This is a genomic window from Dyadobacter sandarakinus, assembly GCF_016894445.1.
In the GTDB taxonomy this organism is placed as follows: domain Bacteria; phylum Bacteroidota; class Bacteroidia; order Cytophagales; family Spirosomataceae; genus Dyadobacter; species Dyadobacter sandarakinus.
Genome location: NZ_CP056775.1, coordinates 2714576 through 2772246, shown reverse-complemented (window position 1 = coordinate 2772246; position 57671 = coordinate 2714576). Strand labels below are relative to the sequence as shown.

The 57671-nt window shown below is 49.4% G+C and carries 45 protein-coding genes (1 of these 45 cut by a window edge); 17 read left to right on the top strand and 28 right to left on the bottom strand.

Translation table 11 applies throughout. The features are described 5' to 3' along the window. Positions 1-85: 85 nt before the first annotated feature. Positions 86-838: an SDR family NAD(P)-dependent oxidoreductase gene (locus HWI92_RS11045; protein WP_204663679.1), complete on the top strand. Its 753-nt coding sequence runs from the start codon at positions 86-88 to the stop codon at positions 836-838. A gap of 109 nt (positions 839-947) precedes the next feature. Here HWI92_RS11045 and HWI92_RS11040 read toward each other — a convergent pair whose 3' ends face one another. Beyond that, positions 948-1430 carry a DUF4385 domain-containing protein gene (locus HWI92_RS11040; protein ID WP_204663677.1) on the bottom strand — a complete coding sequence of 161 codons (483 nt, stop codon included), beginning with the start codon at positions 1428-1430 and terminating at the stop codon, positions 948-950. Between the two features lie 216 nt (positions 1431-1646). On the opposite strand from HWI92_RS11040, the gene HWI92_RS11035 reads away from it, so the two are divergent. From HWI92_RS11035 to HWI92_RS11025, 3 genes are all read left to right on the top strand, one after another. After that, positions 1647-3545, top strand: coding sequence for a T9SS type A sorting domain-containing protein (locus tag HWI92_RS11035; RefSeq protein ID WP_204663674.1), 1899 nt, complete (start codon positions 1647-1649; stop codon positions 3543-3545). A 121-nt stretch (positions 3546-3666) separates the two neighbouring features. After that, positions 3667-5835 carry a CBM96 family carbohydrate-binding protein gene (locus tag HWI92_RS11030; RefSeq protein ID WP_204663672.1) on the top strand — a complete coding sequence of 723 codons (2169 nt, stop codon included), beginning with the start codon at positions 3667-3669 and terminating at the stop codon, positions 5833-5835. A 189-nt stretch (positions 5836-6024) separates the two neighbouring features. Then, positions 6025-7908: a T9SS type A sorting domain-containing protein gene (locus tag HWI92_RS11025; RefSeq protein WP_204663670.1), complete on the top strand. Its 1884-nt coding sequence runs from the start codon at positions 6025-6027 to the stop codon at positions 7906-7908. 66 nt (positions 7909-7974) lie between these two features. Here HWI92_RS11025 and HWI92_RS11020 read toward each other — a convergent pair whose 3' ends face one another. After that, positions 7975-9165, bottom strand: coding sequence for an ABC transporter permease (locus HWI92_RS11020; protein WP_204663668.1), 1191 nt, complete (start codon positions 9163-9165; stop codon positions 7975-7977). Positions 9166-9600: 435 nt separating this feature from the next. Here HWI92_RS11020 and HWI92_RS11015 point away from each other — a divergent pair, with 435 nt between their 5' ends. Continuing rightward, positions 9601-12537, top strand: coding sequence for a CBM96 family carbohydrate-binding protein (locus tag HWI92_RS11015; RefSeq protein WP_204663666.1), 2937 nt, complete (start codon positions 9601-9603; stop codon positions 12535-12537). A gap of 156 nt (positions 12538-12693) precedes the next feature. Here the strand turns inward: HWI92_RS11015 and HWI92_RS11010 are convergent, their stop codons facing one another. The 4 genes from HWI92_RS11010 to HWI92_RS10995 all read right to left on the bottom strand — a co-directional run bounded on the left by HWI92_RS11010 (position 12694) and on the right by HWI92_RS10995 (position 18744). Further along, complete coding sequence (locus tag HWI92_RS11010; protein WP_204663664.1) at positions 12694-16632, bottom strand: malectin domain-containing carbohydrate-binding protein; 3939 nt, start codon at positions 16630-16632, stop codon at positions 12694-12696. A gap of 188 nt (positions 16633-16820) precedes the next feature. Then, a complete protein-coding gene (locus HWI92_RS11005) occupies positions 16821-17237 on the bottom strand; it encodes a hypothetical protein (RefSeq protein ID WP_204663662.1) in 417 nt (138 codons plus the stop codon). Between the two features lie 70 nt (positions 17238-17307). Continuing rightward, positions 17308-17607 (bottom strand): aldo-keto reductase family protein, encoded by a 300-nt coding sequence (locus HWI92_RS11000; protein WP_204663660.1) that lies wholly within the window; start codon positions 17605-17607, stop codon positions 17308-17310. A 150-nt stretch (positions 17608-17757) separates the two neighbouring features. Next, positions 17758-18744 carry an aldo/keto reductase gene (locus HWI92_RS10995; protein ID WP_204663658.1) on the bottom strand — a complete coding sequence of 329 codons (987 nt, stop codon included), beginning with the start codon at positions 18742-18744 and terminating at the stop codon, positions 17758-17760. A gap of 162 nt (positions 18745-18906) precedes the next feature. On the opposite strand from HWI92_RS10995, the gene HWI92_RS10990 reads away from it, so the two are divergent. The 3 genes from HWI92_RS10990 to HWI92_RS10980 all read left to right on the top strand — a co-directional run bounded on the left by HWI92_RS10990 (position 18907) and on the right by HWI92_RS10980 (position 23791). Further along, a complete protein-coding gene (locus tag HWI92_RS10990; protein ID WP_204663656.1) occupies positions 18907-19818 on the top strand; it encodes a helix-turn-helix domain-containing protein in 912 nt (303 codons plus the stop codon). A 182-nt stretch (positions 19819-20000) separates the two neighbouring features. Beyond that, positions 20001-22409 (top strand): TonB-dependent receptor, encoded by a 2409-nt coding sequence (locus HWI92_RS10985; protein WP_204663654.1) that lies wholly within the window; start codon positions 20001-20003, stop codon positions 22407-22409. A 221-nt stretch (positions 22410-22630) separates the two neighbouring features. After that, positions 22631-23791: a helix-turn-helix domain-containing protein gene (locus tag HWI92_RS10980; RefSeq protein ID WP_204663652.1), complete on the top strand. Its 1161-nt coding sequence runs from the start codon at positions 22631-22633 to the stop codon at positions 23789-23791. 29 nt (positions 23792-23820) lie between these two features. Here the strand turns inward: HWI92_RS10980 and HWI92_RS10975 are convergent, their stop codons facing one another. Further along, positions 23821-24240, bottom strand: coding sequence for a VOC family protein (locus HWI92_RS10975; RefSeq protein ID WP_204663650.1), 420 nt, complete (start codon positions 24238-24240; stop codon positions 23821-23823). A 298-nt stretch (positions 24241-24538) separates the two neighbouring features. Between HWI92_RS10975 and HWI92_RS10970 the strand changes: the two genes are divergently transcribed. Continuing rightward, positions 24539-24958, top strand: coding sequence for a hypothetical protein (locus tag HWI92_RS10970; protein ID WP_204663648.1), 420 nt, complete (start codon positions 24539-24541; stop codon positions 24956-24958). A 31-nt stretch (positions 24959-24989) separates the two neighbouring features. Here HWI92_RS10970 and HWI92_RS10965 read toward each other — a convergent pair whose 3' ends face one another. From HWI92_RS10965 to HWI92_RS10935, 7 genes are all read right to left on the bottom strand, one after another. Beyond that, positions 24990-25832 carry an AraC family transcriptional regulator gene (locus HWI92_RS10965; RefSeq protein ID WP_204663646.1) on the bottom strand — a complete coding sequence of 281 codons (843 nt, stop codon included), beginning with the start codon at positions 25830-25832 and terminating at the stop codon, positions 24990-24992. Between the two features lie 5 nt (positions 25833-25837). After that, entirely contained in the window at positions 25838-26653 is an 816-nt protein-coding gene (locus HWI92_RS10960) for an oxidoreductase (protein ID WP_204663644.1), read from the bottom strand. 243 nt (positions 26654-26896) lie between these two features. Next, the gene (locus HWI92_RS10955; RefSeq protein ID WP_229249311.1) at positions 26897-27307 is read right to left on the bottom strand and encodes an ester cyclase; all 411 of its coding nucleotides are present in this window, start codon (positions 27305-27307) and stop codon (positions 26897-26899) included. An 80-nt stretch (positions 27308-27387) separates the two neighbouring features. Further along, on the bottom strand, positions 27388-28260 hold the full coding sequence (locus HWI92_RS10950) for a helix-turn-helix domain-containing protein (RefSeq protein ID WP_204663640.1): 873 nt from the start codon (positions 28258-28260) through the stop codon (positions 27388-27390). Positions 28261-28338: 78 nt separating this feature from the next. Then, a complete protein-coding gene (locus HWI92_RS10945; RefSeq protein WP_204663638.1) occupies positions 28339-29115 on the bottom strand; it encodes a LytR/AlgR family response regulator transcription factor in 777 nt (258 codons plus the stop codon). Between the two features lie 39 nt (positions 29116-29154). Next, positions 29155-30180: a sensor histidine kinase gene (locus HWI92_RS10940; protein ID WP_204663636.1), complete on the bottom strand. Its 1026-nt coding sequence runs from the start codon at positions 30178-30180 to the stop codon at positions 29155-29157. A gap of 61 nt (positions 30181-30241) precedes the next feature. Then, a complete protein-coding gene (locus HWI92_RS10935; RefSeq protein WP_204663634.1) occupies positions 30242-30823 on the bottom strand; it encodes a cupin domain-containing protein in 582 nt (193 codons plus the stop codon). Between the two features lie 306 nt (positions 30824-31129). Between HWI92_RS10935 and HWI92_RS10930 the strand changes: the two genes are divergently transcribed. Next, on the top strand, positions 31130-32401 hold the full coding sequence (locus tag HWI92_RS10930; RefSeq protein ID WP_204663632.1) for a hypothetical protein: 1272 nt from the start codon (positions 31130-31132) through the stop codon (positions 32399-32401). A 151-nt stretch (positions 32402-32552) separates the two neighbouring features. On the opposite strand, the gene HWI92_RS10925 is transcribed toward HWI92_RS10930, so the two are convergent. The 4 genes from HWI92_RS10925 to HWI92_RS10910 are packed head-to-tail and all read right to left on the bottom strand — an operon-like array spanning position 32553 to position 36524. Continuing rightward, on the bottom strand, positions 32553-33206 hold the full coding sequence (locus HWI92_RS10925) for a collagen-like triple helix repeat-containing protein (RefSeq protein WP_204663630.1): 654 nt from the start codon (positions 33204-33206) through the stop codon (positions 32553-32555). 7 nt (positions 33207-33213) lie between these two features. Beyond that, a complete protein-coding gene (locus HWI92_RS10920) occupies positions 33214-34554 on the bottom strand; it encodes an OmpA family protein (RefSeq protein WP_204663628.1) in 1341 nt (446 codons plus the stop codon). Positions 34555-34561: 7 nt separating this feature from the next. Next, on the bottom strand, positions 34562-35176 hold the full coding sequence (locus HWI92_RS10915) for a hypothetical protein (RefSeq protein WP_204663626.1): 615 nt from the start codon (positions 35174-35176) through the stop codon (positions 34562-34564). Positions 35177-35216: 40 nt separating this feature from the next. Further along, complete coding sequence (locus HWI92_RS10910) at positions 35217-36524, bottom strand: hypothetical protein (RefSeq protein ID WP_204663624.1); 1308 nt, start codon at positions 36522-36524, stop codon at positions 35217-35219. 151 nt (positions 36525-36675) lie between these two features. On the opposite strand from HWI92_RS10910, the gene HWI92_RS10905 reads away from it, so the two are divergent. Next, entirely contained in the window at positions 36676-37305 is a 630-nt protein-coding gene (locus tag HWI92_RS10905; RefSeq protein WP_204663622.1) for a response regulator, read from the top strand. A 121-nt stretch (positions 37306-37426) separates the two neighbouring features. On the opposite strand, the gene HWI92_RS10900 is transcribed toward HWI92_RS10905, so the two are convergent. Continuing rightward, complete coding sequence (locus HWI92_RS10900; protein ID WP_204663620.1) at positions 37427-38293, bottom strand: sugar phosphate isomerase/epimerase family protein; 867 nt, start codon at positions 38291-38293, stop codon at positions 37427-37429. A 230-nt stretch (positions 38294-38523) separates the two neighbouring features. On the opposite strand from HWI92_RS10900, the gene HWI92_RS10895 reads away from it, so the two are divergent. Continuing rightward, positions 38524-39210 carry a DUF1345 domain-containing protein gene (locus HWI92_RS10895; protein WP_204663618.1) on the top strand — a complete coding sequence of 229 codons (687 nt, stop codon included), beginning with the start codon at positions 38524-38526 and terminating at the stop codon, positions 39208-39210. 117 nt (positions 39211-39327) lie between these two features. Here the strand turns inward: HWI92_RS10895 and HWI92_RS10890 are convergent, their stop codons facing one another. The 8 genes from HWI92_RS10890 to HWI92_RS10855 all read right to left on the bottom strand — a co-directional run bounded on the left by HWI92_RS10890 (position 39328) and on the right by HWI92_RS10855 (position 47883). Further along, complete coding sequence (locus HWI92_RS10890; RefSeq protein ID WP_204663616.1) at positions 39328-40485, bottom strand: sialidase family protein; 1158 nt, start codon at positions 40483-40485, stop codon at positions 39328-39330. A 633-nt stretch (positions 40486-41118) separates the two neighbouring features. Further along, entirely contained in the window at positions 41119-41517 is a 399-nt protein-coding gene (locus HWI92_RS10885) for a response regulator (RefSeq protein WP_204663614.1), read from the bottom strand. After that, on the bottom strand, positions 41514-44315 hold the full coding sequence (locus tag HWI92_RS10880; protein ID WP_204663612.1) for a PAS domain S-box protein: 2802 nt from the start codon (positions 44313-44315) through the stop codon (positions 41514-41516). The genes HWI92_RS10885 and HWI92_RS10880 overlap by 4 nt, the downstream gene beginning before the upstream one ends. 462 nt (positions 44316-44777) lie before the next feature. Next, complete coding sequence (locus tag HWI92_RS10875; RefSeq protein WP_204663610.1) at positions 44778-45467, bottom strand: hypothetical protein; 690 nt, start codon at positions 45465-45467, stop codon at positions 44778-44780. Positions 45468-45702: 235 nt separating this feature from the next. Next, positions 45703-46236, bottom strand: coding sequence for a hypothetical protein (locus HWI92_RS10870; protein WP_204663608.1), 534 nt, complete (start codon positions 46234-46236; stop codon positions 45703-45705). A 214-nt stretch (positions 46237-46450) separates the two neighbouring features. Further along, the gene (locus HWI92_RS10865; RefSeq protein ID WP_204663606.1) at positions 46451-46840 is read right to left on the bottom strand and encodes a RidA family protein; all 390 of its coding nucleotides are present in this window, start codon (positions 46838-46840) and stop codon (positions 46451-46453) included. A 95-nt stretch (positions 46841-46935) separates the two neighbouring features. Then, on the bottom strand, positions 46936-47499 hold the full coding sequence (locus HWI92_RS10860) for a Crp/Fnr family transcriptional regulator (RefSeq protein WP_204663604.1): 564 nt from the start codon (positions 47497-47499) through the stop codon (positions 46936-46938). A 30-nt stretch (positions 47500-47529) separates the two neighbouring features. Beyond that, complete coding sequence (locus HWI92_RS10855) at positions 47530-47883, bottom strand: winged helix-turn-helix transcriptional regulator (RefSeq protein WP_204663602.1); 354 nt, start codon at positions 47881-47883, stop codon at positions 47530-47532. Positions 47884-47987: 104 nt separating this feature from the next. Here HWI92_RS10855 and HWI92_RS10850 point away from each other — a divergent pair, with 104 nt between their 5' ends. The 3 genes from HWI92_RS10850 to HWI92_RS10840 all read left to right on the top strand — a co-directional run bounded on the left by HWI92_RS10850 (position 47988) and on the right by HWI92_RS10840 (position 50675). After that, positions 47988-48743, top strand: a complete 756-nt coding sequence (locus HWI92_RS10850; protein WP_204663600.1) for an SDR family NAD(P)-dependent oxidoreductase — start codon at positions 47988-47990, stop codon at positions 48741-48743. 37 nt (positions 48744-48780) lie between these two features. Continuing rightward, positions 48781-49551 carry an SDR family oxidoreductase gene (locus tag HWI92_RS10845; protein WP_204663598.1) on the top strand — a complete coding sequence of 257 codons (771 nt, stop codon included), beginning with the start codon at positions 48781-48783 and terminating at the stop codon, positions 49549-49551. Positions 49552-49853: 302 nt separating this feature from the next. Further along, a complete protein-coding gene (locus HWI92_RS10840; RefSeq protein WP_204663596.1) occupies positions 49854-50675 on the top strand; it encodes an alpha/beta fold hydrolase in 822 nt (273 codons plus the stop codon). A gap of 150 nt (positions 50676-50825) precedes the next feature. On the opposite strand, the gene HWI92_RS10835 is transcribed toward HWI92_RS10840, so the two are convergent. Next, positions 50826-52733 (bottom strand): tetratricopeptide repeat protein, encoded by a 1908-nt coding sequence (locus HWI92_RS10835; protein WP_204663593.1) that lies wholly within the window; start codon positions 52731-52733, stop codon positions 50826-50828. Positions 52734-52948: 215 nt separating this feature from the next. Between HWI92_RS10835 and HWI92_RS10830 the strand changes: the two genes are divergently transcribed. Together HWI92_RS10830 and HWI92_RS10825 are read left to right on the top strand one after the other, a co-directional pair. Then, positions 52949-56347, top strand: coding sequence for a malectin domain-containing carbohydrate-binding protein (locus HWI92_RS10830; RefSeq protein ID WP_204663591.1), 3399 nt, complete (start codon positions 52949-52951; stop codon positions 56345-56347). A gap of 221 nt (positions 56348-56568) precedes the next feature. Then, positions 56569-57671: the 5' end (the start) of a CBM96 family carbohydrate-binding protein gene (locus HWI92_RS10825; protein WP_204663589.1), read on the top strand. 1840 nt of this gene lie beyond the right edge of the window; 1103 of the gene's 2943 nt are visible here — the first part of the coding sequence; its start codon is at positions 56569-56571; its stop codon lies beyond the right edge, outside the window.

The following is a 57671-nucleotide window of genomic DNA, read 5'->3' as shown; positions in this document are numbered from 1 at the left end:
ATAGTATGTAAGATACAAAAAAGTACATACTTGACGCAGGAGAATGTACCGTCTAGCTTTGCAGCTCATTAAAATCAGAAATAAAATGAGCTTGAAATTGAAAGATAAAGTTGCCATAGTGACCGGTGCATCCAAAGGAATTGGTGCCGGGATTGCAAAAGCATTTGCCAGGGAAGGCGCAAAAGTGATTGTCAATTATGCATCTGGTAAGTCGAATGCTGAAAAGGTGGTCAGTGATATCACACAAAATGGCGGCATTGCCAGCGCCGTACAGGCAGATATTTCCAGCTTGGCCAATATCAAAAAGCTGCTGGATGAAACAGTAAAGCTTTATGGTCAGCTGGATATTCTGGTCAACAATGCAGGTGTTTTCAAGATAGAATTGCTGGACGGGATATCGGAGGAGAGCTTTCATTTGCAGGTCAACACTCATCTGATGGGGCCGATACTGACCATCCAGCAGGCCGTCAATTTATTTGGCGAGAAAGGCGGGAGCATTATTAATATCAGCTCAACGGTCAGCCAAAATCCCATCCCCGGTGTCATGGTGTATTCCGCTGCAAAAGCCGGAATTGATAATGTCACCAAAACATTGGCCAAAGAACTGGGCCCGAAAAAAATCCGCATCAACACCATCGCCCCGGGCGTGACCGATACCGAAGGAAACCATGAAATGGGTATCATCGGCGGAGATATTGAAAAACAAATGCTTCCCCTCACACCATTGGGGCGGATTGGTCAGCCGGAAGACATTGCAAAAGTTGCCGTATTCCTCGCGTCGGATGAGGCCGGCTGGGTGACGGGAGAGCGGCTTACGGTTTCGGGCGGGCTGTTATAGCCTTCATCAACCCTCCACAAAATCCCCCCGGAATCATCATAGATGTTGCCGCTGCCCTGATTTTGAAAAGCTTGCAGGTTTTTGAAAGCCAGGGCAGCGGCAATTTCAATCAGCCAAGCCTGCTTTTCCAATCCTTTTTCATTTGCGCATACAGCGCATTGCTTTCTGCCTGCTTCCACCTCGAATAGAACACAGCGGCCGCTTTCGCCTTTTCCTGCTGCCCGGTCCCTTTTTCCAGCAGTGCGTAATCCTTGTCTTTATCGTATTTCTTTCCTCCCTTATAATTGGCGTAACGCCGCGCGCGGGTGAAGCCCATTTGTAAATACTTCCGCGCCATATCGGCGCCTACAAAATCATGATGTTCCACATAAGCCAGGAACAATTCATAGATTTTGCTGCTGCTTTCTTCGGCAATGCTTTCCGTTTTGAAACGCCAGAACTGTCCGATCTCGGATTTGTAAGGTTCACAGATGAGCACGCCCTGTTCACCTTTGCCAACCCGGTAAAGTTCCGGATGCTGCTTGTAATCAATGTCCGGCTTCCACTCGTAAGCCTGACTGTTGAAATCCAGATAAGAAGGTTTGTCTGACATCGGTTATTTTAATAAAAAGGGAACCTGATCCCAATCCTGGCACTGCTGCTGTTCTCATTGCTTTACTTCTTCATTATAACAATAGCGGACCAATGAAGTGAATGAAATGGTAAATCAGGACGTTTGAAAATATTTTCCCGCCAGGCAGTATCAGCCGCCAGCTGGTGTCTAATAGGGAATGTACGCTCATTTTACATACTCAACATCTAACGACCTATGAGAAAATTTCTGCTTCAGTTAAGCTTATCGGCCTTCGGGATCGCTTCATCAGCCAGTCTTTTGGCCCAGCCCGCAATCCAATGGGATGTTTCATTCGGCGGCGACGATAACAGCAACCTGAGATCATTGCAGCAAACCAATGACGGCGGCTTTATTGCAGGCGGCTTTTCCAATTCGTCAGCCATCGGTGATAAGACCGAAAATCACAGAGGGAATACGAATTACCCCGACTATTGGATCATAAAAACTTTACCCGACGGCACCAAGGTCTGGGACAGGACCATCGGAACCAACGGTGTTGAGGAGTTTAGTATCGTAAAACAAACCGCTGACGGAGGATACATCCTGGGCGGGTACGGTACCTCCGAGTTAAACCTTGGTGCAGCCAATGGAAACCGGAGTGAAGACCTGAAAGGAACTTCGAGTTTCTGGGTGGTTAAAGTTACTTCCAACGGTTCAATTGCATGGGACAGGACCCTGGGCGGCAATAATGAATCACAACTGACAACATTGACACAGACCCTCGACGGGGGTTACCTCCTTGGCGGCCGCTCAACTTCGAATACTGCTTCTGATAAATCAGAAAATTCAAAAGGGTTGAATGATTATTGGATTGTAAAGCTGGATGCAGCAGGAAATCTGGAATGGGACAGGACAATCGGTTCAGAAGGGGAGGATTTGCTGGCTTCATTGATCCAGACAACAGACGGCAGCTATGTGCTTGCGGGCAGTTCCAGCTCAGCTGCAGGTGGCAATAAGTCTGAAAATACCAGGGGGCAGCTGGATTACTGGGTTGTTAAATTAAATGCAGCCGGGCAGGTGATCTGGGATAAAACCCTGGGATCGGGAGCTAACGATGAAGCACGCTCAATCGTAGCTACCTCTGACGGCGGGTACCTGGTTGGCGGAACGTCAAATTCAGGGATTGGAAGCGAAAAAACCGAAAGTAACAGGGGTTTGCGCGATTTCTGGATCGTCAAACTAAGTGAAAGCGGAAGCGTTCAATGGGACAAAACCTTGGGCGGTGCGGGCAATGATGACCTGTACTCCCTGTACGCCAATGCTGACGGAAATTACGTAGCAGGAGGCAGTTCTAATTCGGTTTCGGGCGGGGACAAAACGGAAAATTCGAGAGGCGGTTACGATTTCTGGGTTGTCAAAGTTAATCCGGATGGATCCAAGGTTTGGGATAAAACCATAGGTGGCAACGAGGCCGATGCAATTTTTTCTTTACAGGAAACGAGCGACCAGGGGTATGTGCTGGGTGGTACTTCCTACTCCGGTGCCGGGGGGGACAAATCTTCAGGGTACAAAGGATTTTCAAGCTATTGGATTGTAAAGCTTGCGCCGGAAAATCCTCTGCCTGTAACCTTAAAAAGCTTCTCAGCACTTAAAGAGGGAGAAACTGCACTGCTGGCTTGGGAAACTACCTTAGAAACCAACAGTGACCACTTCGAAATACAGCACAGCCTGGATGGTAAAGACTGGACAGTGCTGACAAGCATTCATGCACAGGGGGAGAGTTCGGGGCTTAACAGTTACCACTATGCACACACAGCCCCTGTGTCAGGATCAGATAATTTGTACCGGCTCAAAATGGTCGATGCGGACGGATCGTTTGCTTACAGCAAGATCCAGCATGTGGAGTTTGAGGAGGGATTTACAGTATCCGTTTATCCCAACCCGGCAGCCGAGACCATCCATTTGAAAGTTGCCGACTGGTCGAAAGTAAAAGGCCTGCAAATTTTCAATAGTCAGGGTAAAACTTTTTATAGTTCTGAGAACAAGCCATCTCAGGATATCAGTACCCGGTCGCTTAAACCGGGCTTGTATTTTATCAAAATAACCTTCACTGACAGCACGGAGTCGACGCGAAAAGTTGTGATAGGGCAGTAGCTTGAATTACGACAGTAGCGCTTTGAAAATTAATTTGCTTTTAGGCAGTATCTCGCCTGGGGTAATGTCTGATGGTTGATAAACAGACTATCATAACCAATCACCTCACCTGAATAATGGTATGAAAAGGATTTTACAACTCGTTTTACTGCTGGCCGGTTCAACCATCCCGGCCTGGTCGCAGACATGCAGCGTTCCCGTATTGAAAACGCAGGCAGATGTTGACAATTTCAGCACTTCTTATCCAGGTTGCACGGTCATCACCAGCGATCTGGAGATTAGTTCATCCAGCATCACTAACCTGGACGGACTGCGTGGTATAACCCGGATCAACAGGTCACTTAAGATCAACTATAATCCAAGGCTTAAGAGCATTGAAGGCTTGTCTTCGCTGACGCAAATAGATGCGTCCATCAACATTGAAGACAATGACAGCCTGCTCAATCTGGAAGGTCTTCAGCATTTGGTGAGCTTGCAAGGAAGCATCAGGGTTGTGGAACATCAAAGGCTCACGAGTTTGGAGGGCCTGAGAGGCATGACCCGGATTCTTGGCAGTATGTCGATTGGCTCAAATCCTGCACTGACCAGTTTGAACGGCCTGAACAATGTTACCCGGGTACGGGGTGTTTCAATAGGATTAAACGATAAGCTCGTGGATCTAAACGGCCTGAGAAGACTCAAAGAGGTAAATTCGCCGTTCTACATAGGCAAAAACAAGAGTCTCAAAAGTTTAAAAGGGCTTGAACGGCTTGAAATTGCAGATGACAGGATTGAGATTACCGAGAATACGGCACTGACCAGCATTTCGGAGCTTGCTCAGCTTAAAACCGTATCACATATCACTATTACCAATAATCCCCTTCTTTCAGACTGTGCCATCGGGATCGTTTGTGCAAGGGCTGCGTTTGATCAGATTACCATCTCCGGGAACGCTGCTGGCTGTACCTCTAACCAGGAAGTCAGGATGTCTACCGCTTGTATGCCGCAGACGCTGGTGCGCATCAATGCAGGCGGTCCGGATTTTACGACCGCTACCCAAAAACTGTTTGTCGCAGATCAATATTACGCCGGCATCGACCGCACCAGCTCCATTGCATCAGGCGATATTTTGAATACGACCAATGATGTGCTTTACCGCTCGGGCCGCTGCTCGCCTTCTTTCAGCTACAACATTCCGGTGGTCAATGATCAGGTGAACGTGACTTTGCACTTTGCCGAAACCTACTTTGGTGCTCCGGGTAAGAAAGGTGGCGCCGGCAGCAGGCAGTTTAATGTCAACATAGAAGGTAGCCGCAAACTGACCAATTACGACATCTTTACCGAGGCGGGCGGCGCATTGCGTGCGGTTCAGCTCACCTTTCCGGTCACCGTCACGAACGGCGTACTTAACATAGACTTTCTTACCGGAGCAGCAGATCTTCCAAGAGTTGCGGCCATCGAAGTTACGGCAAGCCCAACGTTGATCCCGCTTGCGGACGGCCTTGTAAGCGGAGGGGTTTATAGCAATAGTAACTATGTCTCGACCGCCCGTCTGAGCGTCAAGCAAGTACCCAGCGGAGGCAATCAAAATGCCAACAGGTTATCTTACCTTAAATTTCAACTGCCAACTGGGAAAGCCGTGATTACCTCAGCCAAGCTGCGCATCTATGGGCATAACAATGAAAACAATACAAGCATTGCCATTCACGCGTATGGCGTCAACAATGATAGCTGGACGGAACAGGCCATCACCGGAGACAATGCGCCTGCCGCATCCACTTCGTCGCTGGGGTCTGCAGCAGTGAATGATGTTTATAAATATCACGAAATTGATGTGACCAGCTATGTAAATGCACAGCGCCAATCCGGTGATGTATCGGTAAGCTTTCTTTTAAATGATCCTAACAAAAGTAGCACGGAGGTAGTTTTTAACAGCAAGGAAGCAGGCACCAATCCGCCGCAGCTCATTTATCAGACTACAAATGTCGTCCAGACTCCAAACAGTAGTGCCAGACTTGGTCAGGAGGAAGTTGTGGCAGAGATACAGGAAGAACAGCATTCAACGGTTTTCCCGAATCCGGTAAAAGACCACTTTACGGTTTCACTTTCGCCGGAACATGCCGGGCCAATTACATTTGAAATGTTTGATGCAGCCGGGAATAGCCACGCGATTCCGGCACCGCAAAATAGCCGTCCCGGCGAAGATGCAGGAGTCAATCTGGCTGGTCGGTCACTGAATGCAGGTGTTTATTTATTGAAAATAAAATCGGACGCATTTGCAGAGGTCGTCAAGATGATCATCGCGAAGTGAGCGGTTCGACCAGATTAGTAAAGTAATCTTTAAACCCATAGAAGCCGTCTGTCAGCAGGGTAGGCGGCTTCTTTCCTCACAAGCCTGCATTAGATCCGGCAATTTTTCAAAAATGCTGCCCTTCCTGACAGTATCTGCACCAACGTTCGGTTCAATTGAATTAAGATCAAACATTCTGAACTAACAGCCATGAAATACATTTTACTCAACGTTATCTTTTTCTTTCTGGCAGCTGTTGCTGTTGCACAAACTCCTGCTGTGGAATGGGACAAGACTTTCGGGATTGGGTCATTCATCAAAGCAGTCCCATCCAAAGATGGTGGCTACCTGCTCGCCGCTCAATCCGGCGCGAATGCCGGATTTGATAAAACTGAAGACGGACGCGGCGGTGTCGATTATTGGGTCATCAAGATTGACAAAAATGGCAATAAGCAGTGGGACAAAACCTTTGGCGGCTCAGCAGATGATTTCCTTACAGTGGCTGCGCCCACATCAGATGGTGGCTACATACTAGGAGGAGGCTCGCAATCCGGCATGGGTGGTGACAAATCGGAACCGGTAAAAACGGGGGCATTTAGCCCTGCACAGGATAATTGGATTGTAAAAATCGATTCGTTGGGCAACAAGGAATGGGACCGGACAATCGGAAACGATGACTACGATCGAATTGCAGGAATACACGAGGCAGTTGGCGGAGGTTATTTGTTGGTGTGTGCCACAAGTGGCACTCCAAATGGTGATAAAACGGATGATCCAATTAATGAAAATGTCCAGGAGGGATGGATTGTAAAGCTGTCCTCCAAGGGAGTAAAGCTCTGGGATAAAGTTGTAGGTACTGGCGGATTGTTTTCTCCAATTACATCTCAAATCCTTTCTGACGGCGGATTACTGATTAGCAGCGATCATAATTATGAAAGTAATGGGGATCGCTTTAATATGATGAGGGTAGACTCAGCTGGAAACAAGATGTGGTACCGACACTTGAGAGGCGAAGATCAATCACGACTGCTCGACATTAAGCAGTCCAGGGATGGCGGTTTTCTGCTCGCAGGATATACCTCGGGGAGAGCATCTGGCGATCAGTCTGAAGATGCATCTATTTTTGATTATTGGATTATCAAGACCGACTCGGCCGCGAATAAAATCTGGGATCGTGTATTGGGGAGTCTTGTATATGAGGAAGAAGACTTAACCTATGGCGACGATTTTTTGTACAGCTTGACAGAAACAGCAGACGGGGGAGTGGTAGCGGTGGGAATATCCGATTCAGTGGATCCGGGCAAGGACAAAACAGAACCGGGGTTTGGCGGGGATGGGGATATGTGGATCGTGAAGCTCGATTCCAATGGTGCTACCCAATGGGATAAAACGATCGGCGGTGCTGGCTATGACGTTGCATTATCCATATTGCCGGCCTCGGATGGCGGCTACATTGTGACAGGAAATTCGAGCTCGCCCAAAAATAACTTTAAGTCCGAAGATCCAAAAGGAGTACGTGACATTTGGGTATTCAAGCTGGTCGACGAGCTGCCCCCGCTGCCCGTAACCCTTCAATCCTTTTCGGCCGGCAAAGAGGCAGAAACCACACTGCTGACCTGGCAGACCACTTCCGAAACCAATAGTGACCATTTTGAACTACAGCATAGTTTTAATGGAAAAGCATGGACAAACCTAGCTATAATTCATGCACAAGGGGAGAGTAAAAGTTTGAACGTTTACCACTATACACACACAACCCCTGTGTTGGGATCCGATAACCTGTACCGTCTTAAAATGGTTGATGCGGACGGAACTTCTGCTTACAGCAAGATCCGGCATGTGAAGTTTGAGGAGGAGTTTAAAGTCACCGTTTATCCTAATCCGGCAGCAGAGACCATCCATCTGAAAGCAGCAGACTGGTCGAAAGTAAAAGGTTTGCAAATTCTCAACAGCCAGGGCAAGGCACTTTACAGCTCAGGAATCAAACCTGCTCAGGATATCAATACCAAAATGCTTAAACCAGGCTTGTACTTTATCAAAGTAACCCTTACGGACGGTACGGAATCGACTCGGAAGTTTGTGGTGGCGCAGTAACTTGGCGGGGCTATTTAAAAGGTCAGTCACAGGGAAGTGGCTGACCTTTTTGGTGCATTACAAACATTAACCCTTCTCCTGCTGCTTCTTGAGTAACAAATAGGTAGTGACCGGTTCGCTGGGCACTTTGCGAGTGATCCACATGCATAACAAAAGGCTGGTTAGGATGGAAATTAGCATCAGTCCGGCACGGAAGTAAACGGGCTGGTAAGAATCTCCATAAACAGTGATGTCAAAAGCATATTTCAACGCATAGTTTATGCCTACCCAGGCCACACAGGAGGAAATAGAAATCACTATCGTTAGTAAGAAAACTTTCCGGATTACCTTCCTGTTTTGCTCTTCTTTCGGCATGTTCATGTACGCTGCCGAGAGACTGATTTGCAATAAAATTATCTTGATCAACCTTGTTAGCGAAGATAAAAGCATTAAGGTGAGTATAAGTGATGCGGCACAAAGTGAAAATACCTGAATTCCGGTAAGAGCAGGATTGATTAAGGCAGCTCGCAGCGGTTTTAGAATGAAATTCTTTTTTGTTAATAATAGCTCTTGGGTTTTGTCCGCCCGTAGTGAATAAAGTTTATTTACTTCTTTTTGGGCTAGCTGAAATGGTACATTTTTCTTCAATAAAAGATAAGTAAGTACACTGATTTGGTCCCAACTTTCATGGGAAGCTGAGCCATGCAATTTGGCAAGCGTAGCCATGGAAATAAATGCATCAGTTCGGATTTGTGAATTCTTAGGAAGGTTCTTTGCTACTCCCGTCACCGTTGCTGCACAATTAAAATCTTCAAGAAAAACCGATTTCCCCATTGGATTTTTGTCCCCGAATAATTGAAGCGCAGCATCCTGGGTTAATATGATGCATTGCGGATGGAGCAGCGCGGTCTTTTTTTCACCATGAATGAGTGGCAATTCGAAAACTTCAAATGTAGAAGCATCTGCAAATAAGCCGGTGCCTGCAAAATCCGATTGTCCTCTCAGCCGGATCTGGCTGTATGCCAGGCGGGCAGTCTGCTCCACAAATTCATTGTTTGAGCTGATTCTGGAAGCAGTAGTCCAGGAAGAAATGCTGGTGGCAGCCGCTTCATCAAGCGTGTTAAACTGAGTAGACAAGATGTAAATGCGCTCTGCATTCGGATGAAAGCAGTCGTAATCAAGCTGGAATTTGAGATATGAAAGCGATATCGTACATAGCACTGATATGGTAAATAGATAGCTTATGCGAATGCAGATTTCTTTATTAATATCGATCATTTATCAACCCGATTATTTTTTGTTACAGCCGGAGGAATGTGCAGGTATGAAAAAACATCCACGTTAATTAAACATTACCAGCGCATGCATTAGAATATACTCTGATATCCTTGCAGAGGTTGGGTTAAATGGGAGGATTGTACTTACAGGTTTTGACAGGGTACTTAATTTGTTGAAGCTGGCAAGGGTAATTTCAATGGGTCGGGGCGTGAGATAGTTGCCTGTCCTGTGCAATCCTAATGTCATCCGAATCTGCACGTGTGCCACACCTATCAGCCCAACCAGCATTTGCTTCCGATATGTCAATGTTTATAACTATATAAATAAATAATGGTAACTTAACGCATATTAAGGCTGGTAAGTAGCCGCATCTTTTCCGCTTCCGCATTATTCTTACTCATCAAACATCTTTTTCAACATTACTTAAGAATTCTTATGGAATTAACTGTACTTCATCACAAACGGCATGTCGCCCGAATTTATCAGCTCGTTATTTTGCTTGCGCTGGTTTTCCTTGGCTTCTCCAAAACTGGCTTTGCACAGCCGGCTGTCCTGTGGGATAAAACGCTCGGCGGCGCCGAAAACGACGAATTAAGTAAGGTAATCACGACGTCGGACGGAGGCATGCTCGTCGGCGCAAGTTCGGAATCGGGTGTCAGTGTAGACAAGTCCCAGGCGAGCAGAGGCAAATTCGATTTTTGGATTGTTAAATTATCCTCCGATGGTACCCGGCAATGGGACAAAAGGTTCGGAGGAACTGAAAATGACAGGCTGGTCGGCGTACAGCAGACTTCCGACGGCGGGTACATTCTCGCCGGCACCTCAGACTCGGAGGCGGGTGGCGACAAATCCGAAAATGACCGCGGTGCCATTGAACAGAAAGGGGATTTTTGGGTAATTAAAATTTCCTCCAATGGTACCAAGTTGTGGGACAAAACCATTGGCAGCACCAGCAATGATATCATGACTTCCATGGTGCTGGCACCCGACAATAGTATTTTACTGGGTGGCTATACCACCGGAACAAAAGGTGCAGATAAGTCGGAAGCAAGATTGGGGAGGGATGTTGATGACGATATATGGATCGTAAAACTGTCGGCAAATGGCACCAAACAATGGGATAAGACCCTGGGCACGGTGTATATCGATCGTCTCCGCAACGTGAGCCTGACTGCGGGCGGTGAATTTCTGATTGCCGGGGATAATGCCTTGTACCGATTTTCCCAAAACGGAAATCAGCAGTGGGAAAAAGCGGTTCCCCAAAACTATCCGGGCTCTTACTTGGTGGAAGCTTTTCAGACCAAAGACGGTGGTTATATTTTAGGGCTCCGGACGTCAGAGGGACGCCTGGGCATGCATGCGTTGAAACTTGATGCAGGCGGCAATATTGTCTGGAGCCGGTTTGTAAAAGGAAGGACCAGCACAGCCCCCTACAATTCAGACGAGCTTGCCTGTATCCGGCAAACACCGGATGGGGGATATATTCTGGCAGGTGCGTCGGTCAGCAAGTCAAATGCGGATAAGAGTGAGGACGTTCGCGGAGTTTTCGAAGATTTCTGGATGGTCAAGTTATCGCCCAATGGTGTCAGGGAATGGGACAAAACAATGGGCGGCGGCGGTACAGACCGGCCGACCAGCATTGAACTCACCAAAGACGGCGGTTACCTCATTGGTGGCGTGACAGATTCACACATGGAGTATGACAAAACCACAACTCATCGGGGAAGCAATGATTGCTGGCTGCTGCGATTTGCCCCGGACAGGGCAGATAATAAACTTTCATTTTCAGCTAATGCGTTGAATTTTGTTGCCCGGGTCGGTTCACCATCGCCACCTGCCCAGACGCTGGTGCTAAACACTTCGGGCGGCTCGCCGGCTGTGACATTTACCAAACTTTCAAAGGCCGATTGGCTGATTTTGCCACCAGCTGCATTGGGAACCGTCTCTTTCCGGGTGAATCCGGGAAACCTTGCCTACGGAACTTACCAGGTGCGCATCAAGGCAAGTGCGCCGGGCTTCGTCGGGGTAGACCTTGACATTACCATGGTCTTGCAACCAGCCATTTCGGGCCGGGCAGTCCGGATCAATGCCGGAGGAAAGGCTTTTACCGCCGCTGACGGCCGCGTTTTCAGTGCGGACCGGTATTACAGCGGCGTGGATCGGGTAAGTAGTGTAACGGGTGATATTCTTGGAACAACCGATGATGAGCTGTACCGGAATGCGAGGACTTCTGCCGCTATCAGCTACGATATTCCGGCACCCAATGGTCAGTACATGCTTGTGCTGCATTTTGCAGAAATCTATTTTGGAGCGCCAGGCGGGAAGCCGCTGGGCGAGCGTCAGCGGCTTTTTAATGTGAATATTGAGGGTCAGCGCAGGTATACCAATTTTGACATCATTGCATTTACCGTCGCGCCCATGCGTGTATTCCGCTTCGAGCTGCCGATTACCATCACCGATGGCAGGATGAACATTGATCTCACAACAGGCGCAGCCGACCTCCCGACTATTTCGGCCATTGAAATGGTGCCACTGGAAGAATATACCAGGATTATTGAAGTGACTGCGGCAGAGGATGCGACCGTCAGGGCTGATGAATTTGCCAGCCAGAATTTCGGCAGCTCAACCTTGCTTGATGTAAAATCAGGCACTGGAAGCAGCATTGACCGGTATACTTACCTGAAATTTCCGTTTGTATCCATCAACGAGATCATTTCTGCCAAGCTGCGCATCTATGGAAATAATGTAGAAACCGGATCTGCAATAAATCTTTCTGCCTACGGGATTGAGGACGACAGCTGGACGGAATCCGGAATCACCTGGAAAAATGCGCCCATACAAACCAATGCGGCGCTGAGTACCGTGGATGTTTCGACGACGCTCAATTATTATGAACTGGATGTTACTGCATTTGTAAGAGCCAGGTCCAAGTCCGCGCAGAAAGGGGGAGGATTAACCAGCATCATCCTTAAAAATCCGAGTGCCAGAAACCGCAAGCTGACGTTCCACAGCCGGGAGAATCCGTCGGGACTTGCACCGCAGCTGATTATCCAGACGAGCGGATTGTATTTGAATAATATCCGTACCGGTGCAGTGGAAGAAGAAGTCGTCACCATTCAGGAAAAAGAAAGCTCGGTCATTTATCCGAATCCTGTATCCGGACATTTTATGCTCAAATTATCGGACAAACATCAGGGGAAAGTTTCCTTAAATATCAGTAACGAGCTGGGACAAAGCATTGAACTTCCCGCATCGGACCAGCCGGTGCAGGAAGTGAATATCTCGAACCTTTCGCTACAAAATGGCATCTATCTGCTGAAAGTGCAGTCGGTAACCGAGATGGAAGTTCTAAGAATTCTTTTAGTCAAATAGTTCACATTCAATACTGTACCCAATCAGGTTCTGGATGATTTTAGAAATTCTAAAACCGGATTGTTTAGGTTAGTGGAATTTTCAGCTTAACAAAGACAAGCCGCTCATCTTTCTGGGATGAGCGGCTTGTTTGCATTTCGGGTTAGGTTAAGCGTACTATTCTGTTATCAGCATTTTGACATTTTCGGTTAATGCATCCGATTTTATTTTCAGCAGATACATGCCTGCACTCAGCGACCTGCCGGCCAGATCCACCCGGGCGTCTTCGCCGGGATTTGCATTCCGGGGTGCCGGGATAGGGTGGCTTTTTCCTGACGCATTGACCAGCTCAAACGAAACTGCGCCCCCATGATCGGACGATATTGAAACTGTAAAGTGATCTTTGGCAGGATTCGGGTAAACCGTCGAATGCTGCTTTTCCGGCACTGCTGACGCAAGCTCATCCTGGCCCATCCGTGCACCGGTATTGACAGACTGAATGAAAAGCTGCGGCGGATGGGAACCTGCTTGCCGGCTGTTGAAGATCAGCCTGGTATTGCGGTTGCCGGGATCACTCAGCAGCATGCTCACCTGCGGATTTCCTGATTGCAGCTGCGCCTTTACATAGCTGGTCACATCGATCTCGTAGTATTGGTATATGGCATTTACGGCCGTAAATCCGAGAGAGGGTGTGGATGCCGCGGGTGCATTGTTTTTGTTGATACCTTCTTCTGTCCAGCTGTCATCGTCAATGCCATAGGCATGTAACGGAATGCTCTTGGCATCTTCATGATTGTGCCCGTAAACACGAAGCCTGGCGGAGACAACGGTGGTAGCTACCGGCACATTGAATTTCAGGTAAGAAGAGCGGAATACCGAGGGATCACTGGAAAAGGTTTTCACTTCCAGAGCCGAATTGTTACCATAGTTGGCCTCACGGTAACGCCCGTCCCGCACGTACGCGTCGGCAACGGTGTTGAGCGTGAGGGTTGGAGCAATCACTTCAATGGCGCAAACCCTGGGGAGATCCGCCGCTCCGGCGAGAAAATCAATGTTGAGCAAACCGTCCGTCACCGTAACCGGGATGGTCAGCTGCACGGCACGCATAGCGCCGCCGGCTGCCGCAAAAATGTCATAATTGGTCAGCTTCCGGCTGCCTTCCACATCGACGTGAAATTGTCTGCTGCCCGCGCCGCCTTCTTTACCGGGCGTGCCAAAATAGGTTTCAGCAAAATGCAGGGTCACATATACGGTGCCGCTGGCAACCGGGATGTTGTAGCTGAAAGCAGGGGAGGAGCGGGCAGACTGGTAAAGCACGTCATTGGTCGTGTTCAGAATGTCGCCGCCTGCAATGGAGTTGGTACGGTCAATACCTGCATAATACTGATCGGGACTGAAGAGTTTCTTGGTAGCAGTCATAAAAGCAATTCCGCCGGCATTGATACGGACGGTCGTTGACGGCGAGGAGCATGCATAGCCTGCCTCTGCAATCGTATTACAGCCAGGCGCATTTGAATAAATGCTCAATGCATCGGTTCCTATTCTGCTGCATACCGCTTGTACCAGACAATCCGAAAGCCTTGGATTATTGTCGACTTTGATGGTTTGTACAAAGGACAACTTTGTTAATCCGGAAAGGCTCAGCAAGTTGCTGTTGCCCGTTATTTCCAGTCTCTGCCCTGCACTTTCCAGGTTCTGAAGTCCGGTAAGGTCATTGAGTAAATTGTTTTTGACAAGAAGGAAAGAGTTGCCTATGCTGGTAAGCTTACTCAATGGTTTCAGATCCGGCACAAGGTCGAGCGCTGCAATGGAAATACTTCCCTGGACCGTAGTGAGGTTATCCAGTCCTTTCAGGCTGGTCAAAGCAGGATTGGTCCCGACTGACAAAGACCCAGGGATGGTGACCAGGCCGCTGAGAGCACTGATGCTGTTCAGGATCTGATTGCTAACCACGCGTACGTCGCCCTTCACGCTTGTAAGGTTTTCGAGGCCTTGCAGGGTAGCAAGTTTGCTGTTGTCTTCAATAATGATTTCACCACCCACTTGCTGCAAACCAGATAAGCCTGCAAGGCTGGTAAGGTCCGGGTTATGGCTGATCCGGACAGATCCTGTGATGGTGTTTAAATTACTCAGGGGGTCCAGGTTTAAAATATTGGTGGTGTTGATAGTCAGATCCCCTTTTAGCACCTTACAGTCGTTATATGTAGACCGGAAAGCATTAACATCCTGCTGCGTCTTCAAATTGCCTACCGTACAGTAAGGGGTTATCTGGATTACTTCAATGGCAGAAACTCTGGGCATATCAGCCACACCGCTCAGAAAATCAATGCTGAGCATTCCGTCTGCTACAGCGACGTTAAATCCGATTGAAGTAGCACGCATAGCTCCGCCGGCTGCAGAAAATATATCGTAGTTGGTCAGATACCGGTAGCCTTCTATGTTAACATGAAACCGCCTGCTGCCTACACCTCCCTTTTTACCCGGAGCACCGAAGTAGGTTTCAGCAAAGTGCAATATGACATCCATTGTGCCGTTCACAACCGGAATATTGTAGCTGAACGCAGGCGAACAGCGGGCTGAACGGTAAAGCACGTTGTTGGTTGTATTCAGAATGTCTCCGGAATCAATGGAGCTGACGCGGTCGTCACCGGAGTAGTACTGATCGGCAATAAACAGTTTTTGGGTAGCAGTAGTGAAAGCCGCACCGCCGGCATTGATACGCAGCGGGGTATCGGGGATGGGCGGTTGTTCGCGGGCTAGTTTTACAATCCAGAAATCGTTTCCTCCACGGCTGTCCTGAGATTTTTCGGGGCCTGCAGGTGAATTGGAAACGCCGCCTATAATCATGCCTTCGTCAGCAGTTACCATGAGTGCGCTGAGGTTATCACTCCCTGTTCCACCGATGGTTTTGTCCCAGATTTTTGTGCCTTCTCTGTTTATTTTAATCAGCCAAAAATCATCCGATCCTCTTGAAGGTTGTGACTTGTGGCGCCCTGTACCTGCTGTTGAGGCTCCTCCCAGTAGGAAATCTCCGTTACTTGCCTGGGCCATGGCATGCAGGTAACTCCGGTTGTCGCCCGATCCGCCATAGGTCTTGTCCCACAATTTATTTCCGAACTCGTCGGTCTTAATGACCCAGTAGTCAGGCTGTCCGTAACTGCTGGGCTGGGTTTTGTCCCCTCCGATACCCGAGTAAGACCATCCTCCCAGCAGATATCCCCCACCATTAATCGGCAGTACAGATTCGAGTTGATCATAGTGGGGACCACCATAGGTCTTTTGCCACTGCACTACTCCATTCCGGTTTAGCTTGGCAAGGTAGTAGTCTCCCAGATAATTTTCCTCGGGCCCCTGATACCCGCCTACAACGTAGCCGCCATCAAAATCCAGCTCGACCTTTGTACCATAGCTGTCAAGATTATACTCAGCCTTTTGTCTTCTGAGTACAAGGTCCCATTGCACTTTCCCGACGGATGACAGCTTTACAATCCAATGGTCATAGGCATACACCTGGCCATAATACAATACATAAGGTGCTTTGGTCTTGTTGCCGCCGATGGGCGATCTGGATCTGCCTCCCAGTATATAGCCTCCATCCCCGGAAGCTTTCAACGATTCAAGGAAATCCCGCCCGGGTCCGCCAATGGTTTTCTCCCACTCGATAGCACCGCTTGCGCTTAGTTTGATGATCCAGTAATCGTACATTTCCTGTGGGTCTGTACCGTAGGCAGGCTGGCTTTTTACAGGACCTATGCCGGAGGTGGATGTTGTGCCCACAATGTATCCGCCATCCTGGGTAAGCTCCACAAATGCGCCTATTTCAGCGCCCGAGCCGCCAAGGGTCAGATCCCATTGCCTGGTTCCGTCGGCTGATGTTTTGACAACCCACAGATCATCGCTTCCGTAGCTATCCTGCGTCTTGTCGCTGCTTTTGCCCGACTGTGATTGACCAACCGCAATAAACCCTTTATCAGGCGTTTGTTTGATGGCGGTAAGCTTGTCAGACTGTGCGCCTCCCAGGGTTTTTTCCCATTGTATGGCCGGCTGGGCTAAAAGGCTGCCCGAGATACCCAGGCAAATCAAAACGAATTGAACATGCAGTAGAAGATTCTTCATATGTAGTAGTTCAGGTAAAATATGGTTTCGAATGTCATTAGACATTATACCCGGCTACATACTGCTTTATCTTCAGGAAAATACGATTGCGATTCAATAAATATTCCCGGACAAAGGATAACACAGGATTTTCCGAACCGCAGGGTGGGGGAAGGCAGAAAGGAAAACGGGCGCTTTCGGCTTCAGAATTACTCCCGGATATACTTTGTCCTCGTACCGGTAGGGTCACAAAGTGTGACGATGAGCTCATCGCCGGTTTGATCAATATCCCATGTTGCGCAGCCAATACAATCAACAATCGGGCATTGGGAGCTTACTGGTTCCTTTTGTTTAGCTTCAAAGAGTACTCCGTTCACATAGTACGATTTTGGAGCGCAATTCGGGCAGCCATTCAAATCGAGTATGAGGCCATCGTTCCTGATCACCAGGTAGTAGGGAGCCCCATTTACCGGAACCCAGCTGTTGGTTCCATTTACCTTTTGTTCATGAGCCGTAACCTTCCATTTTCCAACAATATCCTTAATCTCCGGCTCAGGTGTCGGGCTGTCCTTTTTACACGCAAACAGAACCAGAAGCAGGCTAAATGATAATAATAATTGTTTCATAGTTTGATGTTTCTGAAAGGATGCGTATCGAGGCGGTTTGGTTGGAAGGGATATCCGTACTTCAACCTGCTTACCTGACTTGCAGGCCCGACATGCTGGCGGGATAGCATTTTTCAATAAAATCAATTTCCAGATGTCGGAGCGAATTTTCTGCTACCTGCCGGATGCGCTCCGGGCGACTATCCAGACCCTCTGTATTCCTGCCGTTTTTGAAGCCGAACTGGGTGGCGATGATTACCTGATCACGTGCATAGTGCAATGCTTTTCCTACCAGCTGTTTATTGACAGCTTGTTCATATGCTTCTACGGGGTCAAAAACTAATGCCCGATTCGTAAGTTTTGCGAATAAGTGCGATGGCGTCGTTTCCATTGGTGGCCGGGCCGTAGCTTAGTCCCATGCAGCAGAAACCCAGCTCGGACACTTTTAGCCCTAAGTTTCCTTATTGTCTAGTTTTCATTTTTGATGATGAAAATTAAAGAACAGATGAGATGATAAAGACCGGCATTATGACGTAATCGCCTATGCTTTCCGGTCTATCGCCTTGTCCAGACTTTCGGGATACCGGCCGCCTTGTGCTTCAATGCGGTCGGCGCCTTCGGTGATCATGCTTAGCTCCGCGGGAGAAAGCTCCAAATCCGCCGCACCGATATTTTCTTTTAGGCGTTCCGGCCTGGTAGTGCCCGGGATCGGCACAATCCACGGCTTTTGTGCCAGGATCCAGGCAAGTGCCACTTGCGCGGTAGAAGCGTCTTTTTCGGTTGCAACCCGGGTGAGCACTTCCACAAAGGCCAGGTTTGCTTCCATGTTTTCTTTTTGAAAACGGGGGAAATAACTCCGGCCGTCTTCTTTCTCAAAGGTGGTGTCCGGCTTTATCTTGCCCGTCAGAAAACCTCTCCCGAGCGGACTGAATGGTACAAAACCGATCCCGAGTTCTTCCAGTACGGGAAAAACCTTTTCCTCAGGTTCGCGCCACCAAAGGGAGTACTCGCTCTGCAGCGCCGTAACAGGCTGCTCGGCATGGGCTTTGCGGATGTTCGCAACCCCGGCTTCCGATAGCCCGAAGTGCTTCACCTTACCCGAGGCAATGAGGTCCTTCACGGTACCGGCCACATCTTCCATAGGCACGGAAGGATCCACCCGGTGCTGGTACAGGAGATCGATCGTGTCCAGGCGCAAACGTCTGAGCGACGCCTCCACCACCTTGCGGATGGTCTCCGGGCGACTGTCGAGTCCGGCATTCGATCCGTCTTTGAATCCGAATTTCGTCGCGATCACCACCTTGTCCCTGAATGGTTCCAGCGCCTCTCCCACAATGTCCTCGTTGGTATACGGGCCATAAACCTCTGCCGTATCAAAGAAAGTAATGCCCTGTTCCACGGCGTCGCGCAGTACGCGGATGGCTTCATGCCGGCTGGGCTGGTTGGCGTAACCGTGACTGAGGCCCATGCAGCCCAAACCCAGTTCGGACACGTATAATCCAGAGGTTCCTAATTGTCGTGTTTTCATGATGCGTTGCTGTTTTTATGTTTCTGCTGCAAAATTGAGGAGGAAGGCGGGCCTGTTTTGTATACAGATTACAGGTTTTCCTACCAATATCACTGATTGGAAAGACGGGTATGGTAATGCCTTGGGAGAACCTGTAATTTTGTTTTGGTAAAAGGATAAGACATGGAAGAGATCGTAAAACTGGACAGCGTCGCGCAGTACAATGCCATGCGGGGCTTAGTTACCAAACATCCCCTGGTTGCGGTGATCGACCTGGCGAAAGCAAAGCCTATACCCGCCGGGTCGTTTAACTTTGGTTTATATGCGGTGAGCCTGAAGGAGCTGCACAGCAGCCAGCTGCGCTATGGAAGAAAGCATTATGACTACCAGGAAGGAAGTCTGGTATTTGTTGCGCCCGGCCAGGTATTAGGTGTGGAACCCGCCGCAGAAGCCTTTATCCCGCAAGGCTGGACATTGCTTTTTCATCCCGACCTGATCAACGGTACACCATTGGGCAGGCACATCCAGGATTATTCTTTTTTTTCGTATAATGTAAATGAATCACTTCACCTGTCGGATAAAGAGAAAAACATCGTGGTTGACTGCCTTTCTAAAATCGAGTATGAACTGGATCAGAATATAGACAAGCACAGCAAATTACTGATTGCATCCAACATCGAGTTACTGCTTAATTACTGCATCCGTTTTTACGACCGCCAGTTTATCACACGCGACAATGCCAACCAGGGAATCCTGGAACGTTTCGAGTACATATTGAACGGTTATTTTTTATCCGACAAACCGCAGAACGAAGGCTTGCCTTCCGTGACCTATTGCGCCGAAGCCCTGCATTTGTCGCCCAACTATTTTGGCGACCTGGTGAAGAAAGAAACCGGCAGATCGGCTCAGGAATACATTCAGTCCAAAGTGATAGACCTGGCCAAAGAGCGGGTGTTTGACCGGAATAAATCGGTCAGCGAAATCGCCTATGAACTCGGTTTTAAGTACCCTCAGCATTTTACCCGTTTATTCAAACAAAAAGCAGGCGTCACGCCGAATGACTACCGGCTGATGCATGGAACAAGCTTACTTTAAATTGCCCCACACGTTTTCTTGATCCTCAATGCCAGAGTGACCACATCTGCTTATTTGCAGTACTTTCTGCCTGCAAAGTGTCTCAAATGATGATTTGAGCCGTCTCAAATCTTTACCGAGGCGAATCAGCGGGGCCGGACTGCCACTTTTGAGCTATTATCCAACGATAACCAGGCTCAGATATGGCACGTTTAAAGAGTACACTCATTTTGCTTTTTGCAACACTTACCTTACATGCGCAAATGATCACCGGGCGTATTCTGGACGACAGCAGCCAGGCAGCGTCTTTTGCTGTTGTAAAACTGATCAGCGCAGCGGACTCTTCGCTCGTAAAAGCCACAATCGCCAGTGAATCGGGCTGGTATGCATTCACGGAGCTAAAACCCGGGACTTATTACCTTCAGGCTTCAACAGTCGGGATGAAGAGTACATCAGGGCCGCTGATTACGATTAGCCATGGGCAGAACTGGGAGTCGGAGCCGCTGATGCTGTTACCCTTGCAGCAGACTTTTGAAGCGGTAATCGTGAAAGCCAGAAAGCCGGCGGTTGAGCAGTTTGTTGACAAGGCCGTACTAAACATCTCCTCCGATCAGACTGCCCAGAGCAAAACAGCCTACGAGCTTTTGCAGCAGGCACCCGGTGTGATGATCGATCCCAATGATCAGATCCGGATGGGGGGCAAACAAGGTGTGAACGTGTTCATTGACGGCAAGCCGACCCATCTTTCACCAGCTGACCTGGCCAATTTTTTGCGCGGTACCCCCGCCGCCAACATTGACAATATTGAGCTGATCTCAAATCCATCTTCCCGTTTTGACGCGCAGGGCGGCGCAGGCATTATCAACATCCGTCTTCGCAGAAATAAAAATGCGGGCCTGAACGGCAACATCTCAGGCAGCTACGGACAAAGCGCGCACCACAGGGCCAATCTGGCACTTGACCTCACTTACCGTTCTAAATCGCTCAACGTTTATGGCAATGTGTCGGCCAGTGATAATGATCAGATCACAAAAGTACTGCTGGACCGCAATGCAAATAGCCTGCAATTTCTGCAGAGAGGCTATGATACAGATGCTACGCGGGCACTTGTTTATAAAACCGGGATTGACTATACATTGAATCCCAAGCAAACGATCAGCCTGAATGTTTCGGGGAATACGGCTTACAACCGGTTTGGGACACATACGAATACCCGGCTGGTCAACAAGGAAGGAAATCAGGATTCAAGCATTGTAAACCACGTTTTCAATCCAAATCATCATAACCGCATCTATGTTGTGATGAACTACCGGTATGCCGATACACTTGGCCTGGAACTGAATGTCGGTGCCGATCTGACCCGTTTCAGCAATGTTTCTCCAAGTCTTATCGCCAGTGAATATTTCAATGCGGACCGGATGCCTTTGTTCACGCGCCAGGTCAGATTTGACGCAAATACCGGAATCAGGATCGGGACCATTCAGGCTGATCTTGTTAAAGAATGGAAATCCAGGCACCTGAAACTGGAAACCGGCTTCAAACACACCGATGTTGCCACCGACAATGCTTTGCTGGCATTTAACGGAGCGGAGATGCAGCCTGATGTAAACCGAACCAACCGCTTCACCTACCGCGAAATTGTCAGTGCAGCCTACGCTTCCCTGAACCATATGGCAGGGAAATGGGCGATGCAGGCCGGGCTTCGGGCTGAGCGGACCATTTCCAGGGGGCGGTCAATGGATCTTCTCGGAAGCATGATCAGCCGGCCTGATACCGCCTATCTGAACTTGTTCCCGACCGGGTTCGTGCAGTATCAGGCTTCTGAAAACGTGCAGCTGGGCATGACCTACGGCCGCCGCATCGGACGGCCCAACTACCAGGATCTGAACCCTTTTATTTACCAGGTTGATCCCTACACCAGCCAGCGCGGTAATCCTTTTTTACAACCTGCCTATACCGATAACGCAGCGCTCAGCTACACCTACAAATGGGCAACTAATGTAAAGCTGTCGTATGGTCATACAGAAGGCTTTTCTACCGATGTTTTCCGGCAGCAGGAGCTGACGGCTTATCGGACCGTGGCGAATGCAGGGACGGTCAATGCCCTCAGTTTGTCGGCCAGTTCGCCTTTTCAGGTGGCTAAATGGTGGAACATTTACGTGTATGCCGGGGCAACATGGAACCGTTTCCGGGGGAGGTTTTCCGAAGCCGAAACTTTCAACCAAAAAGCATTTGCGCTGGAAGGATATATGCAGCATTCCTTTACAATCTCCAAAAGCTGGTCTGCGCAGGTTTCCGGATTTGGTAATGCTCCCACTACCCAGACGGTCTACCGCATTGGTAAGCTGGCTGCCTTAAACCTGAGCCTGGAAAAGAAAGTTTTGAAAAACAAGGGTAAGCTTTCATTCCATATCGATGACCTGTTCAATACCATGCGGTGGCGCCAATCTGCAGATTTTGGATATCAGCAGTTTTCAATCAATCGTAAATGGGAGAGTCGCCGGGCAACCCTGCGCTTTGCCTACCGATTTGGACGCAGCGACTCCGAAGCTGCCCGGGGCCGGCGTGCGGATGCAGAGGGTAGTCGTATTAAGACGAAAGATAATTTGTGATGAAATGCCTAGACGTCCAACCTATTTGATAGGTCGTCATCCGTACCGCAACCTGCATTAGCCTAAGCAAAACAAGCAGGTTACTCACCGGGTGGTAGCTGACCCAACAGGAAATCCTGCCCGTTTTCATCTTTTCTGTTCGGGCTCACTTGCTGCGCGGCTTTACTGATGGGCAGGTAGCAGCCGATCGGACTGTATGCTTAAACTAATATTGTGATCAGATGACATTTTACTTCAATGCGTATTCGTCTATTCTTCTGTTCGGCTTTTTACAGGGGTGGATTTATGCCCTGCTGTTCTGGTTTCGCGGCATCAGAGAGGGGCGACTTTCGGACAGGCTGCTGGCAGGTGTGCTGGTTGCATTGTGCTTCAATATTTGGGTGTATATGCTGGGGTTTGGGGGTATTGAGATATTATGGCAGCAGCTGGATTTTTTCCCGCGAACACTGGCGTTCCTGCTTCCGCCGCTTTACTACTTTTATTTACGCAGCCAGTTCGACGTTACTTTCAGGTTTGAATGGAAAGATCTGTCGCACATTGTATTGTTTGTAGTGGATGCTGCCTACCGTCTGATTGTTTTTGCACAAGGCCCTTCTTTCGTACGCTATTGGGAAAATACCTACCATAACCCGCTGCATCTTGATGACCTGTTTTTTGTAGTCGGTACCGGTCAGCACCTATTGTACCTTTATTGGTCATTTCAGCTCTATGTGCATTATCAGTCGTGGATCAAGGATCAATTTTCGAATACCGAGCCGGTAAGTTTTGTCTGGTTCCGTAATTTCCTGATTGCCCTTGCACTGCTGGTATCGGCAGACTTTATGGTAACGATGCTGGACTTATGGCTGAACCTGAGTTTTTGGGAGGACTGGTGGAACAACCTAGTGGGCGTCGTTTTGATTTACTATGTAAGTATAACAGGTTATGCCCAGCGCCAGCCCGGTCGGCAGCTGGCTTTTTCAGACGATCCGGTTGTTTTGCCTGAGCAGCCCGCTGCCGATGCTGCAAAATCAGCCATTGTTCTGACACCGGAGCAGAAGAGGCTGCACGAGCAGTTACTGAACGTGATGGACGCCGAAAAGCCCTATCTGAACCCGGATTTATCCCTGGCCGATTTAGCCAGAAGGATGAAATTAAATACCACCTCGATTTCACAATTGATCAATGCCGGAAGCGGAAAGAATTTCAATGACTTCATCAACGCCTACCGGATCATGGAGTTTAAAAAACAAGTGCTGATGCCGGCCCATGCACATTTAAGCTTACTCGGAATTGCCCTGGATTGTGGCTTCAATTCAAAAGCTACATTCAATAGAGCTTTCAAAAAACAGGATAACCTGTCACCCGGTGAATTTTTGGCTCAGCATCAGCAAACGCAATAATGTGTATTGCGCATGATTACATTTCCAGTTTACTCTGCTGGTTGCCCGCCCGGAAATTGTGAAATGTCCATATAAAACAGCTCCCAGGTATGGCCGTCAAAATCCTCGATGGTCCGTTGCTGCATAAACCCATAATCCCTTATTCCTACCGGCTCTATACCACCGGCACTGATGGCAGCTTCGCTGATTGCATTTACTTCATCCAGACTGCTTAATGACAACGAGAAAAGGCCGGCAAGGCGTGATTTTGTATCTGCAATGGGTTTGGTCGCGAAGGATGCAAACTTTTCATGGGTCATAATCATCAGGAAAATCTCCTCACTCCAGATCATACACTTTCCCGAATCGTCTGAAAACTGCGGGTTGTTACTGAATCCCATTTGGGTGTAAAAATCCACCGAGCGGCTGAGGTCACTTACAGCCAGATTAATAAATATCTGTTTTGCCATCTTCTTATTGGATTGGTTGATTATTGGTTTTAAAAATAGTGTTACTAAGCCCGGAATGCCAGTACGCTGTACCTGCTAAAACGATCAGCATCCTGTTGCCTGAACGTACAAGCTGGTCAAATGAAAACAAATATTTAAAAAGTCAGCAGCGCGCAGGAATGTTATAGGATGTACAAAAAGAACCTGCTTCGTCCGTATGTTTCAAAGCAGCAATTGTAGTTTATCTCATTCAAATCAGCAGTGATTTAATATTCTGTTAATGTATGATGTATTTCATTTGCAGCTAAACTGTTTTTGTATGAAAAAGACTGCTTTGTTTCTCGTCATACTCGCTGCTTTTTTCGCATGCCGTAAAGATGCTGACGAGGTAATGCTGCCGGAGATTGCCGGGGTTTATCAGATTACAACCCTTCACAATATGCAGGGCGAAACGCTCAGTTTTCCTGTGCTTACGCCTGACGGGAAAGTGGATATTACATCAGCATTGGACATTACAAAAATGGATGAGTATCAGATCAGTATTCTCAGAAAGGGAACAGCAGGAGGGACGCCGTACACAGATCCCCTCGGCTTATTTGATATTCGGAAAGGCGAAGGTGAATACATTGTTTACCAGGATGGGTTGTACATCGGCAGCATCAATGGAAGTAAGCTGTATCTGAACTTCGCGGGAAAAAGCAGGAATACAATGATTTCATCAATCCGGGCCAGCAGATAATTTACCAGCACTTTCAAAGTTCCGCGCGCCGTCAGCCCCGCATTGCCCTGTTTTGTTCCGTCAGCTCACTGGGTGTCAGACCGAATGTTTTTTTGAAAGCAAATGAAAAGTGCGAGAGGTTTTCAAAACCCACTTCCAGGTAAACCTCCGACGGGCGCATTTCCCTTTTTGCAATAAGATAATGCGCCTCTTCCAGACGCTTCTGCTGCAGCCACTTTTCCGGGGTTGTTTCAAATATCTTTGTAAAGTCGCGCTTGAATGTGGACAGGCTGCGTCCGGCAAGTTTGGCAAAAGACGACAGTGGAATGTTATACTTGAAATTGTGGTTCATGTACATTTCCAGATCAATCTTATACGGTTCCTGAAAATCAAACAAGAGCCTCCGGAATGCATCCCCGTTTTGTAGCAACAGCTCGATGGCTTCGCGGGTTTTGATTTCCGCGATTTTTGCGCTCAGTTTTTCGGGCTGATCCACATAGGGCAGGAGCGAGTCAAAAAATCCTTTCAGAAACATGTCCCCCGTCAAATCTGTCATGGCCTTTCCCCTGTATGCATTTTGTCTGGGAATGTCATTCTCTGCTGCGTACCGGTGTAAAGTTTTCTGGTCCAGAAACAGGCTGATCAGGGAAGGCGGCTCACCATTCGGACCCGCTTTTTTCAGCTTTTTGAACAACTCATTCCGGCGCATCAGGCAGATCGTGCCTTCTTTCATGATAAATGTACCCTCATTCGAGTAGTAATACGATTCGCCTGAAAGCATGATTCCCAGGGCGTGGTCGGGAAAGTAATGTTCGCTGCTTTGCGTTTTCTGATGCCCCTGTGCATACAGGAAGTTGTGCTGAACAACAACTTTTTCCATTATGCTCGATTCCATTTCGGCTATTTTATCTGGCTCATGATCAGTTTATCCATCTGCTTGTCGGACAGGATCCGCCTCAAAAATAGCAAAAGCGAGGAGGCTATTTGTGAGGTGGTATACCGCGTTTTCGGACTTTTTGCTTCGATCCCGTTTCTGACCAGCTTGGCAATCACTTCCGGTTCCGCAATATCCTGATTGATCCGGTTAAATGCATCATGCGTTTTGGCGGCCAGGTCTTTATAGGCTGTATGGCCCGATACCTTCATGAGAATATCGGTCGCAACATTGCCCCATTCCGACCGCGTGGCACCGGGCTCGACAACGATCACGTCAATGCCGAATGGTTTCACTTCGCTGCGCATGCTGTCGCTCAATGCTTCCAGTGCAAATTTGCTTGCATGGTACCAGCCGCCCAGTGGAAATGCAATTTTCCCGCCCACTGAAGATATGTTCACGATTTTGCCGTACCCGTTTTCCCGCATCTTCGGCAATACGAGCTGCGCCAGCCGCATAGCACCAAACACATTCACTTCCAGTTGATACCGGGCGTCTTCCATCGGTATATCCTCAATCGCGCCTTCCAGTCCGAAACCCGCATTGTTCACCAGAATATCAATGCTTCCTGCTTCCCGGAAAATCTGGTGCACACAGGCGGTCACGCTTTCATCCTGGGTTACATCCAGCGCCACGGGTATAATGCCGTAGCTTTTCAGGATCTCCATTTTTTCGATCCTGCGCGCTGCACCGTACACCCGGTATCCGTTTTGCGCAAGATAAATAGCCGTTGCCTTACCAATGCCTGCCGAAGCTCCTGTTACTAATGCTGTCTTTTTCATTTTGCCTGAGATTTTATTTGTTCATATTGATATGACAAAAGTAGCTCAGGTAAGCAGGCGCGGGTTTGTTGAAAAGTCCAGATTCGTGTGCTGAAAAGGCCACATCAATTTATCAGGTGTGATAGTGTGCAACAATGCATTTTTTCCGGTTACGTCAGGTATTGCCGACAAAAAAGCCCGGCTCATCAGATCGGCGCGGAGCTTTTCTGATGAACCGGGTAAGTACGAGGTCTAAGTGGACGCCTATTTTTGTAATTGGAATAATACCTCCGGCAGCGAAGTGATTCCCCAATGTTCAAAGTACCGCCCGTTTTTTACCCTCACGATATCGACCACGTCAATGTTCAGCGTCCGTCCGGTTGGGGGAATGCCCAGCAGGGTGCCGGTTTGCGTTCCGCTGATGGTTTTGCGTGTCGTGACCAGGTCTCCCTCTGCTACCTGCTGGTGGATTGTCACATGGATGTCGGGCATGGCCGGGCGGAGAATTTCATTGAAAAAGTATAGCATACCATCCGCGCCGCTACTCATTCCTTCCGGCGCAGAACGGTTTACAAACTGCTCATCCATGAGCTCGTGGAAGCTTTCGGGGTTACCTTCTGCAATCACTTCCTGGTTGAAGCGGCGTACTACTTCCTTGTTGTTTTCAGTCGTCATTTCCATCATTTTTATGTTTATCTGATGGTCCAAAAGTACTGGTGCATTTACCCCTGAGGTTAGGGGCAGACGTCCAACAACTACGGCGCAACGTTCAAATACATGAGCCGGTACTCGCTGGGCGTGCTCCCGAAATGATTTTTGAATGCTTCTGAAAAGCTCGAATGATTCTGATAACCGACTTTCATGTAAATGCTCGCGGGGCTTTCATCGGAAGCCCTCAGCAGATCGGCCGCCAGTTCCAGTCTTTTGGTGAGCAGCCATTTCTGAGGGGATGTCTGATAAATCTCGCCGAACTTCCTCTTGAATGTCGAAGTGCTCATATGACACAAAAAGGCAAGGTCGTCCACCGTGGTCAGCTGGCCAATCTGACTTTCTACAACTTTCCTGATCTGTAACTGCTGTTTGTCGCGCGTGATGATCCGGATGGATTGAAACCTTTCCGGATCAGCATGAAGCATGTATAACAGCAGCTCTTCGATCCGCAGCAGCCTGACTTCCGCCGGCAACACACCCGCATTTGTCAGCAAGGCTTTGAGGGATGTGATAAAATGTTTTATAAAAGTGTCCTGCTGAAAAATCAGGAAGGGCTGCTGACCGGCTTTTGGCGTAATGCCTTTGATCAGGTGATCATATTTGATCAGAAACCTGTTAAAAACATTATTGCTGAAATAGAAAAGTATGCTGGTAAACTGATCCGTACCTGCCAGCAGCTCGGAAGTTAGCACATTGCCGGTAGACAATACAACAAGCTCGCCTGCATGGACAACCGCCGTCGCATCCGGATAGATGATCGTCTTCGTGCCGCTGACGAGCAGGTTGATCATATTCTGGTTGAGTACAATCCTGTTTCTGACCGAGTCGCGATCCGAATTGTAGTACCGTATCACAACCTCATCAGGCCGCGCGGAGGGATCATTCAGCAGGTCATCCGGCAAATAGTAAGTGTTCATTTCAGCATCCTGGTTCTTGTTCCGTCAAAATAATGCATTTCGTACGTACTTTTTCCTGAAATCAGTTTGTGCAAAGATTCACTTTCCCATCCACTTCTTGAAATCCGCAGCACGTTCCCTGCTGACCAGCACCTCATCGTCGGCGGCTGGTTTGAGTGTTATTTTAAGTTTGTTGTTGAAATAGGAGTGGATCTGCTGCACTGCGCCGATATGGATCAGGTACTGCCGGTTTGCCCTGAAATAGAGCTTTGGGTCGAGCATGTTTTCCAGTTCATCCAGCGCATAATCCACCGGGAATTTCTGATTGGCAACGGTACGAAAAAGCGTGGTGCCATCCTGGGAATAAAAGAATGCGATTTCACTTACATTGACGGGTACCCATTGTGACAGGTGCCGCACCAGAAAACGGGAGCGATAGTCGGTAGGGTGTACCTGCCTGCGCAGCTGCTCGATCAGGGAGTCGATCGCAAACGCGGGCATTTCGGTCGTCTTCCTGATTGCATAAAGCTCCTGGTGTTTTTGCAGACTGGCCGCCAGATCCTGCTTTTTAATCGGTTTGAGCAGGTAATCAATGCTGTTGACCTTGAATGCTTTAATGGCGTACTCATCGTATGATGTTGTGAAAATCACGGGAGCCGGTACATGGATCCGCTCAAAAATTTCAAAGCTTTGGCCATCGGCCAGCTCGATATCCATGAAAATCAGCTCGGGGGCCGGGTTGTTTTCAAGATAGGAAACCGTGCCGCTCACGCTGGCGGTGGCAGCCGCCACTTCCAGGTGCGGGGCCACCTCTGCCAGGAGTTTGGTGAGCTTCAAAACAGCGAGTTGCTCGTCTTCTACAATTAGTACATTCATTTTTATTCAAATCGATAATGCCTGGAAAAAGGATGCACATTAGGTACCGATCAGCGGCACGGCAACAATAAACTGCCCTGCCTCCTGCCTGATCACCGGTTCGGGCTGGCCGAGCATCTGGTATCGGGCAAGGATGTTGGAAAGTCCCACACCATTGGAGGCCACGCGTATATTTTTCTTCTGTAAGTTGTTGCTTACGTGCAGGTTCGCCAGCTCGTCCGTATGGATTTGCACATTCAGCGGCATTTCGTTCATGACAATGTTGTGCTTCACCGCATTCTCGATCAGCAGCTGCAGTGTGAGCGGCGGAAGCTGGTAGTGCGCCCACCGTGCGTCAACTGCTATTGTAAGGTTGAAGCCTTTTCCATGGCGGGTAGTCAGCAAATGCGAATACGACCGGATAAATTCGAGCTCGTCGGAAAGGTTGATCAGGTTCTGCTCATTGGCACGCAGTACATACCGGTACACGGAGCTGAGCTCTTCCACAAACCGCTCGGCCAGCGCAGCATCTTCCCCGATCAGCGCCATGAGCGAGTTGAGGCTGTTAAACAGAAAATGCGGGTTAATCTGCTGTTTAAGCACATCCATCTGCCGCTGCATGTGCATTTGTTTAAGCTCAAACTCACGTTTGGTACTTTCCCTCAGCTGGTAATAGGTAAAAATGGCTTCGTGACAACCCGCTGATATCACGTTGGTCACAAAGCCGATCACAAGTACCCAGAGTACATTTTCAGGCTTGTAGGGCAGTCCGAGCAGCCCGTAACCATACACCAGCAGCAGCATCATCACCATCATTACCGCCACATACATCAGCATCGAGTACATCAGCCGCGAGCCGAAATCATCGGGCGTGCCGAAGCAGTAGCGCATGTATTTCATCCACAGCGTAAGCATCAGGAACACCAGCGCGCCCCACACGTTGGCAAGCAGCGTCGCGGTGATAAAAATGTCGGTATCCTGAAAATAGAGACTGCCGAAAAGAATGTAATTGACGATAAAGATGGCCGGCGAGTTCAGCAGGTAAACCAGCACATCGTACCGGTCAAACTTTGCCCATTGCTTCATGATGCGGATCAGGGTTTACAAAACGAATATACTGGCCGGGGCAGAAAGGATCAACCCCCGGTTAGTGAATGGTGATATACCTGCGCTGTAAATCGGCGGCTATGCCTTTGGAGATCGCACGGCGTCCCAGCCACCGGAGCAGCGGCTCTATGCCCGACAAGATGCCCGTAAGCCGCGTACCGCTGATCAGGAACATGTAGCCCAGGATCACCGGACTTTGCGGCATTCCCTGTTTGTTGGTCTTGCCCTCGCGCGCCAGTCCGTAGGTGATCTGCAAGGTTTGCTCAAAACCGGCACAGCCTGGCGCAATACGGCATTGAAAGCGACATGGGGATTCACTTTGATTAAAAAACCGGTGCTTGCTGCCGATGGGCGCAACGGCCGTTTCCCCCGGCGACAGGACGATCACCTTTCCATTAAGCTCAATGCTCAGCTGACCGGAAAGACAGGTGAACTCTTCGGAAAAATGATCATGGTAATGCAGCGGATTGCCCGCGCCGCCTGCCAGGGTCACTTCCACCAGTGTGTGTTTCCCACCTGTTTCCCGGCTGGTTTCTAAAAACACAACCTCATCTTTTATCAATGGATTGGTGATGGTCCTGGCGGCCCGTTCAGGTGTGTTTGTGTTGGTGATTGTTTTCATGGCTGATCGTTTAAAATGTTTTGATTGAACACTTCAAAATTCAGCGATGAAAAGGGTACTGCAAACCCGCCGGGCTTTGAACCGGCATTTGGTTTATTTAAACCGGAATAAAGGCTGAATGAAACGAAAAAGGCTGCTTCGGAACGCCTAATATCTATGTAAAACTGTATCCTACGGCATCTGCCCGGCCCATTTTTCATTTAGCCTGTTCCGGCATGCGGATCTTCCGTTTCAAGGAAACTGGCATTTCCAGCCTGTGAAAAAGCTCCCAATTTCGTGGCGTCATTTAAAAAAAATTAATCAGCCATGAAAATTTTACATTATCTCCATTTAACCATCCTTGCTATCTTCCTGATCACGTCCTGCAAAGAGCCGGACCGGGCTCCTGATTCCCCCGGTACAGCAATTCCCGGCGCTACCGAGCCTGGCGGATATGCAGCGGAAGTGGGCTTGCCGGATGGTGCAGTAATCGAAAAGCTGATCGGGCCGGAAGGCGGTGTGATCGAAGACAGTACCGGACGCTTCCGCATTGAAGTTCCCGCAGGGGCGCTCACTACCCCTGTGACGATCGGTTTGCAGCCTATCACCAACACCAACATGCACGGCGTAGGCACTGCATACCGGCTTACCCCGCACGGGCAGACATTCCAGAAGCCGGTAAAACTCAGCGTTCATTATGATGAAAATGACCTGACAGGGACCATGCCCGGAGCACTTGGCATTGCCTATCAAAACCAGGAAAATACCTGGATGGCCGTAGGCGGCGCAAAGCTGGATACGACTCAGAGAACGCTGTCAGTCCGGTCAACCCATTTCAGCGACTGGGACCTCTTCGAGTCCATGCGGATGGTGCCGCTCACCAAGGCCATCGATCCGGGTGCGAAAGTCGAGGTTTCTGTGCGCCGCTGGAAGTCGGGCCCGGGCGATGATCTTGCGCCGCTCATCCCGGAAAGTCAGGAACTTGCCATGATGCAGGCAACCGAGCCGCTGGATCCGAAATACATTACGGGCTGGCAGCTCACGGGGGAGGGCAGCCTGCAAGCCAGCGGCAATGCAGGTGTGTACCAGGCACCGGATCACATTCCTGCCAGAAATCCGGCTGAGGTTTTGGTGAAATTACGATCCAACGGCAAGGAAGTCGGTTTTGCTATTTCCAAGATCTACGTAGCGCCCAAAGGGATTTCTATCCAGGTTGCCGACGGAGCCTGGCGGACCATCGGCAATGGAGGAATGAATGGGCTGGCGGGTTTTAATATGATCAATGCAAGTCAGGACGGACATGCTGTTTCACTTCACTGGCGCGGCCCCAGAGCAGGAACCTTCAAATGGACCTTTGAGACGGTCATTTGTACGTATACGATCAATGGGAAACAAACCTACTACCACCTTTACGGCATGCGCCCGGATGTCAGCAAAGGCGGCCTCACCGTAGCCATGGCCGGCAATGGGGAAGGCGGTGAAATGGCAGTCGGGCACTTCAGTGTACCCTCTGCCGGACTGGTGGATGCAACAAATCCGCAGGACCCCCGATACACCACAACCTCCATGCGGGGCATATTCAGGGTCGAGCTGTATTAGTGTGTCGGTAGCAATGCATTGTGCATTGCTGCCGGTTTTTTTTCTCCATCTGGTTATTCAGGCTAATGCAGGTTGAGTGGTAATTTGATTTTTTCAAAAAGCTTTTTGCACTGTGGTCACGGAGCGGCAAACTGCCCGGCTTGCTTTCAGATCATTTGCTTTGTACGGATTTCAGGTAGCTTTCTACTGCACCTATTTCCAGATCCGGAACCCGGGTCCTCAATGCCGGCATCGTTACCGAACCTGATTCCACCAGGATGATCTTGACATCAAATTGCGCCATCTGCATTTCGGCTCCGCTATCGGACGTTGCATTGAACTGACTTAGCACACTCACGGATTGCTGCTCTTGCGAATAGCCGATCCGGACCATGCCGCTGTTTCCCGTACCCTCGCTGCTTACTTCGGTCTGGTAGGAACCGAGCTGCCATTTGCCGACGCCGCTCATTCTGAAATACACCAGCACCAAACCCGCGTTCTGAACCCGCTCGTAGTTGGCCGGCGCGTACTCCTTTGTGCCAGTGAATACGTACTTCCCCGTAGCCGGATTGAGGACGCCCGGCCCGGCCGCGGTAACCCGCTGATTCGTGTAAATGTACGTCCACACGCTGGCCGAAGTACCGGGTGTTCCCGGAGCGCCGTCGGCACCATTGGTACCATTGGTTCCATTGGTACCGTCTTGACCATTCTGACCTGCCGCACCGGTATCTCCTTTGGGGCCTTGCGGACCAATGTCACCGTCCTTTGCGCAGGAGAACAACAATGCCGTAAACAATGCAAGGATCATTAAACTAGTTTTCATCATCAGTATTTTAAATTTTTATAAACTCTACACGTCTGTTCAGTGCCTTCGACTCTTTGCTGGTATCTTTTGCTACCGGCTCCGACTCGCCTTTTCCGTCTGCTTCCAGCCGTGAACTTTGCACCTCAAATTCCTTTTCCAAAAGTGATTTCACCGCAAGAGCGCGGCTGCGCGAGAGGGAAAGATTGGCGGCATTGTCTCCGTCACTGTCGGTATGACCAACAATCCTAATCCGTACGGCAGGGTTTTCCTTTAAAATCTGTGCAATCGCCTGGATGGTACCCATAGACTGCGGCTGCACCTGATCTGAATTGACTGCGAACAGGATTCCATTGGTTGAAAACTTGCCTGCATCCATCAGCTTGCTGCGCATATCCGGCAGTCCCGAGGCGATTTTGAGATTGGATACATACAGACCATAATTGGACTCGTTGTACGGCCAGGATTCTTTGATGTTGAAATAAAGCTGGTTTAATGCCGGCGTCAGGTTAATCGCCCGCGGAATATCAAAAACCTTACTGCCATCGACCCAAAAACGCAGCCGCTGCTTCTGTACCTGAATTGCATAGTGAACAGACTTTCCAATGGTTTTGCCAAAAGTAGCAACCTCTGTATTTTCGGTTTTGAAACTAACAGCACCATGCTTCACCCTGCTTTCCAGTTTGATCCTCGAAATTGCGTCTACATTGGGTTTGAAATAAAGCTCTGTCACATTTTCGGGATGGTCGTAGGGCAGTACAAATGAATTGTCGGTGGTGGGTTTGCCTGCGCTGGAAAGTAATCCGATAGCCATTTCGGGCAAAAAACGGGTTCCTGACGGCGGCGTGCCGTGCAGCAGTACGTCAAACTCGACGGTGTAATTTTCGCCCAGCTCCTTCTCATTCCCGCTGAGGTATTTGGTGCCGGGGAACATCCGCAGCCATTTTCCATGATAACCCTCCACCGTCACTACCTGACCGTTTCCGCTGGCATTCCAGCTCACGGGCATTTCACCGACCGGTTCGGCTGCAAAGTCTTCGGTATACAATATACGTTCACCCGGAATGAAGTCATATCTGGTCGTGGAACGCACCTTCGGCTGGGAACCGGCAGTGTCCGGCTGCGCTGCTGCATGCTGCTGCGGCTGGTCGGGCGTGCTGGTGGAAGCGGTAGATTTGGACTTGCCGGTATTTTTTTTCTTGATGGCTTTTTCTGCCTCATCGAGCTTGTTGTCAATAGCCTGATCTACATTGTTATCGACCCTGGTTTTAACCTGGGATTTGACTTTCCGGTCCAAACTTTCCAGAAACTGGGCATGGGTGATGGTGTGCAATCCCGTGATCAGGATTGCATAAAGAATAAGGTTTTTCATGATGGGCTTATTTTTCTTCGTGGAAGTTGAAAATGACGTAAGGCTCCGTGTCGATCCGGAGCATATCCATGGATTTAACACCATATTCACTTACAAAGGGTTCGCATGCAAACTTGGCTTTGAGCAAGGTCCTGGATTCAAAATCCTTTTGGGTCAGCGCCTTTTTTGTCTCTGCGCCGTAGTTGATAACCCAGCGGTCGGTGCCTGTAACAGGATGAAGCTCAATGGTTTTGTAAGTGACATTGTTGCTCAGTGTCGTTTCTCCTACTACTACGGTACCTTTTGTTTCAGTCCAGGCCTGGCGGGTTTCGCCGGCGGAAGAAGTCGCTTTCAGATACAAAAGGGAGGTATAAGTACCATCTTCATTGAAATCATAAAACATATAGCTGCCTCCCGCACCGTCTTTGTAAGTTGAATTGTAGGAATCGTAAAAGTTGGTGGAAGACAGGATGCCAAACTGCCAATACTGGGTAGGTGAAATCAATTCTGCCGGGATCGGCGTCCTGGGTGAATCCCCGTAATCGACATGGCCGCTGCCCGGGTCGACGTCCTTATCTTTTTGCGTGCAGCTTACAGAGGAAAACAATAACAGGAGACTTAGTACGGATACTGAAATTTTCATGGCTATAAAAAATTATGGAATAAATAATAAATACATGGAGTTAATAGGGGCTTGCAGCCTTGAACTTGGCGGAAACCTGGGTGGTTTCATGCTTGTTGGTTTCCTTATCGTAGTAGTGCATTGTACCGTCGATCCGGCCTGCTACGAGCTTTTTGGCTTTGTTGTATTCTGTAATGGTAACAGATAGCGGTCCTATTACTTTTTTGCCTACCCTGGGATAGTAGGAGTCTGACCAGGATTTTCGATTACTGGCCTGCGCATGAATAGTCACTTTACCGTTGTCGGTTACATTATACAGGCCCAGTCCATTGAAAGGCAGCATACTCAGAACCATCATTGCCTGCGCGTCACCGGTAATTTTCCGTTCGGCCAGACTGATCTGAAAAAACTCACCATCCGCAACGGCTATGGTGCCTACCTCTGCACTATCCACTTTTGCACCCGAAAAGCTGAAATGATTGGCACCTTCAATGGTCACCTGTGAGATGAGGATCAATTTGGCCTTGGTATTTTTCAGGATCACTTCCACACTGATCGCGATTTCGTTTGCTGCCGGTATTTTGTTGGGTGCAAGGTAATAGGCCGCTGCTCCGTTTCCGGATACACTCAGGCCTCCCAGCAGCGGGTCCACGGTATTGCTAAGGTCCAGCCCATTGACCCGCCAGTTCCTGACTTCTTCTTTTTTGAGCCTTTTGGGTTCTGTTAGCGGACTTAGTACAATTTTGTCTTCTATGTCGTCTTCGTGGCCTTCCTGGAAGTAAATGGTTAATGAAAGCTGCTCAGCCGGAACTACCGAACTTTTCACAGGATCCATGAAGTAGGATTCATAAAAGGCAACCGGGACAAATTCGACCACCTTCGCTTTTACTGTCTTCCGGATTTTGTCAACGGTAATGCTGCCATGGCCTTTCCAGCTGTGATCTGCCTGCTGGAAAGCGATGCCCAATGCTTCCGGCGCTGAGCCGGTCACATCCGCATCTTTGTAATTCCATACCAGCTCGGCAGGCTTGGAAAGTTCCAGGTTTTTCGGCGTCAGTTCATAACCCATTCCTGCACCGCCCCAGGCTTTATTTTCTATGGGTTGAATGCTGATGGGCGTATCTGCCTTCAATGCACCGGCGGGAATCATGAGTGTCACTGAGCTGTCGGACGCAGTGATGGACCCACCTGCCGGGCCGATGGTTTTTTGAATGGGGTTGCCGAGCGGCTTGCCGACTTCCGTGGGTGTTCCCTGGGTCGGGTGCTGGGGTTCCGGTTCGGGTACCAGGCCAGATTCACCCGGCTGGCAGGCTGTCAAAACAGCGCAGGCCACCATGCTGAGAATCATCTGAGTAAACTTAATTTTCATGGCTAATAAAATGTTCTGTGATTTGTGCCGCAAAAGTATCATCGGCCCAAACACGGCGCATTCACATAAACATGTGATTTGAGTAAACCGGAAATTGAATTCACACAAACATGTGAGTGACAAACTTTATGCTCGTCAGTACCTTTGTCGCATGGCATTTAATATCCTCATTTACGAAGACAACCGACAGCTGCGCGAAGGCCTCGAACTGCTCATTACCGGAGCGGCGGGTTACCACGTTCCGGCTGCATTTCCCAATTACAGCAACATTGTCGCTGACGTGAAAACGCATAATCCGGACCTCATTCTCATGGACATTGATATGCCTCCGCAGAATGGCATTGAAGGTTTGAAACAGCTCAGGGCGGCCGGTCTTGGGAACAAGGTGGTGATGCTTACGGTTTTTGACGACAATGAGCACGTTTTTGAAGCGATCCAGGCCGGGGCGGAAGGTTACATCCTGAAAAAAACGCCTCCCGCCAAGCTTATTGAATTTCTCGGAGATGCGCTGCAGGGCGGAGCGCCGATGACTTCTTCGATTGCCATCCAGGTGCTGAAAATGGTATCCGGCCCCCACCGCGGTCCAAAGCAGGATTTTGAGCTTTCGGCAAGGGAACAGGATGTGCTCGAATTGCTGGTAGACGGGTACAGCTACAAGCTTATCGCAGATAAATTATTCATTTCTCTCGACACCGTCCGGTCGCACATCAAGCGGATTTACGAAAAGCTGCAGGTTAACTCCAAAAGTGAAGCAGTGGCCAAGGCTTTGAAAAACAGATAAGGTTTTAGGATAGATTGAGCAGGTTTTTCCGGGTACGCTGCGCCGGTAAAATGCACGGATCCTGCCAATGCAGGGTTTGGTAAATTTCAGTCACGCCCTGCATTTCACCCAGGTTTGGAAGCTATTTCAAACCCAAAGTAGCTTTATAATATTTTACGGTTTGAATTACTGAAGGCAGGTTGCTCGGTTTTTCCTGGCGGTCGCGCTCGATGATAATGTGTCCGTTGAATTGCTGCGCTTCCAGCTCTTTGAACACCGCCGGGAAGTCGATCACGCCCGTTCCGACTACCACATCCACCAGCTTGGGATCATTATAGGCAGCAATGTCTTTCAAATGGATGGCAATGATGTGTCCTTTCAACTTTTTCAGTGCATCCACGGGATTGATGCCGCTTTTCGGCATGTGGCCCAGGTCCGCGCAAACTCCAAAATTCGGATGGTTTTTCAGGGCTGCGAGGGTGGAATCCGGGTGCCAGTAAGCGCTCGTGCCTTTCCAATGGTTATGGATGGCGAGCTTAACCCCGTAAATGCCGGCCAGACTGTCAACACTATCCCAGAGGTTGACCGGAGGCTCGGCGGTCACATATTTGACGCCAAAAGTTTTCGCAATCTCGAATTCTTTTTTCCAATCATTGACCGTCTTCCCGCCAACAAGATAAATCGACTCCATTTTCAAACCCTTCTTTTCAACCAGGGCTTTTAGTTTTTTGATGCCGGAAGGGGATAGTTTCATGATGGCCGAGTCCTGCAATTCAGGGATAGACTTGGAGAAGGTAAAGCCTTCCACATATTTCAGGCCCGCACTGTCTGCCTTGTCCAGCTGACCTTCAAAGGAATACGGATTGAACGTATACAAAGCGACGCCCAGTTTCCAGGTGCGCGGATTGTTTATGGTCAGCCCGGCGAGCGCCACACCTGCAAGAAGTACTGCAGACAGTACGAGGGCATTGTATTTTGTCTTTCCGAACTTCCCGAATCTGGATTGCATTTTTAAGTCGATTTAGATCTTTATGCCTGAAATAGCAGATGTTGGTACCAACAGTTTAGTGTGCTCTGTCAGCTATTTTGTAAATATTCTCAAATATCGTTTTATCTGCTTCTCACACAAATATTCCGGCTGAAATATGATGCTTTGTGATAGTTTGCCGGATCATTGCATGGATCTATGCATTTAAAATGAAAAATGCGCTGCCATTCGCGGCGCGCACCTGATTTCCTATGAAAATCACAAAACTAATCAACCGGCTCGACGCCCACCACAAGCTTGGGATCGCTCTGGTTTTTGGCGCAGCCACGGTTGTACTTACTGCTTCCCTTGTCGAAAAGCCGATGAACTGGATGATCGGCTGGCTTGTGTACAGCGGCGTGCATCTTGGCCTCATGTGGGTGACCATCCTGAGCTCGCACCCTTCCGAGGTCCGGGGGGAAGTCAGCGGGCAGGATTCAAGCCGGGCGCTGATTACGCTCTTCGTGGTGGTGGCGTCCTTTGTAAGCTTGTTTGCGATTTTGTTCCTGCTTCAGGATGCGCGGAGCACCGCATCCTGGGATGATCTGACGGTGCATGTGATCCTGTCTTTTTCATGTATCATTTGTTCGTGGGTACTGGTTCACACCATCTTTACCCTGCGGTATGCACACATGTTTTACAAGCAGACGCGGCACAATACGCATCATCAGCCGAAACAACATCCCGGACTCGATTTTCCAAACGAGCCGGAACCTGACTACCTCGACTTTACCTATTTTTCCTTCGTGCTCGGCATGACTTTCCAGGTTTCGGATGTGACCATTTCATCGAAGGAAATCAGGCGTCTTGCGCTCGTACACGGACTTTTGTCTTTTGCATTCAACACCCTGCTGGTAGCGCTGACGATCAATGTAGTATCCGGGCTGATACAGAAATAAGTCGGGGGGAAAGAACATTAAAAAACCGGCATTTGAAGGAATATGCCGGTTTTAGAATCTTATATACAAGTTAGGTCAAGCCTGCTGCGGCTAAGTAGCAAATTGTTGAAGCTGCACCTACTTTTCCCAATTGATCTCCTTAAAAACAATCGACTGATAGCCATTCAGCTCGTATAAAACACCAATTTGCTGTTCCCCGGTTTTTACCAGGTCACAGTAGGCGGTATAATCTTTCTCTCCGTTCCGGCTTTTATCAACCAGGTAGCGCTTCGTCCATGTTTTGCCGTCGTCGTAACTGATTCTTAATGTAAGGTTATCACGGTTCTGGGTGTCTGCTGCATTGCAGAAGGCCAGGATGTTCTTGTCATTGTTTTTACCGATAGTTAAAATGCTTCCCTGGCAAACCGGATCGGGGAGGTTGTTGTCAAAATAGGTGGTATCCCATTGCTGACCGCCATCGGTACTTACCGCCACGATCCGCGCCCGCACATCACCCTGCTGATTTCTTGCATTAAACATGATCCCGCCCCCGGAAATCTCCGCTGCGGTAGACTCATTGGATCCTTCAATGGATATGGTTTCGCTTAACCTGAAAGTTTTTCCGTGATCGTCACTGTAAAAACCATGCGCCTGGTAGTCCGAACTTTTTGGTCTGGGCTCGCCTGCAGAATGGTTGGCGGCCATGTACAGCCTTCCTTTGTGCGGGCCCTCGGTAAGCTGGAGAGCATGGCCGGGCGTATTGGCATAGCTCCTCCAGTCCGCATCGAAACGATATGCCGGATTGATTTGCGGTTGCTTTGGTTTATGGACCTGCATTGTTATGTTCACCGGTTTGGTCCAGGTACGGCCCGCATCCGTTGAGGTCTTGTACCATACTTCTCTCAGCCCGTTGCCTTTCCGGACTTCTCCTTCGTGGTTGTTTCCGGTATTGAAAAACAGGAACAGCTTTCCAGCAGGAAATGCAGGGTCGCTTAAATCAAATACGGGAGCGGGATTTCCTGCCTGCATTTTGCCATGGTCTGCCACCACTTGCAGCGACGACCATGTTTTACCATTGTCATTGCTCCGTTTCATTACAATATCAATGTCGCCGAAGTCGCCGCTTCCGGCCACTCTTCCCTCGGCAAAAGCAAGTAGATGTCCGTCGGGTGAACGTAGTATTGCCGGTATACGGAACGAACTGTACCCGTCCTTACCGGAAACATACACAGGCGACTGTGCCTGAACAGAAAAATAGTGCAACAAGATCAGCAGAATAGCTTTTAGGACTTTCATAACCCGCGTTTTTGTTGCCAAAGGTAGTCAATTTGGCCGCAGGTTGCAGGCGATTACGGTAGAAGGCTATACGCAGCATGCGGACAGGAACCTGCGGCACATGCACTATCCTTTTACCGGCCGCTGAGCCAGGTAAAGTAATGATCGATTTGCCTCAAAGCTGCATGTGGTACAATCAGGCAGTCGGTGACATGCCATTTTTACGCATGTCACCGGCAAAAGCTTACGATATTGCACCTGAATCGGGTAAAAGTTATTCAGTTGAAGATCTTTCGGTGTATTCCTGCCTGAACAATCGGCTTAAAAGATTTTGCTCACGCCATAAAGAATAGCAAACCAGATCAGGAAATTAGCGACCCAGAAGCCTACAAACCATTTATTGTGAATTCGGAATTTGCGTACGGAAATTCTCCTCCGTACGAAGGTGAGCGTTATGGTCATGTTTGATAGAGGTTGGTGGTATTGATCGATAAAAATATCGTAACAAAAATAATAAAGATTTTTATAGAATTAGTTAGGTAAGAAAAAATAAACTAACTGTATTAAGTGCTTCATGGCAAGATGCTGATAAGCGCTGGAAAACATACTATCTACGAGCATGTTAACCAGCCTTTCCGAGCCTTTAACTACCGGCTATCCTGCTATTACTTTCCTTACGATATCCTTGCTGAGGGGTTTTGAAAAGTACCCCTGCACAAGCGGATGACTTTCGGCATTGCTGACGTCCTTGGGATCAATGGAAGAAGAGAGAATGAAGATGGAAATATGTGCAATCAACCTGCCGGGAAACACAGCCAGTTGTTCCAGAAATTCCCAGCCGCTCATCGTAGGCATATTGATATCAAGAAAAAGAACGGTTTCCACCCGGGCTGCCGGGTCGTCAAATCGTTGTTCTATCGCTGCCAGCGCCTGTACGGGATCAGTGAAAAGCTGAATACCGGCGTCGGGAGCAACATTACTGATGATGTATTTACTGAGCATGTTGTTGATGGGGTCATCATCTACAAGAATAAACTGCGAAGGAGGATTCATACAGGAGTAATTTGACACACATCCGAACAAAATTCAATTCTGAATTCAGTACCTTCATTGATATTACTATTTACATATATCTTCCCGCCGAGCATTTCCACCTGCGTTTTTACCATAAATAATCCCAGGCCTTTTCCTTCAACATGCTGGTGGAAGCGCTTATACAAACCGAAAATCTCCGTTCCTCTTTTTGCCAGGTCAATCCCCATCCCATTGTCACGAATGCTGATGATTACGCAGTCTTCATGAACACTGCTGCTGATATAGATCACCGGCGAGTGGTTGGGCCTGCGGTACTTTATACTATTGATGATCAGGTTGTAAAAGATATTATAAAGATAGGATTTAAGTGTAAATAGTTCGGGGACAACACTGAAATCGGCTTGAATATCGACCTGCTCTTTGTCAATAATGCCGACAAGGCTGGACCGTACATTGTCTACCAGATGCTGCAGGTTAATCATCTCCCTGTTTTCACTCACTTCCTGTTTGATCCGCAGGATGGTATTGAGGTCCGAAATGACATCGTCAATCCGCTTTACATTGACCAAGATCCCGTTGATAAACTCATCCCTGATATGGGAAGGATATGTATCCTGCGCTACGAGCTCGCCCAGGCCAATGATATTGGCTACCGGTGCACGCAGGTTGTGCGATACTACGTAAGCAAACTGGTCGAGCCCCTGGTTGGATTCGATAAGCTCACTTGCATAGTTCCTCAAACTTTCATTCAGCTCCCTGAGTTGTGCTTGTGATTTTTTGCGGCTGGTAATGTCATGGAAGTATACAGACAATCCATTGGCAGAAGGATAAGCAGTGATCTCGAACCAGTTGTTGTCACTTTCATAGAAAAATTCAAATTGCTGGATCACATCCAGCTCCACGGCAACATGGTAGGCGTAATAAATGTCGGTATTGACAACATCCGGAAACATCGTCCATAAACTGTGACCCTCTACCGATTCCTTGGAGCGGTGGAGCAGAACTTCGGCTTTTTTATTCCAGTAGGTAACCGTCCAGTTCCGGTCGAGTGCATAAAACCCGTCCCCGATACTTTCCAGGATAACATTCCGCTCTTCAAGCGCCGAAATGATCCTTTCGTCAGCCAGTTTTTTGTCGGTCACGTCGTGCAGCACGCCGCATAATGTAACCGGCTGCCCCAGACTGTTCAGCTCAATGTGGGTTTGCACATACAGGTGCCGGATCTGCCCGTCTTTCCGGATGATCCGGTGGTAGTAATCCGCGGGCTGCATGGTCTCCAGTACACGCCGGTTGCTTTGGACAACATATTCCAGGTCGTCGGGATGTACGAACGATAACCAGGATTCCAGCGATTGCATATTATTGTTTTCGGGCAGGCCATAGATCCGGCAGGTCTCATCTGACCATATACTCGTATTTTTTACCAGGTCTGTCTCCCAGCTTCCCAGATGTGCAATCGCCTGCGCCTGGCTCAGACGCCTTTCCTTATGCTGCAGTTGCTGGTCGGCAATAACCTTCTGCCTTTCTTTTTCAAAAACGTCGAGCGCAAAGGAAATTCCCATCGCCGCTTCCTCTAACAAGCTTATTTCAGCCGTCGTGAAAATATCAGCCTGCGAAGCATACAGGTTGAAGGTGCCCACAATCTTCCCTGACCTTTTTATGGGCAGGACCATGCAGGAACGGTACCCTGAGGACGCCGCGAGCGCTTTCCAGTGCCCGGAAATAAAATCTTCCTGTGCGTTGTTTGTAACATAGTAGGGGTGGACATTTAAAGCCTCGCGCAATTGTGCCTGTTCCTCAGTCGCATTCGCGAATGCCGACAGAAATTCAGCGTTCATATTCTGCTGTTCTTCGACGGCTACTTTGTTGCTGTCGCCGGCAAACATCCCGATCCACGCTCCCTGAAACTGACCTACTTCACACGCAATCCGGCATACTTCCCTGAACACCGTGCGGGAGTCCGCCGCATGTACCAGGGTGTGGTTCACCTCGCTCAGGAATGCATAAAGTTTGTTAAGCTGCAGGATTTTTTCCTCGCCCAGCTTTTGTTTGGTCACATCACGGAAATTGTCCACAATCCCGTTCACTCCCGGCTCATGCAAAAGGTTTGTAACCGTGGCTTCAATCCACCGCCAGGTGCCGTCCTTGTGCAGCATCCGGCCCGTATGCCCGGGAATTGCTACGCCCGGATTGGCAAATACCTTCATCATGGTTTCTGCCAGCCCGCTTGTGTCGTCGGGATGTGCTTTGGAGAAAATGTTCATGGCCAGCACTTCATCGGCCGTATACCCGAGAACATTTTTTACAGCAGGGGATACATAAATGGGCTGCGCCTCCGCATTGAGCACAACAACTGCATCAGAACTATTTTCGACCAGGGTGCGGAAACGTTTTTCACTGTCGGTCAATTGCCGCAGCAAAGCCTGCTGCTCCTGCTTCACCTGGTACTTTTCCTGCGTCTTGCACACCGCAAAAGCAAGGCGGCTCATTTCTGCTTTGGTGATGTAATCATCAATGCCAATCCGCAGCAGCTCTTCGGACATGGCTTCGGATATTGTATCGGAAATTACAATAAAGGGAATCGTAATCCCTGACTCCCGCAGGATTTCCATCGCCTGCGAGCAACTGATATCGGGTAGTCGGTATTCAGAGAGGATCAGGTCGGGAGAAAACTCGCTTACAGCTGTCAGAAATTGTTCATAGGTGTCGGCTACCCGGATCTCAGGAAGCAACTGTGCTTTATACAAAGCTTGTCTTACCGCATCGGTTTGATCCTGTGATACTCCCAGGTAAACTATCTTGATACCAGTGCTCATTTTAAACCCATTAGAATGTGTGCTACGCAGAATTCAGAAACTCAGGTAAGAAATTTGACTATAACCTATAAAAGAAAATTTTAATTTAATATAAATATAGAACTATTTCGTTTCAAGTCGACAGGTAAATAATGTCTCCTCAACCACTCTGGTGAAGAATAAGCGGCATTTTTGAGTAAGTGAGAGGAAGGTAACAGCACTGACTACCAACCTTGGAAGCAACAGGTTTTCCTTTTTTGAAAACACATCATTGCGGATGACGGATGGGTGTAAATGTTTTGTGAAGGATCTTTTGGCCGGCCCGGTCTTGCGGGTCAAGCCTGACAGGGTAATAACTCCGCCTGGGTTACATGCCGGGCATGGTTCAACCCAGGCGGAGAAAACAATTGTTATTAAGCCGGCGGTAGTCCTGGTATTTTCAGTTTTGACAGGCCGGCTGACATTGATTTATGAGAGCTGCGGCTAGGCTGCATTATCTTCCGCAACCGCATCCGCGTGTGAACCGGCTTCAAAGCTATCCGCATATTTGATCTCTTCAAGCCAGTACGTTGAGCTAACAATGTCGAAAGTGACCGTATTTTCGCCTTTGGCAACCACATGCAACTGCCATAGGATATCTTTTGCCTCGTCAAACTTGTCTCCCGCAAGCTGATCTGAAAACAGGCGGTGGATCAGGCTACGGTCCGACATGCCGCCAGCCAGTATCCTGACGACCGGTGCCTCGGGATTTTCATTAAAAATGCTTGTATCTCCTTCAATTTCAATGCTGAACCGGACAGCCTCTGCCCGCGGGAACTTGCCGTTGAATGCATCGTACAACAGTTGCGTAGACCTGAACAGATCAGGATGCAGGTGCAGCTCAGGATACTCCTCCCACAGCTTTTCACTCAGAATTTCGTGTGACAGGTTGGCGAGCTGTCCCTCCGTGAGGCGGTCCGCAATGGTATAGTCCAGCACAATTTTCGCAGCCTCTTCCGGTTCATAATCCGTCAGCGACATCATGCACATTTCTTTCAGTTCAGCGTCCTTGATCTCGGCCGGATTATCGTAATCCATGGCATTCAGCAGATTCACCAGATCACTCTTTTCCCATGATCCGGGCAGTTCGTGAATTTGATCGAAGGACAAAACTTTTACTTTGAATGGGTTCATTGTTGTTGGGAAGTTAAATAGGTATACCTGCCGGGGAAGTTTGCGGTGAGTGCATCATCCGCACTTAATAATGGTATGCAGGTTATTGCTCTCTTTAACATAATCGTGCCCGTGAAAAGACAGAAAATCCATTCGCAGGTCCAGGTGAGCGGCTTCAAAAATTTTAATGAAATACCGTAAACAAAATAACCCCGGTCATGGCTGGCCGGGGTTATTTTATTTGTTACGCTTCAAATCAATTCGGGTCAGAAGTACCTTTTTTGTCTTTCTTTCTCTTTTTTGATTTGTTGTCAGACATGTCAGACTTTCCTGTATTGCTGGTGCCTGAATTTTCCGTCATAGTGCTTTTTGTCGAATCCATTTCGCTGGTTACAGATGTGCCGGTTGTGCCGGTTCTCTGTCCCTGCATATTGGTGCTGCTCTGCGGTGCAGAATTTTTATCGGATGAACTGCCATTCTGCTGTCCAGTAGGATTGATGGCGTTATTCGTCGTGCTGTTATTTACATTTCCCGTCGACGAGCTGTCCTGGGTGTTGCTGTTGCTCTGCGTTGCAGGCATATTACTGTTCTGTCCGCTGTTCTGCTGCCCGCTAGGAAGGATAGCGTTATTGGTAGTACTGCTGTTCTGCATGTCCGAAGTTGAGGTGCCCTGCTGGGTTGTTGTGCTGGTTCCCTGTTTCTGTGTGGTCTGATTGGTTGTGCCTTGTGCGAAAAGCGTTCCGCCTGCGATCAGCATCAATGCCGCGATACCTGTGGTTAATTTTTTCATGATGTTTATTAATGTTGATGAATGTGAGCAGTGTAGCAATTTCTGTTCCAGCAGCATCCCGGGCCTGCTGACAACGTTGCGGGGCGAATCCGGATGCAGGTACGGGAAGTTATTACCGGAATTGTAACCATTTAGGATGATTACCTTACAGCCACCCACACGTAAGTTGCCGAAAACGGCTACCGGGCGCAGGTTGCTGCCCGGTAGCCGTCACTCACTTCACCACAGTCGCTTCCAACTCCACCGATAGCGTCTCAAAAAGTGATTTCACCTCAAAAAAAGTTGCCGCCTGCCTGATTTCGTTCCTTGTAATCCACTCGCCGAAAGTGTCAAAACATTTGAAAAACTCCTCGTGATTGGTCGTGTACACATTCAGCCGGACAATATTTTTACTTTCGAAGCCCGCTGCGCGGATAACCTGTTCGAGATTGCTGATCGCGAGGAGCAGCTGCGTATGCATATCCGCCGTACTCGATGTTCCGTCTGCATGCACAGCCGCCTGCCCCGCGCAGTAAAATGTACTTTCGACCTGCTTCACTGCTACTGCCTGCGCGTAGTGGCGCCCGTTTTGCCATTGCCAGGGATTGATGACGCTTTTTTCCATTTTTTCTTTCAATTGATTTCCCTGCAAACCTACCGGGTGCAACGAAAACCATCACGTGAGCCACCGCACGACTTTGGTGTGAGCCAGGTCACACGTCAGTTCAGCCGGCTGAGGGTTTCCCTGGACACGCCCAGGTAGGCAGCCAGCTGTGTTTTGGGCAGGCGCTGCAATAAGGAGGGGTGTTGTGCTGCGAGCTGTGCATATCGCTCCTGCGCGCTGGACGTCATCAGTGAAAGAATGCGGCGCTGGGCTGAGAAATAGCCCGCAATCACTTTTTCCAGGAAGAAATGTTCAATCTTCGGCAGGCCGGTTCTCAGGGCATGGAAATCGTCCAGCGACAGGCAGAGCGCCTCCGTATCTTCCAGGCATTCCATGGACAGCGTAGCCCTGGTGCGGGTGTAGTAAGCCTGGAAATCGTTGTCCCACCAGTCCTCCATCGCAAATGACAGAATGTACTGCCTGTCGGTAGTCTCGTCGGTATATACCAGTTTCGTCAGCCCGGAAAGCAGGTAATAATTATAGGGGACGGGCTCACCCTGCTGCACCATAAACTGATGTTTTTTGTATTTTTTAAAAGTAAAATGCTTCTCGACAAACGCAAATTCATCGTCTGTCAAAGGCACCAGCTTTTCTATATGCTGCCGCAATTTTGATTCCATGGTCACGCGGGGTTTTTAAAGTGAACGTACCTATTCCCCGATAATCTTCTTCCGGTGCGCCAGGCCCCAGTCGGTGAGGTTGTTAATGATGGTTTTCAAGGTGAGACCGTGCTCCGTCAGCTCGTACTGGACCGTCACAGGCTGGGTGTCGAGCACGGTACGTTTCACCAACTGGTTAATTTCCAGTTCTTTCAGCTCCTTGCTCAGCATTTTGTTGGAAATACCTTCCACGTCGTTCAGGATGTCCGAAAACCGCCTTTTGTTATAAAAGCAGATCGACGAAATAATCGAAATTTTCCATTTGCCATTCAGCACGTCCATTGAATCCTGGACGGCCATCATTTCCTTTTTATGCTTGTCAGTCTGACGGGGTTCGCACTGCATAGGTTAGTTGGTTACCTCGATATTACTGTTACTTTTCAATACAAAGTTACGAAAAGTAACAACCTCCACCTAGCTTTGCAGCCTAAACTTAATGGATTGAAGCAGTGAGCAAATTAGAAAACAAAGTAGCCCTGGTTACGGGCGCATCCAAAGGCATAGGCGCGGCGATCGCCAGGCAATTCGCGGCAGAAGGGGCAAAGGTAGTTGTGAACTATGCATCCAGCCAGGAAGATGCGGATAAAGTAGTGCGGACAATTACCGAAAATGGGGGTAGTGCCATTGCCGTACAGGGAGACGTTTCAAACGAAAACGACATTGCACGGCTTTTTGAAGAAACCAGCAATGCATTCGGTTCGCTGGATATTCTGGTGAACAATGCGGGCATTTACCAGTACGAACCCATTGAGCAGATATCCGCCCGGACCTTTCATGACCAGTTTAACATCAATGTGCTGGGTTCCATATTAGCCATCCAGGCTGCGGTGAAATTGTTTGGGGAAACCGGCGGCAACATCATCAACATCAGCTCCGAAGCAGGCCGCACGCCCCTTCCCACCGGATCGGTCTACTCGGCAACCAAAGCCGCACTGGATGCCATTACCGTTTCCCTTTCCAAAGAATTCAGCGGCAAAAACATCCGGATCAACTCCATTCTGCCCGGCGTGGTAGAAACCGAAGGGTCGCGCAGTGCAGGTTTTATCGGCAACGACTTTGAAGCCAAACTCATCGCCACCACACCGCTCGGGCGCACCGGTCAGCCCGACGACATCGCGCGGGTAGCGGTGTTCCTGGCTTCCGACGACTCAGCCTGGATTACCGGCGAGAAAATATCGGTTTCAGGCGGCATTTACGGGCTTTAAGCCGGGTACCTGCCTTTTTATTTTTAACAGAAAAAACATGGAAAAGCTAAAAAACAAAGTAGCCGTGATAACCGGCGGCAACAGCGGCATAGGCTTCGGAATTGCCGAGGCATTCAAGAAAGAAGGCGCAACCGGCGCGATCACAGGACGCAACCAGGCGACGCTGGACTGTTCTACAGAAGCGTTGAGCGAAGCATTTATTGGTATTCAGGGCGATGTTACCAATCAGCATGACCTGGAAAATATTTTCCGGAAAACGGCTGACAAGTTCGGGAAAATCGATGTGCTGGTGGTGAATGCAGGCGGTGTGGTGGACGGCATCCCGATGGGCTCCATCAGCGACGTGACCGAAGAAGGTTATGACCGTTATATGGACCTCAACCTGAAAAGCGCCTATTTTACAGTGCAGAAGTCACTTCCGTATCTGAACGATGGAGCATCGGTGATCCTGATCGGATCGAGTGCAGCTCACCGCGCCGCGCCGGGAATGGCCATATACAGTGCCGCCAAAGCCGCGGTAATTTCCCTGGCCAAGGGCCTGTCGCTGGATTTGCTGAGCAGGAACATACGTGTAAATACCATTTCCCCAGGTTCGATCGACACTCCGGTTTTTGGTAAACTGGTGCCTGAGGAGCATTTAGAACAAGTAAAGCAAACCTGGATCGACATGATCCCGGTAGGCAGGCAGGGCCTCCCGTCCGACATCGGAAAAGCGGCAGTTTTCCTGGCGTCCGATGATTCGGCTTTTATCGTCGGCACCGAAATCCTCTCAGACGGAGGCATGACAAACCTCAGTTTGATGAAGTAGGTGGTTTTGCATTGTTGCGGATGGAAGGAACAATTCAGCAAATCCGCCAGGCCAGTACCCGCATTTTTATCAAAATAACAATGCAAGGAAAATCCGCAGCGATGCGCCTCCCGGTAATCCAGAGCAGTTTTTTGTATTCAAATGTCGGCACGAGGCTGACTAAACCAAACCATATTCCACCAGTGCGGAACAATGCATGCGCCATGCCAGCCGAATTAATACAAGTTTGATCTTCTGGTTTTGAAAAATCTTCCGATTCTTACTTTATTGCCCGAAGAATTTTATACTCAAAAAAGAAAATCATGAGCACGTTGAAGTTAAGAGATGGGGCCGAAATGTTCTATAAAGATTGGGGCACAGGACAACCCGTTGTTTTTCACCACGGCTGGCCGCTTTCCAGCGATGACTGGGATAACCAGATGATGTTTTTCCTGCAGAATGGTTTTCGCGTTATTGCCCACGATCGCCGGGGGCACGGACGTTCTTCCCAGACTTACCAGGGGCATGAAATGGAAACTTACGCAGCGGACGTGGCCGAGCTCGTGGCACACCTTGATTTGAAAGATGCCATACACATTGGTCACTCTACAGGCGGGGGAGAGGTTATACGGTATGTACATAAACATGGAAAAGGTCGCGTCGCAAAAGCCGTGCTGGTAAGCGCCGTAACACCGGTCATGGTACAGACGGAAGACAATCCCGACGGCGTGCCCATGAGCGTTTTTGATGAAATCCGTTCTTTCACAGCCACGCAGCGTCCACAGTATTTCAAGGATTTTTCAGAAGCATTTTACGGCTACAACCGGGAAGGAGCTGTCCAGAAACAGGGAATCCGCGACAACTGGTGGCGCCAGGGAATGATGGGGAGCATACTGGCACATTATGAATGTATCAAAGCATTCTCTGAAACAGACTTTACCGAAGACCTTCGCAGCGTGGATGTTCCCGTGCTCGTGCTGCATGGCGAGGACGACCAGATCGTACCCTACCAGATTACTGCATTGAAGGCCGCCGGGCTGTTGAAGCATGGTAAACTGATCACTTACCCGGGCTTTCCGCACGGAATGCCTACTACGGAGGCTGAAACAATTAACAAGGATATTCTGGAATTTATCCGGCAATAATGCCTCATACTCCGGCGTGCTGCACTCTGCAGAGAGTCGGTGGGGAATGGCCGGGCGGGGTTATCTCGTCCGGCCTTTTTATTGTCCATCATTTCCGCTTAGCGAGGGAGCAGCAGTAAGCCGGAAGTATTTGCCGATCTTTAAGGGGAGTCAGTCTGCCTTTTTCATGGAGGATCCTGTGTCTTCATCCGGCGTATGTACATGCTGGATCAATATGTCCAGTCCTTCCTCTTTCGCCAGCTCAAACCGCTTGCGGATGCGGTAGCTGGCTTTCCGGATCGCGTCTACGGAAACCCCCAGCATCTGGGCCATTTCGTAATTGGACAACTTCAGTTTGGTTAAGATCAGCAGCCGGGTTTCGGCGGGGGACAGGTCCGGAAACTTTTCCCGCAGCCTGAAACTGAATCCCGGGTAGGTCTGGTCAAACAATGTCCTGAACTTCCGCCAGTCCTCTTCGGTCAGGATGGTTGCCGACACCAGTTGTTCGATCCGCGTAGCCATAGACGTCGCCATCACCTGCTGATCGCTTTCTTTCAGGTATTGCAGTTCGGTGGTCAGACTGTCTATCAGCTGGGCTTTGTCCTTCAATGTTTTCAGATTGGCATTCAGCAGTTCTTCGGCATGATGCAGCTGTTCTTCTACCAGCTTCTTTTCGAGCGCCAAAAATGCTTTTTCTTTTTCTGCCAGTTCAAACTGTCGTTTTTTGCGGACCTGGAAACGGCTGAAAAGCAAAGTTCCGATGGTCACGACACCCAGCAGGGTAGCCAGTAACACGTAAAATCTTAATCTGCTCAGATTTTCCTGGCTCGTCAGCAGGTTCAGCTCGGTCTGGTAACGCTCCGCCTCCGACTTTTCAACCGCCCGGTCCACGATCCGGTTATCGAGTATCCTTCGCAGGCTGTCTTTGACGACGCTCATCGTGTCCGAAAGCTGGAATGCAGTGACATAGTTGCCGATCGACCTGTTGAACTTTATGGTAGCATCCAGCAGGCGCACGCGGTAGTCCAGTCGTTCCGTAGATCCCGGAATATGTGCCAGTGCAAGCTCACGGCCTTTTTGCAGGTAATACCGTGCACTGTCGGGTTGTTTTCTTCGTGTAAAAGCAAGTGCCAGTCCTATCGCGCTGTACGCCGCGTCTTCCGGCGCTCCGTTTGCGACGATCCGGGTAATGTTATAGCTCTGGCGGAGGTACTTGAGTGCATCGTCAGGCTGCTGTTTTCTCAGAAAAACCTGCCCCAGATTACCTGCACCGATCGCCACCCAAACCGTATCATGGTAGGCAGCAGCCTGCGCTATGGTTTTCCGGTAAAAATCGGCCGCACGATCCCACTCTTTATTCAGACCGTAGATCATGCCGATGGTGTTCAAAGTATTCAGCTGAATGCGGGAAACATAAAACGGGTGCCGGGTAGCTTCCAGGAAAGCAGCCAGTGCCTTATCCTGTTCTTCAAAATGGTAGTAGCATAATCCAAGATCAAAAAGGTACCCGGACGCATTGGGAACCCGCTCGTAGCCGATTGCTTCAAAAGCTTTCCGGGCCAGCAGCAAATGCTCAAAGGCGGCTCCATAGCGTGCTGCCCGGAAGTACACGCCGCCTGTAACATGCTCACAGGCTGCCGCAATGTCCCGGTACCTGTTTTTTTCTGCCCATGTTTTGGTGCGTGAAAGCAATGCTACGACCGGCTTGTAATCGCCCTCCCGAAAATACTGCTCATACCGTTTTGAGAAGAGTACCCGGTAGCATTTCAGGAAATACTGCGCGTAGGCTTTTAATTTGTTGTCCCCCAAACTGTCTGCTGTTGCAATCGCCGCATTCAGAAACCTGTGGCTGGCTGTGGAATCCCAGTCCGATATCAGGTGCTCCGAACAATATTGCCACAGCTGAGGCAGCCTTTGTTCCGGGGGAGCCTTCGCCAGAAATTGCGTTTGTGCAGCACCATGGAAAGATACCATCAGGATCATCAGCAATACAAGGCCGGGGTAACGGGCAAATTGTTTGTTCATAAGAATAATTTCCTGCCAGACGCAGCTGCCGGTCAGGGCAATAATCGTATTCAATGATGTTTTTGAGCTGAAACTGAGACAAAAAATCCCTGTCAGGTATGCTCAATGGCACGTTTTGCATTTGTCCCGTTTTTGTCCCGGGGTAAAATCCATTTTTTCCTGTGTAAAAAGCGACTTTCGTCCTGTTCATTCCGACTGATCCGATATGCCGCCCGCGCTGTCAAAATCTTGTAGTCACAGATTCAACTTCCATCGTTAAAGTCATCTTTATGTTACTGAACCTTTACCCAAAAGCCTGCCTTTTATCCCGCCTGAAACCCGGGAATAATACTGCGTTGCCGGACTATGTCAGACGAGGTATTAAAATAATTAATCCAAAAGTTGCCGCTTTGCTGATGCTGGCGGTGATGTGCCTGATTTTACCCGCACACCGGCTCTCAGCCCAGAATGTAACGCTGAGCCTGGTACTGAATACCAACAGCAGCGGGCCGGGTAGTTTGCGGCAGGCGATTATTGATGCCAACGCAGATCCCAATAACAATGTCATCAGTTTTGACAGCCGCGTGTTCGGTACTGTTCCGCAAACGATCCGTGTAGCTCGCCCTGCCCTGGAAATTACGGCCAGCGGCAGTCTCACAATCAGGGGATCTGGTGCGCGCATGCTCACCATCCTGGCCGACAACGGCAGGGATGGCTACTTTGGAACGCGTTTGTTTACGATTGTGAACGGGGCAAATGCCACCCTGAATGATATGACGGTGAGCGGCGGCCGGGCAGAAAACAATGAATACAATGCAGGTGGAGGTATTTTTGCCAGCAACTCCACCGTGACCCTCAATAATATGGTGGTGAGCAATAACCGCGCGCAACGCGGCGGCGGAATCTGGAACGGATACGGCCTGCTCACGATCAACAATTGCACGATCAATAATAATTTAGCTAGTCTAGGCGGGGGTATTATTGCCTACGGAACTTCGGTTTTCGGGGACCCGTCGATTGTCAATGTAATCAACTGTACCATCAGTGACAATGTTGTATCCAGCTATGGGGGCGGGATTTTCCACAGCAGCGGCGCATTCAATGTCACGAACACGACCATCACCGGTAATCACGTGCAAACCCGCAGCAGCGGGGGCGGGGGCGGCATTGCTACCACCAGTTTCCTCTACATCCGCAATTCCATTGTCGCCAACAATGTGCTTGAACAACCTGGCAGGTCTGTCACCGGACCGGATGTGAGCGGCAAGATCGTGTCACAGGGCTACAACCTGATCGAAAATACCGAGGCGGGAACCATTTCCGGGACAACAACAGGCAACATCTACGGATTTGATCCGAAACTGGGAGCACTGGCCAACAATGGAGGTCCCACGAATACGCAGGCTTTACTGCCGGGAAGTCCGGCGATCAATGCCGGAAGTCCGGATAATACCAATACTCCCTCCAAAGACCAGCGTGGGATGGTGCGGCCTTTTGACGGAAACAATGACGGGATTGCGTTTTCCGACATCGGTTCATATGAAGCACAGGATAATGACGGCAGCCGCATTGATGCGGATCAGGACGGAGTGGCTGACGCGATTGATAATTGTGTGCTGGCTGCCAACAGCGACCAGGCCGACTATGACAAAGACGGAAGCGGAAATGCCTGCGACGCGGATGATGATAATGACGGCACGCCCGACATATACGATGCCTTTCCGCTGAATGCGCTGGAAACAACTGATACAGACGGAGACGGGATTGGCAACAATGCCGATCCTGACGACGACAACGACGGGCAGTCGGATGCGAATGAGCTTGCCTGTAACGGAAATCCATTTGTTGCAGCCATCAAAGCGACTGACACGGACCGCGATAACATACCGGACTGCACAGATACAGATGATGACAATGACGGGATAGCAGACATTTACGACAGATTTCCACTCAATGCAGACGAGTCTGTGGATACAGATGGTGACGGCATCGGTAACAATGCCGATCCGGACGATGATAATGACGGGCAGCTTGATGCCGATGAAATTGCGTGTGACGGTAATCCTTTTGTCGCTGCGATCAGAGCTACCGATACCGACCGGGACAATATACCCGATTGCGTTGATACCGACGATGACAATGACGGCGATCCTGATGCAACCGACTGTGCACCGCTGAATGCGGCAGTAGGGCATAATGCGCCCGAGATTTGTAATGGTATTGATGACAACTGCAACGGACAGATCGACGAGGGGCAGAGTACCTTTTACCAGGATAATGATCAGGATGGATATGGCAATGCAGCGGTAACGATCCAGGCATGTGAAGCGCCTGCCGGTTATGTGAGCAACAATACCGACTGTGATGATACCGACCCTGCCAAGTATCCCGGGGGAATGGCATGTACGCCTCCAGCGCCAAGCGCTATCCGCATCAATGCAGGTGGCGGCATGGTGGATGCGTCCGGCAACCGCACCTTTGCGGCTGATCAGTACTATGCGGGCACAGACCGGGTTTCTTCTGTAGGCAATGTTCAGATTCTCAATACAACCGACGATGCGCTTTACCAGAACGAGCGCTCTGCTGCGGCTTTCAGCTACAAGATTCCCGTGCAGAATGGCCGGGTGAATGTGGTGCTGCACTTTGCGGAAATATGGTTTGGAGTACCGGGAAGAGGCGCGGGAGGTAGTGGTAAACGCAGGTTTCATGTGGAGATCGAAGGGGCCAGACGCCTCACCAACTACGACATTTTTGCAAAAACAGGCGGTGCCTTGCGTGCAATTCAGGAAAGTTTTCAGGTAACTATAACCGATGGGGTGCTGAACATTGAATTTCTGAGCGGTGCCGCGAATATTCCAAGCATCGCGGCCATTGAAGTGCTACCTCAAACTGAAAATCCGCCAGTAGCAGGTCCTGCGCGCATCAATGCAGGAGGGGCTGCTTTTACCACAACGGACAATCGAACCTTTATCGCAGACCAGTATTATGGCGGTACTGATCGCGTAAGTTCCATTGCGTCAGGTGATATCCTGAATACGACCGACGATGAACTTTACAAAAATGAGCGGTCGTCCGCTGCATTCAGCTACGCGATTCCCGTACAGAACGGGCTGGTCACCGTAGTCCTGCATTTCGCCGAAATCTGGTTTGGTGCGCCGGGCAGGGGGGCAGGAGGTGCAGGAAAACGCAGGTTCCATGTAGACGTGGAGGGTGCCAGAAAGCTGACCAACTATGACATTTATGCCAAAGCCGGTGGTGCATTGCGGGCAGTTCAGGAAACATTTACGGTAACAGTAACCGACGGCGTCCTCGATCTTGCATTTCTGAGCGGCGCGGCAAACCTGCCCACTGTATCGGCAATCGAGGTCATTCCGCAGCAAGCAACGGCTCGGATGACAGCTGAAAACGGTGATGCTCTGAAAGATGTTTCGGCCGGCAGGTCACACCTATTTCCCAACCCCGTCCACAAGCAGTTTACAGTGACCCTGTCAGCCGGACATACTGGCCGGGTTTCACTGGAACTGACCAGCGTGGCAGGCATTACGCGGAAGGTTCATGCACCGCATACGCCAGGCCAGCCGGTGATCAGTGCGGATATCGCTGATCTTTCTTTAACCGCAGGCATTTATCTCCTCAAAGTACAGTCCGGGACGCGGTCCGAGATCATCAAAATGCTTCTTGTGGAATAGCGGGCAGCAAAATGAATGAGTGAAAGGCCTTTTGAGTGCGAGCTCAAAAGGCCTTTCTTTTTTCTGTATTCAAAGGTGCATCAAAGCCACACTTGCATCCGGTTTCCAGACTAAGAAAAAATTCAAAATCAGGCAGATTGTAGTTCAGTAGCAGGGATAGATTCAGCAGGTAGGTAGCTTTTGTTTCAAGTATCTAACAATCAAACATTTCAATCAACATTATGAAAACAAAACTACTTCGCAAAAGCATCTTCCGTGCCCGTAATGGCTACCTGCTGGTGCTCATCCTTGTGCAGCTCGCTACAAAGGTAATTGCGCAGCCCGCCATTGTGTGGGAAAAGGTATTTGGAGCCAACAGCAATGATATTCTCACCAGTGTAAGACCTACCGCTGACGGCGGATTTATCGCAGGCGGAAGGTCGGGCGGCCCCATCAGTGGCGATAAGTCGCAGGCGAGCCGCGGAGATTACGATTACTGGATTGTCAAAATATCGGCAAATGGAAGCAAGCAGTGGGATAAAACGTTTGGCGGGGCCATGGAAGAACGGCTCGTGCAGACTTTCCAGACGGCTGATGGCGGGTATGTGCTCGCCGGATATTCCAAGTCCGATGCCGGAGGCGAAAAGAGTGTGAATGATAAAGTGACAGGCAATGGCAGGCGCGGTGATTTCTGGATCATCAAAACAGATGCAAATGGAAATAAGATCTGGGATAAGACCATTGGTGGCCCAAGTGAGGAAGTGCTGGAAGATGCCAAGCAAACACCCGACGGCGGATACATCCTCGCCGGCTCTTCCATATCAGGCGTGGGAGGTGACAAAACACAGCCATCTGCCGGATCGCGCGATTTCTGGCTCGTACGCATCAATGCCAGCGGCAATATTCAATGGACGCAGAGCATTGGCGGCAGCAATGCCGACCGCCTTGCAAAAATAAACATTAACCCCGACGGCAGCTTTATACTGGGTGGAGGCGTAAGACAGCTGACCGCCACTTCGGCAGACGCATTTGTAGCTAAAATAGCTCCCTCAGGTACCGTGCTCTGGACCAAAAACCTACCGCTGACCGGTACTGAGGTAAATGACATTATCCCGACCAGCGACGGCGGGTACCTGCTGGCGATTCAGGAGCAGGTTACCGATGGACCCTATGTGCTGGTTAAGCTGAACAGCGCGGGTACCCTCGTATGGAGAAAGACTTACGTTGGTGGACCTACTACCAATCCGTCGCCTTCGGCCACCCTGTATGCCGTCAGGCCAACTCCGGATGGTGGTTTTCTGATCGGTGGTTCCTCCAATGAACAGGCAGGCAATGATAAGTCCGA

Coding starts and splice junctions, on each gene's coding strand:
- HWI92_RS10980 (WP_204663652.1), top strand. CDS start 22,631: ATGACATTTTACTTCAATGCGTATTCGTCTATTCTTCTGTTCGGCTTT.
- HWI92_RS10890 (WP_204663616.1), bottom strand. CDS start 40,485: ATGAAAGTCCTAAAAGCTATTCTGCTGATCTTGTTGCACTATTTTTCT.
- HWI92_RS10895 (WP_204663618.1), top strand. CDS start 38,524: ATGAAAATCACAAAACTAATCAACCGGCTCGACGCCCACCACAAGCTT.
- HWI92_RS10885 (WP_204663614.1), bottom strand. CDS start 41,517: ATGAATCCTCCTTCGCAGTTTATTCTTGTAGATGATGACCCCATCAAC.
- HWI92_RS10900 (WP_204663620.1), bottom strand. CDS start 38,293: ATGCAATCCAGATTCGGGAAGTTCGGAAAGACAAAATACAATGCCCTC.
- HWI92_RS11035 (WP_204663674.1), top strand. CDS start 1,647: ATGAGAAAATTTCTGCTTCAGTTAAGCTTATCGGCCTTCGGGATCGCT.
- HWI92_RS10910 (WP_204663624.1), bottom strand. CDS start 36,524: ATGAAAATTAAGTTTACTCAGATGATTCTCAGCATGGTGGCCTGCGCT.
- HWI92_RS10880 (WP_204663612.1), bottom strand. CDS start 44,315: ATGAGCACTGGTATCAAGATAGTTTACCTGGGAGTATCACAGGATCAA.
- HWI92_RS10985 (WP_204663654.1), top strand. CDS start 20,001: ATGGCACGTTTAAAGAGTACACTCATTTTGCTTTTTGCAACACTTACC.
- HWI92_RS10830 (WP_204663591.1), top strand. CDS start 52,949: ATGTTACTGAACCTTTACCCAAAAGCCTGCCTTTTATCCCGCCTGAAA.
- HWI92_RS10955 (WP_229249311.1), bottom strand. CDS start 27,307: ATGACGACTGAAAACAACAAGGAAGTAGTACGCCGCTTCAACCAGGAA.
- HWI92_RS10950 (WP_204663640.1), bottom strand. CDS start 28,260: ATGAACACTTACTATTTGCCGGATGACCTGCTGAATGATCCCTCCGCG.
- HWI92_RS11015 (WP_204663666.1), top strand. CDS start 9,601: ATGGAATTAACTGTACTTCATCACAAACGGCATGTCGCCCGAATTTAT.
- HWI92_RS10995 (WP_204663658.1), bottom strand. CDS start 18,744: ATGAAAACACGACAATTAGGAACCTCTGGATTATACGTGTCCGAACTG.
- HWI92_RS10940 (WP_204663636.1), bottom strand. CDS start 30,180: ATGAAGCAATGGGCAAAGTTTGACCGGTACGATGTGCTGGTTTACCTG.
- HWI92_RS10860 (WP_204663604.1), bottom strand. CDS start 47,499: ATGGAATCAAAATTGCGGCAGCATATAGAAAAGCTGGTGCCTTTGACA.
- HWI92_RS11010 (WP_204663664.1), bottom strand. CDS start 16,632: ATGAAGAATCTTCTACTGCATGTTCAATTCGTTTTGATTTGCCTGGGT.
- HWI92_RS10975 (WP_204663650.1), bottom strand. CDS start 24,240: ATGGCAAAACAGATATTTATTAATCTGGCTGTAAGTGACCTCAGCCGC.
- HWI92_RS10935 (WP_204663634.1), bottom strand. CDS start 30,823: ATGAAAACAATCACCAACACAAACACACCTGAACGGGCCGCCAGGACC.
- HWI92_RS10920 (WP_204663628.1), bottom strand. CDS start 34,554: ATGAAAAACCTTATTCTTTATGCAATCCTGATCACGGGATTGCACACC.
- HWI92_RS11030 (WP_204663672.1), top strand. CDS start 3,667: ATGAAAAGGATTTTACAACTCGTTTTACTGCTGGCCGGTTCAACCATC.
- HWI92_RS11005 (WP_204663662.1), bottom strand. CDS start 17,237: ATGAAACAATTATTATTATCATTTAGCCTGCTTCTGGTTCTGTTTGCG.
- HWI92_RS11040 (WP_204663677.1), bottom strand. CDS start 1,430: ATGTCAGACAAACCTTCTTATCTGGATTTCAACAGTCAGGCTTACGAG.
- HWI92_RS10960 (WP_204663644.1), bottom strand. CDS start 26,653: ATGAAAAAGACAGCATTAGTAACAGGAGCTTCGGCAGGCATTGGTAAG.
- HWI92_RS11025 (WP_204663670.1), top strand. CDS start 6,025: ATGAAATACATTTTACTCAACGTTATCTTTTTCTTTCTGGCAGCTGTT.
- HWI92_RS10945 (WP_204663638.1), bottom strand. CDS start 29,115: ATGAATGTACTAATTGTAGAAGACGAGCAACTCGCTGTTTTGAAGCTC.
- HWI92_RS10990 (WP_204663656.1), top strand. CDS start 18,907: ATGGAAGAGATCGTAAAACTGGACAGCGTCGCGCAGTACAATGCCATG.
- HWI92_RS10930 (WP_204663632.1), top strand. CDS start 31,130: ATGAAAATTTTACATTATCTCCATTTAACCATCCTTGCTATCTTCCTG.
- HWI92_RS10875 (WP_204663610.1), bottom strand. CDS start 45,467: ATGAACCCATTCAAAGTAAAAGTTTTGTCCTTCGATCAAATTCACGAA.
- HWI92_RS10855 (WP_204663602.1), bottom strand. CDS start 47,883: ATGCAGTGCGAACCCCGTCAGACTGACAAGCATAAAAAGGAAATGATG.
- HWI92_RS10915 (WP_204663626.1), bottom strand. CDS start 35,176: ATGAAAATTTCAGTATCCGTACTAAGTCTCCTGTTATTGTTTTCCTCT.
- HWI92_RS11020 (WP_204663668.1), bottom strand. CDS start 9,165: ATGATCGATATTAATAAAGAAATCTGCATTCGCATAAGCTATCTATTT.
- HWI92_RS11000 (WP_204663660.1), bottom strand. CDS start 17,607: ATGGAAACGACGCCATCGCACTTATTCGCAAAACTTACGAATCGGGCA.
- HWI92_RS11045 (WP_204663679.1), top strand. CDS start 86: ATGAGCTTGAAATTGAAAGATAAAGTTGCCATAGTGACCGGTGCATCC.
- HWI92_RS10965 (WP_204663646.1), bottom strand. CDS start 25,832: ATGGAATCGAGCATAATGGAAAAAGTTGTTGTTCAGCACAACTTCCTG.
- HWI92_RS10840 (WP_204663596.1), top strand. CDS start 49,854: ATGAGCACGTTGAAGTTAAGAGATGGGGCCGAAATGTTCTATAAAGAT.
- HWI92_RS10905 (WP_204663622.1), top strand. CDS start 36,676: ATGGCATTTAATATCCTCATTTACGAAGACAACCGACAGCTGCGCGAA.
- HWI92_RS10865 (WP_204663606.1), bottom strand. CDS start 46,840: ATGGAAAAAAGCGTCATCAATCCCTGGCAATGGCAAAACGGGCGCCAC.
- HWI92_RS10870 (WP_204663608.1), bottom strand. CDS start 46,236: ATGAAAAAATTAACCACAGGTATCGCGGCATTGATGCTGATCGCAGGC.
- HWI92_RS10845 (WP_204663598.1), top strand. CDS start 48,781: ATGGAAAAGCTAAAAAACAAAGTAGCCGTGATAACCGGCGGCAACAGC.
- HWI92_RS10925 (WP_204663630.1), bottom strand. CDS start 33,206: ATGATGAAAACTAGTTTAATGATCCTTGCATTGTTTACGGCATTGTTG.
- HWI92_RS10970 (WP_204663648.1), top strand. CDS start 24,539: ATGAAAAAGACTGCTTTGTTTCTCGTCATACTCGCTGCTTTTTTCGCA.